Annotated in this window: 46 protein-coding genes and 2 rRNA genes (1 of these 48 cut by a window edge); 10 read left to right on the forward strand and 38 right to left on the reverse strand. The window is 38.7% G+C overall.

Annotated features, from left to right (window positions below):
• From IGJ00_RS13800 to IGJ00_RS13850, 11 genes are all read right to left on the reverse strand, one after another.
• A 23S ribosomal RNA gene (locus tag IGJ00_RS13800) occupies positions 1-568 on the reverse strand; it reaches 2,347 nt to the left of the window's first position.
• Positions 569-798: 230 nt separating this feature from the next.
• A 16S ribosomal RNA gene (locus IGJ00_RS13805) occupies positions 799-2,359 on the reverse strand.
• Together the 16S and 23S rRNA genes form the textbook arrangement of a ribosomal RNA operon.
• Before the next feature lie 545 nt (positions 2,360-2,904).
• On the reverse strand, positions 2,905-4,467 hold the full coding sequence (locus tag IGJ00_RS13810; protein WP_438844538.1) for a glycoside hydrolase family 43 protein: 1,563 nt from the start codon (positions 4,465-4,467) through the stop codon (positions 2,905-2,907).
• On the reverse strand, positions 4,454-4,879 hold the full coding sequence (locus IGJ00_RS13815; RefSeq protein WP_010734183.1) for a DUF4064 domain-containing protein: 426 nt from the start codon (positions 4,877-4,879) through the stop codon (positions 4,454-4,456). Before IGJ00_RS13815 ends, IGJ00_RS13810 begins: the two co-directional genes overlap by 14 nt.
• Positions 4,880-5,785 (reverse strand): pectinesterase family protein, encoded by a 906-nt coding sequence (locus tag IGJ00_RS13820; RefSeq protein WP_438844539.1) that lies wholly within the window; start codon positions 5,783-5,785, stop codon positions 4,880-4,882.
• The gene (locus tag IGJ00_RS13825; RefSeq protein WP_142433567.1) at positions 5,785-6,666 is read right to left on the reverse strand and encodes an alpha/beta hydrolase family protein; all 882 of its coding nucleotides are present in this window, start codon (positions 6,664-6,666) and stop codon (positions 5,785-5,787) included. Before IGJ00_RS13825 ends, IGJ00_RS13820 begins: the two co-directional genes overlap by 1 nt.
• Before the next feature lie 5 nt (positions 6,667-6,671).
• Positions 6,672-7,991: a glycoside hydrolase family 28 protein gene (locus IGJ00_RS13830; RefSeq protein WP_161642628.1), complete on the reverse strand. Its 1,320-nt coding sequence runs from the start codon at positions 7,989-7,991 to the stop codon at positions 6,672-6,674.
• Positions 7,988-9,091 carry a glycoside hydrolase family 88/105 protein gene (locus IGJ00_RS13835; protein WP_071867559.1) on the reverse strand — a complete coding sequence of 368 codons (1,104 nt, stop codon included), beginning with the start codon at positions 9,089-9,091 and terminating at the stop codon, positions 7,988-7,990. The genes IGJ00_RS13830 and IGJ00_RS13835 overlap by 4 nt, the downstream gene beginning before the upstream one ends.
• Before the next feature lie 82 nt (positions 9,092-9,173).
• Positions 9,174-10,679: an extracellular solute-binding protein gene (locus IGJ00_RS13840; protein WP_071867558.1), complete on the reverse strand. Its 1,506-nt coding sequence runs from the start codon at positions 10,677-10,679 to the stop codon at positions 9,174-9,176.
• Entirely contained in the window at positions 10,676-11,317 is a 642-nt protein-coding gene (locus IGJ00_RS13845; protein ID WP_071867557.1) for a YesL family protein, read from the reverse strand. The genes IGJ00_RS13840 and IGJ00_RS13845 overlap by 4 nt, the downstream gene beginning before the upstream one ends.
• A 15-nt stretch (positions 11,318-11,332) precedes the next feature.
• The gene (locus IGJ00_RS13850; RefSeq protein ID WP_071867556.1) at positions 11,333-12,304 is read right to left on the reverse strand and encodes an ABC transporter permease; all 972 of its coding nucleotides are present in this window, start codon (positions 12,302-12,304) and stop codon (positions 11,333-11,335) included.
• Positions 12,305-12,587: 283 nt separating this feature from the next.
• On the opposite strand from IGJ00_RS13850, the gene IGJ00_RS13855 reads away from it, so the two are divergent.
• On the forward strand, positions 12,588-13,460 hold the full coding sequence (locus tag IGJ00_RS13855) for a carbohydrate ABC transporter permease (protein ID WP_023520460.1): 873 nt from the start codon (positions 12,588-12,590) through the stop codon (positions 13,458-13,460).
• A gap of 164 nt (positions 13,461-13,624) precedes the next feature.
• Here IGJ00_RS13855 and IGJ00_RS13860 read toward each other — a convergent pair whose 3' ends face one another.
• Positions 13,625-15,814, reverse strand: coding sequence for a helix-turn-helix transcriptional regulator (locus tag IGJ00_RS13860; RefSeq protein ID WP_071867555.1), 2,190 nt, complete (start codon positions 15,812-15,814; stop codon positions 13,625-13,627).
• Between the two features lie 372 nt (positions 15,815-16,186).
• On the opposite strand from IGJ00_RS13860, the gene IGJ00_RS13865 reads away from it, so the two are divergent.
• Genes IGJ00_RS13865 through IGJ00_RS13880 form a run of 4 tightly spaced genes read left to right on the forward strand, consistent with a single transcriptional unit; the run spans position 16,187 to position 21,248 of the window.
• Positions 16,187-17,599, forward strand: coding sequence for a tagaturonate reductase (locus IGJ00_RS13865; protein WP_071867554.1), 1,413 nt, complete (start codon positions 16,187-16,189; stop codon positions 17,597-17,599).
• Positions 17,600-17,604: 5 nt separating this feature from the next.
• On the forward strand, positions 17,605-19,110 hold the full coding sequence (locus IGJ00_RS13870) for a UxaA family hydrolase (protein WP_071867553.1): 1,506 nt from the start codon (positions 17,605-17,607) through the stop codon (positions 19,108-19,110).
• Between the two features lie 45 nt (positions 19,111-19,155).
• The gene (gene uxaC / locus IGJ00_RS13875; RefSeq protein ID WP_142433565.1) at positions 19,156-20,559 is read left to right on the forward strand and encodes a glucuronate isomerase; all 1,404 of its coding nucleotides are present in this window, start codon (positions 19,156-19,158) and stop codon (positions 20,557-20,559) included.
• A 2-nt stretch (positions 20,560-20,561) separates the two neighbouring features.
• Positions 20,562-21,248 (forward strand): rhamnogalacturonan acetylesterase, encoded by a 687-nt coding sequence (locus IGJ00_RS13880; protein WP_176285351.1) that lies wholly within the window; start codon positions 20,562-20,564, stop codon positions 21,246-21,248.
• 234 nt (positions 21,249-21,482) lie between these two features.
• Here the strand turns inward: IGJ00_RS13880 and IGJ00_RS13885 are convergent, their stop codons facing one another.
• From IGJ00_RS13885 to IGJ00_RS13895, 3 genes are all read right to left on the reverse strand, one after another.
• Positions 21,483-22,013: a hypothetical protein gene (locus IGJ00_RS13885; RefSeq protein WP_086335587.1), complete on the reverse strand. Its 531-nt coding sequence runs from the start codon at positions 22,011-22,013 to the stop codon at positions 21,483-21,485.
• Between the two features lie 173 nt (positions 22,014-22,186).
• On the reverse strand, positions 22,187-22,528 hold the full coding sequence (locus IGJ00_RS13890; RefSeq protein ID WP_010734167.1) for a YlbF family regulator: 342 nt from the start codon (positions 22,526-22,528) through the stop codon (positions 22,187-22,189).
• Between the two features lie 67 nt (positions 22,529-22,595).
• The gene (locus IGJ00_RS13895; RefSeq protein WP_074801345.1) at positions 22,596-24,770 is read right to left on the reverse strand and encodes a PBP1A family penicillin-binding protein; all 2,175 of its coding nucleotides are present in this window, start codon (positions 24,768-24,770) and stop codon (positions 22,596-22,598) included.
• 209 nt (positions 24,771-24,979) lie between these two features.
• Here IGJ00_RS13895 and IGJ00_RS13900 point away from each other — a divergent pair, with 209 nt between their 5' ends.
• Together IGJ00_RS13900 and IGJ00_RS13905 are read left to right on the forward strand one after the other, a co-directional pair.
• Positions 24,980-25,834: an RluA family pseudouridine synthase gene (locus IGJ00_RS13900; RefSeq protein WP_074801348.1), complete on the forward strand. Its 855-nt coding sequence runs from the start codon at positions 24,980-24,982 to the stop codon at positions 25,832-25,834.
• Between the two features lie 160 nt (positions 25,835-25,994).
• Positions 25,995-26,456: a GyrI-like domain-containing protein gene (locus IGJ00_RS13905; protein WP_438844540.1), complete on the forward strand. Its 462-nt coding sequence runs from the start codon at positions 25,995-25,997 to the stop codon at positions 26,454-26,456.
• Between the two features lie 42 nt (positions 26,457-26,498).
• On the opposite strand, the gene IGJ00_RS13910 is transcribed toward IGJ00_RS13905, so the two are convergent.
• The 5 genes from IGJ00_RS13910 to IGJ00_RS13930 all read right to left on the reverse strand — a co-directional run bounded on the left by IGJ00_RS13910 (position 26,499) and on the right by IGJ00_RS13930 (position 32,037).
• Positions 26,499-26,768 carry a type II toxin-antitoxin system RelE family toxin gene (locus tag IGJ00_RS13910; RefSeq protein ID WP_019723048.1) on the reverse strand — a complete coding sequence of 90 codons (270 nt, stop codon included), beginning with the start codon at positions 26,766-26,768 and terminating at the stop codon, positions 26,499-26,501.
• Positions 26,758-26,991: a type II toxin-antitoxin system RelB family antitoxin gene (relB, locus tag IGJ00_RS13915; RefSeq protein WP_019723047.1), complete on the reverse strand. Its 234-nt coding sequence runs from the start codon at positions 26,989-26,991 to the stop codon at positions 26,758-26,760. The genes IGJ00_RS13910 and relB overlap by 11 nt, the downstream gene beginning before the upstream one ends.
• A gap of 184 nt (positions 26,992-27,175) precedes the next feature.
• The gene (locus IGJ00_RS13920; protein ID WP_074801357.1) at positions 27,176-28,048 is read right to left on the reverse strand and encodes an ROK family protein; all 873 of its coding nucleotides are present in this window, start codon (positions 28,046-28,048) and stop codon (positions 27,176-27,178) included.
• A 3-nt stretch (positions 28,049-28,051) separates the two neighbouring features.
• The gene (locus IGJ00_RS13925; RefSeq protein WP_438844541.1) at positions 28,052-30,733 is read right to left on the reverse strand and encodes an alpha-mannosidase; all 2,682 of its coding nucleotides are present in this window, start codon (positions 30,731-30,733) and stop codon (positions 28,052-28,054) included.
• A gap of 14 nt (positions 30,734-30,747) precedes the next feature.
• Positions 30,748-32,037: a glycoside hydrolase family 125 protein gene (locus IGJ00_RS13930; RefSeq protein ID WP_438844542.1), complete on the reverse strand. Its 1,290-nt coding sequence runs from the start codon at positions 32,035-32,037 to the stop codon at positions 30,748-30,750.
• A 150-nt stretch (positions 32,038-32,187) separates the two neighbouring features.
• On the opposite strand from IGJ00_RS13930, the gene IGJ00_RS13935 reads away from it, so the two are divergent.
• Together IGJ00_RS13935 and IGJ00_RS13940 are read left to right on the forward strand one after the other, a co-directional pair.
• Entirely contained in the window at positions 32,188-33,255 is a 1,068-nt protein-coding gene (locus IGJ00_RS13935) for a GntR family transcriptional regulator (protein WP_272018025.1), read from the forward strand.
• Positions 33,236-35,407: a GH92 family glycosyl hydrolase gene (locus IGJ00_RS13940; protein ID WP_438844543.1), complete on the forward strand. Its 2,172-nt coding sequence runs from the start codon at positions 33,236-33,238 to the stop codon at positions 35,405-35,407. The genes IGJ00_RS13935 and IGJ00_RS13940 overlap by 20 nt, the downstream gene beginning before the upstream one ends.
• A 281-nt stretch (positions 35,408-35,688) precedes the next feature.
• On the opposite strand, the gene IGJ00_RS13945 is transcribed toward IGJ00_RS13940, so the two are convergent.
• The 14 genes from IGJ00_RS13945 to IGJ00_RS14010 form a co-directional block, all read right to left on the reverse strand.
• Positions 35,689-35,763, reverse strand: a complete 75-nt coding sequence (locus tag IGJ00_RS13945) for a putative holin-like toxin (protein WP_229054132.1) — start codon at positions 35,761-35,763, stop codon at positions 35,689-35,691.
• A gap of 408 nt (positions 35,764-36,171) precedes the next feature.
• A complete protein-coding gene (locus IGJ00_RS13950) occupies positions 36,172-36,246 on the reverse strand; it encodes a putative holin-like toxin (RefSeq protein WP_229054132.1) in 75 nt (24 codons plus the stop codon).
• Between the two features lie 236 nt (positions 36,247-36,482).
• A complete protein-coding gene (locus IGJ00_RS13955; protein ID WP_071867540.1) occupies positions 36,483-37,937 on the reverse strand; it encodes a response regulator transcription factor in 1,455 nt (484 codons plus the stop codon).
• Positions 37,927-39,672 (reverse strand): sensor histidine kinase, encoded by a 1,746-nt coding sequence (locus IGJ00_RS13960; protein ID WP_074801381.1) that lies wholly within the window; start codon positions 39,670-39,672, stop codon positions 37,927-37,929. The genes IGJ00_RS13955 and IGJ00_RS13960 overlap by 11 nt, the downstream gene beginning before the upstream one ends.
• Positions 39,665-40,279 carry a YesL family protein gene (locus tag IGJ00_RS13965; protein WP_065095929.1) on the reverse strand — a complete coding sequence of 205 codons (615 nt, stop codon included), beginning with the start codon at positions 40,277-40,279 and terminating at the stop codon, positions 39,665-39,667. Before IGJ00_RS13965 ends, IGJ00_RS13960 begins: the two co-directional genes overlap by 8 nt.
• A gap of 236 nt (positions 40,280-40,515) precedes the next feature.
• Complete coding sequence (locus IGJ00_RS13970) at positions 40,516-41,976, reverse strand: ABC transporter substrate-binding protein (protein WP_071867538.1); 1,461 nt, start codon at positions 41,974-41,976, stop codon at positions 40,516-40,518.
• 25 nt (positions 41,977-42,001) lie between these two features.
• Complete coding sequence (locus tag IGJ00_RS13975) at positions 42,002-42,922, reverse strand: carbohydrate ABC transporter permease (RefSeq protein WP_019723328.1); 921 nt, start codon at positions 42,920-42,922, stop codon at positions 42,002-42,004.
• Positions 42,923-42,933: 11 nt separating this feature from the next.
• On the reverse strand, positions 42,934-43,881 hold the full coding sequence (locus tag IGJ00_RS13980) for an ABC transporter permease (protein ID WP_272018022.1): 948 nt from the start codon (positions 43,879-43,881) through the stop codon (positions 42,934-42,936).
• Positions 43,882-45,019: 1,138 nt separating this feature from the next.
• The gene (locus tag IGJ00_RS13985) at positions 45,020-45,712 is read right to left on the reverse strand and encodes a cell division ATP-binding protein FtsE (protein WP_081367455.1); all 693 of its coding nucleotides are present in this window, start codon (positions 45,710-45,712) and stop codon (positions 45,020-45,022) included.
• Positions 45,713-46,174: 462 nt separating this feature from the next.
• Positions 46,175-46,894 (reverse strand): pseudouridine synthase, encoded by a 720-nt coding sequence (locus tag IGJ00_RS13990; protein WP_071867535.1) that lies wholly within the window; start codon positions 46,892-46,894, stop codon positions 46,175-46,177.
• A 31-nt stretch (positions 46,895-46,925) separates the two neighbouring features.
• The gene (locus IGJ00_RS13995; RefSeq protein WP_438844544.1) at positions 46,926-48,575 is read right to left on the reverse strand and encodes a putative polysaccharide biosynthesis protein; all 1,650 of its coding nucleotides are present in this window, start codon (positions 48,573-48,575) and stop codon (positions 46,926-46,928) included.
• A 151-nt stretch (positions 48,576-48,726) separates the two neighbouring features.
• Complete coding sequence (locus IGJ00_RS14000) at positions 48,727-49,194, reverse strand: hypothetical protein (protein WP_071867533.1); 468 nt, start codon at positions 49,192-49,194, stop codon at positions 48,727-48,729.
• A 132-nt stretch (positions 49,195-49,326) separates the two neighbouring features.
• Positions 49,327-49,932, reverse strand: a complete 606-nt coding sequence (locus IGJ00_RS14005; protein WP_071867532.1) for a hypothetical protein — start codon at positions 49,930-49,932, stop codon at positions 49,327-49,329.
• Positions 49,933-50,054: 122 nt separating this feature from the next.
• Positions 50,055-50,759 carry a hypothetical protein gene (locus IGJ00_RS14010; protein WP_071867531.1) on the reverse strand — a complete coding sequence of 235 codons (705 nt, stop codon included), beginning with the start codon at positions 50,757-50,759 and terminating at the stop codon, positions 50,055-50,057.
• A 316-nt stretch (positions 50,760-51,075) separates the two neighbouring features.
• On the opposite strand from IGJ00_RS14010, the gene IGJ00_RS14015 reads away from it, so the two are divergent.
• Positions 51,076-52,578, forward strand: coding sequence for a UDP-N-acetylmuramoyl-L-alanyl-D-glutamate--L-lysine ligase (locus tag IGJ00_RS14015; protein ID WP_071867530.1), 1,503 nt, complete (start codon positions 51,076-51,078; stop codon positions 52,576-52,578).
• A 431-nt stretch (positions 52,579-53,009) separates the two neighbouring features.
• Here IGJ00_RS14015 and IGJ00_RS14020 read toward each other — a convergent pair whose 3' ends face one another.
• From IGJ00_RS14020 to IGJ00_RS14035, 4 genes are all read right to left on the reverse strand, one after another.
• A complete protein-coding gene (locus IGJ00_RS14020; RefSeq protein WP_071867529.1) occupies positions 53,010-53,387 on the reverse strand; it encodes a hypothetical protein in 378 nt (125 codons plus the stop codon).
• Positions 53,388-53,532: 145 nt separating this feature from the next.
• On the reverse strand, positions 53,533-55,257 hold the full coding sequence (locus IGJ00_RS14025; RefSeq protein ID WP_438844545.1) for a hypothetical protein: 1,725 nt from the start codon (positions 55,255-55,257) through the stop codon (positions 53,533-53,535).
• 112 nt (positions 55,258-55,369) lie between these two features.
• On the reverse strand, positions 55,370-56,263 hold the full coding sequence (locus IGJ00_RS14030) for a hypothetical protein (RefSeq protein WP_438844546.1): 894 nt from the start codon (positions 56,261-56,263) through the stop codon (positions 55,370-55,372).
• Positions 56,264-56,410: 147 nt separating this feature from the next.
• On the reverse strand, positions 56,411-57,190 hold the full coding sequence (locus IGJ00_RS14035; protein ID WP_438844547.1) for a cyclase family protein: 780 nt from the start codon (positions 57,188-57,190) through the stop codon (positions 56,411-56,413).
• Positions 57,191-57,671 lie beyond the last annotated feature (481 nt).

Consider the following 57,671-nt stretch of genomic DNA (forward strand, 5'->3'; position numbering starts at 1 on the left):
GTTGTAGGCACACGGTTTCAGGTTCTATTTCACTCCCCTTCCGGGGTGCTTTTCACCTTTCCCTCACGGTACTGGTTCACTATCGGTCACTAGGGAGTATTTAGCCTTGGGAGATGGTCCTCCCGGATTCCGACGGAATTCCTCGTGTTCCGCCGTACTCAGGATCCTCCTAGGTGCCTTCCAAATTTCATCTACGGGGCTTTCACCCTCTTTGACTGACTTTTCCAAGTCATTCGACTATCTGAAAGAACTACCATATCGGAGTCCTACAACCCCAATGAGCAAGCTCATTGGTTTGGGCTTTTCCCGTTTCGCTCGCCGCTACTCAGGGAATCGAATTTTCTTTCTCTTCCTGCAGGTACTTAGATGTTTCAGTTCTCTGCGTCTACCTCGTATACGCTATGTATTCACGTATACGTAACATCCTATAAAAGATGCTGGGTTCCCCCATTCGGAAATCTCTGGATCATAGCTTACGTACAGCTCCCCAAAGCATATCGGTGTTAGTCCCGTCCTTCATCGGCTCCTAGTGCCAAGGCATCCACCGTGCGCCCTTATTCACTTAACCTTATCAACCTTGCGGTTGGGTTTTGATCTTTCTTCTAGCGATAGAAGTCCAATCAAGAAAAATAAGCAATTGAACTTATTAAAAAACTCATTCAACGCGGTGTTCTCGGTTTGTATTACTTACATTTTTACTTCAATATCCAGTTTTCAATGAACAAAATTTTGAGAGTAGACCTCTCAAAACTGAACAAAGTATCGACAAACGTGTGTAGTCTCCGTAATATTCCTTAGAAAGGAGGTGATCCAGCCGCACCTTCCGATACGGCTACCTTGTTACGACTTCACCCCAATCATCTATCCCACCTTAGGCGGCTGGCTCCAAAAAGGTTACCTCACCGACTTCGGGTGTTACAAACTCTCGTGGTGTGACGGGCGGTGTGTACAAGGCCCGGGAACGTATTCACCGCGGCGTGCTGATCCGCGATTACTAGCGATTCCGGCTTCATGTAGGCGAGTTGCAGCCTACAATCCGAACTGAGAGAAGCTTTAAGAGATTAGCTTAGCCTCGCGACTTCGCGACTCGTTGTACTTCCCATTGTAGCACGTGTGTAGCCCAGGTCATAAGGGGCATGATGATTTGACGTCATCCCCACCTTCCTCCGGTTTGTCACCGGCAGTCTTGCTAGAGTGCCCAACTAAATGATGGCAACTAACAATAAGGGTTGCGCTCGTTGCGGGACTTAACCCAACATCTCACGACACGAGCTGACGACAACCATGCACCACCTGTCACTTTGCCCCCGAAGGGGAAGCTCTATCTCTAGAGTGGTCAAAGGATGTCAAGACCTGGTAAGGTTCTTCGCGTTGCTTCGAATTAAACCACATGCTCCACCGCTTGTGCGGGCCCCCGTCAATTCCTTTGAGTTTCAACCTTGCGGTCGTACTCCCCAGGCGGAGTGCTTAATGCGTTAGCTGCAGCACTGAAGGGCGGAAACCCTCCAACACTTAGCACTCATCGTTTACGGCGTGGACTACCAGGGTATCTAATCCTGTTTGCTCCCCACGCTTTCGAGCCTCAGCGTCAGTTACAGACCAGAGAGCCGCCTTCGCCACTGGTGTTCCTCCATATATCTACGCATTTCACCGCTACACATGGAATTCCACTCTCCTCTTCTGCACTCAAGTCTCCCAGTTTCCAATGACCCTCCCCGGTTGAGCCGGGGGCTTTCACATCAGACTTAAGAAACCGCCTGCGCTCGCTTTACGCCCAATAAATCCGGACAACGCTTGCCACCTACGTATTACCGCGGCTGCTGGCACGTAGTTAGCCGTGGCTTTCTGGTTAGATACCGTCAAGGGGTGAACAGTTACTCTCACCCTTGTTCTTCTCTAACAACAGAGTTTTACGATCCGAAAACCTTCTTCACTCACGCGGCGTTGCTCGGTCAGACTTTCGTCCATTGCCGAAGATTCCCTACTGCTGCCTCCCGTAGGAGTTTGGGCCGTGTCTCAGTCCCAATGTGGCCGATCACCCTCTCAGGTCGGCTATGCATCGTGGCCTTGGTGAGCCGTTACCTCACCAACTAGCTAATGCACCGCGGGTCCATCCATCAGCGGCACCGTAAAGCGCCTTTCAAAACGAAACCATGCGGTTTCGATTGTTATACGGTATTAGCACCTGTTTCCAAGTGTTATCCCCTTCTGATGGGCAGGTTACCCACGTGTTACTCACCCGTTCGCCACTCCTCTTTTCCCGGTGGAGCAAGCTCCGGTGGGAAAAGAAGCGTTCGACTTGCATGTATTAGGCACGCCGCCAGCGTTCGTCCTGAGCCAGGATCAAACTCTCATAAATAAAAGTTAGAACAATCTTGCGATTGTTAAGCTCAATTTGTTTGCTAGCATATTGCTTGCTTGTTAAAAATGTTTGTTGTCTTGAATTGAATCAAGACGCCCTACACATTTGGTTTGTCTTACTTTGTTCAGTTTTCAAAGGTCTACGTGATAATTGAAACACAACTGCCTCAACTTATCGTTTGTGATCGCCGTAGCAACTTTTATATCTTAGCAAACTCTCGAATGATTGTCAACTATTTTTTAAAAGTTTTTTGAACTCGTTTTTCACAAGGTCGTTTCAGCAACTCACTTATCATAACTCATCGTTTGTTATTTGTCAACATGTTTTTTTGTTTATTTCTTAATAAAATCAACATCTAAAAACTCATCTCTCATAACCAACTTCGTTATATTATCACATGGAATTATGATTGTCAACAAAACTTTTAAACAAATTTCATGATTGTTTTCATGTTTCAGCAACGTTGACTATACTATCATTAAAAAAAAGATTGGTCAAGGTAAAATTTAACTTTCACTGCACCTAATCTTTTTTTATTTATTTCATTCCATTTCTATTTCCTGATAGTTGAAATATTCAAAATCAGCATAGCTCCCTCCTCTTACGTTTAAATCCTGCACACCAATACCAACAAAGTTTCCTGTAAAACCACCTGATAGTGTCTGCACATCAATTTCAGCACCGATTTTTTTCCAGTCTTGCGAACATTTCACATAAAATTGTCCAAAAGTCTTTTCAACAACTACTTTAATCACTGTCTCTCTTCCTCTTAGCGGATAAATTTCAGGCCTAATCGTAACATGTCCGTCAACTGCACTAAGTAATCGGAGACACTTCCCTATCTTTTCATCCCAGGTCACACAACAATAATAATAATTTTCTTCATTTAGAAAAAGAAGCAGCCCAGCCATTTGGTTGAAGTGCTTTGGCTCATATTCCATCTTAGTTTGTGCAATAAATGAAAACGTTGTTTGCCGTATCGCTAATAAGTGTTGGTCAAACGTTGACTGCAGTGATTCTCCTGCGAGCATTCTTAGATAGCCATATCGGCTAGTCAAATCGCACCAAGTTGTGTCTGGTAAACAACGACGAGCGTTCCAACTTTTTTTCATTTCACCTGCAAAATCATCAAAAAAACAAGAATTGATCTTTTGGATCACTTTCTCTTGTGTTGGAATGGTGACGATCTCTCTTGGTTCATTTCCTCCTTCTTTTATCCGCAACCAATAGTCTTCTGTCCAATACACTTCTTGAATAGCTGTTTCTCTACCTAAGATAGCAACACCTTCGATAGGGCGAGTACAAAGATGGACTATATACCATCTGTCGAATTCTGTTTGAACTAAACTTGCATGTCCCGCACATTGTAAACTTGAGCTTGGATACCCATTTGCTGTCAACATTGGATTTTGGGGATCGACTTCGTATGGTCCTAACAAATCACGACTACGACAAACGGTAACAGCATGTCCACTACCAGTACCACCTTCAGCAGTCAGCAAATAATAGTAATCATTGACATAGTAAAGATGAGGTGCTTCGGTCTTTGCGAGTTCGGTTCCTGTAAAGATCGTGTGAATCGGCCCGACTAGTTGTTTTTGTTTTGCATCATATTCTTGAATGACGATCCCTGCTGATTTATTCGGTGTAGTTAGTCGAAAATCCCAGATTTCATTCAAAAGCCATTTCCTACCTGTACGTGGATCATGAAAAAGCGAGGGATCAAAACCACTACTATTTAGATAGATTGGACTTTCCCAAGGTCCATTGATATCCTCTGCGATCATCATGTAATTGTGGGTGTCTTTAAAAGGACGTGTTACGCTTTTAACCTCTGTATAAATAAGATAAAATCGCCCAGCTGAGTAACTGATTTGTGGCGCCCAGATACTTCCATTGATTGGATGACCCTTTAACGATACTTGATCAGTTAAAATATCTGTTTTATGTTCCCAATTGATCAGATCTGTCGATTCATATACACGAATACCTGGTAACCACTCAAAAGAAGAAACGATCACATAATAAGAACTACCCACTTTCAAAATATTCGGGTCTGGATTAAATCCTCGAATGATTGGATTGACTACTTTACTTTGAAACATCCGATCTCCACCTTTGCTCTATTTTTTGGCGATACATACTTGAACCCGCTGCTAATAGATAGAAAAAGACAAAAGGGTACGCAATGAATTGTGTACCGAACAACAACAGGACTCCTGAAATCAAATAAATGAGTGCCGCCATCGGACTTGCTTTTCCCTTCAACGATAGGTAAAGAGCCAGACACAGCCCAACCAATGAGAGGAATAGGCTAACGCTAAACAACCCCGTCATGCTCCGTAGTGACTCAAAGGTTTCTTTTACACTACCAAAGCCCTCTAATGAGAGAGCTTGGTATGTTTCTCGAAAATTTGAAAGGGACATTTGATTGAAGGTCACAGCAATCCCACCAAAAAACAACAAAGCGGTAGACCCACCGATCAAGCCAAAAGTTATTTCCCATTTTTTCGTCATCTAATCGACCTCCGTTTCCACAGTAACCCATGATGCGCGACAAATTCCCCTTTGATACCTATTATTTTTTTCATAAAAGCGTGCTGTTTGTCTGTTTTGTTTCTCATCCCAGTCATGCCAGCCACTTTGGTAGACATGCGCTCCTACATCACACTCTTCAAATGTCACCTGAGCATACGGACGCCAAGGTCGACCTAAATAGATAGAAGGTGCCTCGAAATCTGCGATGATTGCACACCTAAAAAAAAGAAAACCTCGTTCTTGTTCTTTTACCGTTGAAGCGGCTGTGATATAGCCATTAGAAGAACTAACCAAACTATGGATGAAACAGCGTTCAAACAACGCATCTGCCCCACCGAAAATAAAGTCCACCGTCCCTTCGATCCAACATCGTTCATAAGATTGTCGACAATACTTACGCTCCTTTAACACTGGGGTAAAAAATGGGCGACCATCTTTTTGAATCGGAGGCAACGGTCCTGTGCATAATGTATCTTGTTGCCCGCACAACCGACAATTGATCAACTGGACTTGATGGGCATAGTTGAATAGCGCGACTGCTTGACCTACTTGTTCTCCTGCACCAGCGTTATTGATGATTTGTATATTTTCGAGACGAATATTTTCTCCTTCAAGAAATAGTGTCGCGGTTCGAAATGTTTCTCTTGCTTCACCAGATGAAAGTGTTTGTTTCGCAAAACGGCATCCAACAATCTTTACTTCTCCTTGTCCAAACATTTGGAATTTTGACAGCCGACATTCGATATATTCATGATAGACCCCTTCTCGAATGATCATGGTCTTTTTTACGTAATTCGGCAATGAGCTAAGATAAGCAATTCCTGCTTGAATGGTCTGATAGTCCGCTTTTCTTGGAATCGGGTCGATCACGATTTCTGTTTCCATTACAGGTGCTCCTTTAAAAATGCTTGCCACTTACTTCGCATGTCACGTGTTTCAAAGTGTCCACCATTTAAAGAGTGTCCTTGAAAATTCATTGGTACTCCCAGTTGTTGATAATACAAATCTAGCTGTTTATTCAAGTGATAGACGCCTTCTGTTGGACACATTCGATCGTTTGTCCCTACTATAGTAAGCCGTTTACGAGGAGCAATTTTTTGCTGGATAGCTAGGGTCGTATATTCCTTCAATAAATTAGGAATATAATAATAGTAACCGTGGCAATCTAACATCTGATGTTTCAAGAGCGTTTCAACCTCTACTTGGCTAGCTAGGTCAATACATACTTTCACACGTTCATCCAATGCACTTGTCCACCAACTTAATAGTCCACCCATAGATAACCCCATCGTTGCGATACGTTGTGTGTCAATATCTTCTCGTGTTTCCAAGTAATCGATCAAGCTTAGCACATCAAAGATCCGCATTCCCCAAAGTGTTCGTCCTGTTAATAAGAATTGCTTAAAAAGTTCACTTTCAGCAATTCCACTGCGTTCTTCAAATCCCCAAGCATCGATTGCCCATACCCCATATCCCATACTCGTCAAAACCTTCGCAAACGAAGGTTCCACAAAATAGGATGCACCTTCTAACAATTCACTTTTTCCAAGTGAAAAAGCGCCACCATGCGAGTGCAGATAAATCACAACAGGCAGAGGCTCCCTCTTTTTTGCTGGATAAATATAAATGGCAGGAACAGGTTCAAGATCATTTAATGCCAATTGATAATACTCAATTACTTGATCATCGTTGGTTTTTTGTGATAAACAGCTACCACTCGGTCTCAAGCAACGTGCGTCTCTCCCTAAGTACTCAATCAACTCCATTTTATTTAAGTTCCTTCTATAATAGATACATTCTTTTTATCCAACTCTGTCGATCGCATACGTTTAATTTCGATATCTTCCGAATCTTCAATCATGATTGCTGGTCCTTCATGATGATTGATCGTGATCTGCTGGAAAGAAATATGTTTACCAAACCGCACATAAAATCCTTGTTGGCGCATGGGTTCTAAACCCGTCATCATAGCTGGCACTCCCACTTTTGCATCTTTTGCCATTGATATATCGACATGATCGAAAGAAATGTCTTGAACCGCTTGTTCTGCTAACCCATAAATAAAACCTGCGGAAGCATGGACATTTCTAGCAGTGATCGATGAAAAATGAATACGCCGAACTTGTGGCGTTCGCTCATCGATTGGATACACTTCTTTGTCCCAGACGTAAGGATCTTTGCCACGAGGCCCGCAAAAATAATAAAGATTGATGACAAACGGACACAGTACTTGGTCCATGATCAAATTAGTTACTCGGACATCTTCGATCATCCCCCCTCGACCTCGGCGTGTCTTTAATCGAATCCCACGATCGGTTTGTTGGAATACGCAGTTCGAAATCGTTACATTCCGAATCCCGCCACTCATTTCACTTCCTAACACTACGCCACCATGACCGTGTACCATCGTACAATTGGTGATCGTGATATTTTGACAAGGTACCTTATTAACGGCATCCTCTGTCCCTGCTTTGATTGCAATACAGTCATCCCCAACATCAATATGGCAGTTACTGATATGCACATTGTGACAAGACTCTGGATCAATACCATCTGTGTTCGGGGAATCAGCAGGATTACAAATGACTACATGATCGATCGTCACATCTTGGCAATGATTCGGATGGATCGTCCAACTTGGTGAGTCGACCAACTGGATATCACGAATTGTTACTCGTCGACAATGATCAAAACCAAGCAATTTTGGCCGAGGGTACTCAAGTGTTTCATGCTCCTCTCGAAAAATGCGCCACCAGCTAGGACCACTACCATCTAATTTCCCTAAACCAGTGACAGCAATATTTTCTGCATGTTGCGCATAGATACATGAAGCATAGACCTTTTTAGGTACACCCTCCCAGCTGGATAAAATAGCTGAATACTGAGCTGGGTCATCTGTAAATTTCAATACTGCTCCAGGAGAAAGATACAACTCCACATTACTTTTCAAGCACAATGGCCCCGTTAAAAACTGCCCACTTGGAATGATTACTCTTCCCCCACCTGCTTCGGCTACTTGATCAATGGCTTGTTGGATCACCGTCGTGTTGAGTCTATCGACTGAGGCACCTAAGCTTAAAATATTTATCACTTAGATACACCTTCCACTTCTACTAAGGCTTGCAAAAAGGCACCAACACCTTTTTGATCGTTACATACAATTGGTTCACTAATATAGTAAGCATAAGAACCATCTCTTTGGTCTGCACCGCCTAGACCTGCAACTTGGCAATTTTTATTCAGATTCAGCCAGCCTTCTTTTGTTTCCAAAACAAATTCATCAAACAAACCTTGATAAGATTTTTTCAACTGAGGAAACCACACTTCTTTCTCCAGTATTCCTAAGCGAATCCCCTTTGCCATCGCATAAACGAACATACTGCTTCCTGAAGCTTCTAAATAATTCCCTTTACGTTTCGTTTCGGTTGTTACTTGGTACCAGGTGCCAGTTTCTGATTGATAAGGCAATAATGCTTCCAATGTGGATGTCACAATTTGCCCCAATAATCGACAGTCCACTTCTTTATGCAACAACTCGTAAGTATCGACACACGCCATCAAATACCAACCAATTGAGCGGCTCCAAAAATGATGGGATAATCCCGTTTCTAGATCTGCCCAAGGTTGCTTCATCTTTTCATCCCATGCATGGAACAATAAATTCGTTTTTGAGTCGAACAATCGCTGATAACTGATCTCAAATTGACGTAAGACATCTTGATAATCTTTTTTCGGCGTAAAGGTTTGGATAAATTCTGCATAAAAAGGCGCTCCCATATACAAACCATCTAACCATATTTGCCAAGGATAGATCGCCTTATGCCAAAACACACCTTCAGAGGTCCTTGGATGATTCGACAATTGTTTGGCGCAATTTTCTGCTGCTTTGCGATATTTTTCATCTCCTGTTTCTTTATAGAGGATAAAGAACAGTTTTCCAGTATTGATATGATCGATATTGTATTCTTCTAATTTATAGCCTTTGATCGAGCCATCTTCTTGTACGAAGTAGTCAATATTTGTTTGAATAAAGTCTAAGTACTTCTTCTCCTTCGTTTTCAGCCATAACAACTGAAATCCTTTCAAAACGACACCATAATCATATGACCATTTTCGTTCATATCCTTTATCTTGATACAAATAAGGTGTACGTGCCATAATACTATCTGCTAATTTCTCTGACCAATTCAATCTTCTTCCTCCAATCAATCATTTTAAAAGAGAAAGGGCTGCGGTTGGAATAGTTACAGCCCTTTCTTTGATACATCTACTATTACTGTGCAGCTTTATAAGCCTCTTCATATTCTTCAGCAATTTGATCGCCACCTTGGGCACGCCAATTGCTGATTGCTTGTTTGAATCCATCTTCATCTATTTGTCCCATAATATACTGGACAGTTGCATCGATCATGATTTTTTCGATTTCTGAACCGACTTCATTGTTTTTCTCTGAATCTAATGGAACCGTTGGATCTAACACAACAAACTGTTCATTTTCTTTGACTAATTGATTGGATAATTCTTTCTCTGGATCAGCATCTTTAAATGAAAATGTAACTTCACTTGGTCTTGAACTGGATAATGGTTGCACTTCCTGTTGCCAAAGATCCATGTCGATGTATTCAATCGCGCCATCTTCTTGCAATTGGTAGTGTGTTCCTTCAATACCACCTGTCATCAATTTATACATATCTTCTTCTAATAAATCATCGACAAACTGAAGTAATTTCTTCAATTGCGCTTCATCTTTGACCGAGGATTTAGGAAATGCCAATAGTCCCCCTACGCCATTTCCTTCTGACCATACATGGTAATCCCCATCTTCACCATCTGATATTTTATTTACTGGCACAAGCTCCATCTCTGGTTGAATATCTTTCCCCATATTTTTTAGGTTTTTGATATCGATCATCCCGGTATAGATCCCTGTTTTACCTTGTGCAAATTGTTCCTGTTGATCTGTCTTTTGAGTCACTGCAAAGTCTTGCGCTAAGTAACCGTTTTCAAATAAGTCTCTAGAAAAATTCATCGCTTTCATATACTCATCTGTATCAAATTCAGGTGTAAATTGACCGTTACTCTCTACTTTCCAACCATTCGGTGCACCGTAATACGACGTAAATAATTTGAAGCTCGTGTAACGGATATCACTCGGGGCGCGATCGCCAAAACCAACTGTATCATCGACACCATTGCCGTCTGGATCATTTTCTGTGAATTGCTTCGCTACTTCATAAAGTTCATCCAATGTATCTGGTACTTCCAATCCTAGATTGTCCAACCAATCTTTTCGGATAACTAAACCTGCACGAGCGTAATCTTTTTGCATAGGTACGCCATATAGTGCACCATCGATACTTGCCGCTTCGATTCGATCCTCTGATATCTTACTTAAATTTTTGTAGTCAGCTAAATAATCAGACACATCCCAGAAAACACCGGACTTTAACGCATTTCGCACAGAGGAATTTTTTAACATAGCAATTTGTAGTGTTACGATATCTCCCAGCTCATTTGAAGCTAATGCAGTGGTCAACCGTTCCTCTTTTGACGCATCAGGAATCCAGTTGAACGTCAATTCTGAATTGGTTTTCTCCTCGATTTTATCAACGATCGTATCATTAGGCGGCGAAGCTGTATGTAAAATGTTCAACCACGTGATTCGTGTTTTTCCATCCTCTGTATCTGCGGATGTATCACTTGAATCATTGCCACAAGCTGATAAAGCAAGTATGCTGAGCAAACCGATTCCTGCTGTTACTAACATTTTTTTCTTCATAATTGTTCTCCTTCACTGAATGTATTTTTATCTATTGCTACTTCTTTCTTTTTAAGACGATCAAATAGTTGCACCGCTGTCCAAGTGATGGCAAAAAAGAAGAAGCTACTCCCCATGAATGTCAACATACCAGGCACTAAGCGAATAATTACCGCATAACTGCCAATAATGATTAATAGTAAAACAAGTGAATAATGTAACTGAGAAAAACCAAACAAAAAAGCCATTTTGATTTTATAAAACATCCCTTGCCATTGGTAATGGGCCATAATCGGGAAAATATACAGCGCAGATAACACGTAAAAAAAGCTGATGACCAAAATCACTACGCGTAAGTACCAATTTTGGATATAGGCAAGATCTACGTACAGGACGAAAGCAACTGCAAAATATAACCAACTGATCAACAACGTTTCTTTGTAATTTTCTTTAAAATAGCGAAAGTACGTATGTGTCAGTGGAAAATCTTCAGATGAGCGTAGCCACTTTCGGATCACTGAGACCATTGCGTAAGACGCTGGACCAAAAGTGAATAGTCCGAGACCCAAAACGACTAATATTCCCCACAAAAAATTTAAGTAAACGAGTTGCAGGAGTCTGATCAAATTTTTATTTGTACTCTCTAACTTTTGCAACATCTGTTTGCTCCTTTTCTAGTACACACCGTCTTCACCCAATTTTTTTGCTAACTTGTTCGCAAGTACGACCATAAACAAGCCCACTACACCTTTGAATAAGCCCATTGAAGTACTAAAACTTAATTGTCCATTTTTCAATCCAGCAGTATAGATATATGTATCAAAAATCTCTGCCACACTGCGATTCAATGAATTGAGTAGTAAGTACATATGCTCAAATCCTAAGTCAAGTGTTTGACCAATTTTTAAAATCAACAAGGTAATGATCACTGGACGGATCGCAGGTAATGTCACATGCCACGTCTTACGTAAACGTCCTGCCCCATCCATTTCGGCTGCTTCATATAATTGCGTATCTACTGCGGTGATTGCAGAGAGATAAATGATCGTTGACCACCCTAGTTCTTTCCAAATCACCTGTCCAATGTAGACTGTTCGTGTCCAGTCAGGCGACGTCAAAAAACTTATTTTATCTAGCCCAATACTGGCCAAAAATTCATTGATGACCCCACCGTCCACATTCAAAAAGACATAGGTGATTGAGACGATGATGACCCAAGACATGAAATGCGGAATGTAAATGATTGTTTGGATACTATTCTTGAATCGCTTGTTCGTTACTTCATTCAATAGAAGTGACAGAATGATCGGCATTGGGAAAAAGACAAAAATATTCAGTCCAAACAAAATCAGCGTATTCCTCAACAGCATAAAAAATGTTGGCTCAGTAAATAATCGAATGAAGTGCTTGAAACCAACCCAAGGACTACCAAGAATCCCCAGATAAGGTTGATAGTCTTGGAACGCAATCACTAAGCCACCCATAGGTAAATATCTGAAAACAATGAAATAAAGGATTCCTGGAAGAATCATCAAGTACAAAAATTTATTCGTTTTGATTCCAGCAATCGTCTTCCTTCTTCTTTTTATTCGTTCTTCCTTTTTTGATAAAGTAATTGAACCCAGCTCTCTTTTTACACTCTCCATAAGCCCTCCTTGTTAAACATTGTGTGACTTTAACCGCTATCCACAGCATAAAGGAAGAAAAGTAATTCCGTATATAATCATTTTCACTGACGTAGGTAACTGGCGATCATCACTTGATTCCTCACTTTCCGCTTCATCTGATCGATTTTTTAGGGAATGCCCGTTGCAGCTATATGAAACCTCATGATTTTCCTTCCCTAAAAAATGATTATGTACGTAATTTCAAGCAGATGATAGATTGGAGGTACAAAAATACTTATGGTTTAAGGAGGGTTCTCTCTAAATGAAAAAAAAGGTTTCGCTTGGAGAAAAAAGCTTTACGATTTTTAATTCCATTTTTCTACTATTATTAGCTTTGATCTGTATCGTACCGTTTTTAAATATCATCGCCACTTCATTTGCTTCTACACAAGAAGTCGTAGCAAAAAAATTCATCCTTTTCCCTACTACGTTTTCTTTAGATGCCTATCGTTACATCTTATCTACACCAACGATTTTCCGAGCTTTAGCTGTTTCTATTGGGGTTACTGGGCTTGGGACGGTCGTCAGCATGTGCGTGACTTCATTGATGGCCTATGGATTATCACGTAAATATCTTTTTGGGCGAGGATTTTTTAACTTTATGGTTGTCTTTTCCATGCTCTTTAGTGGTGGAATGATCCCGACATTCTTAGTGGTGCGCTCCTTGGGATTGATCAATTCGTACTGGTCGATGATTTTACCTGTAACTGTCAACGCCATGAACATGATCATCATGCGTAACTTTTTTCAAGCTTTACCTAATAGTTTAGAAGAATCTGCCAAAATGGATGGCTGTACTGATTTTGGGGTCTTTTTCAAAATTATGTTGCCCCTTGCTTTACCTTCCATTGCGACGATTTCACTTTTTTATGCTGTGACCTATTGGAATACTTATATGACGGCGATTTTATACATTAACGATTCCTCAAAATGGCCGATTCAAATCTTGTTACGTCAAATCGTGATCGTGTCAAGCGGGATGCAGGCAGAAAGTAGTGCTGTCGATATCATTCCACCGGCACAAACGATCAAAATGGCCGTCATCGTGATTGCTACAGTGCCAATGTTGGTTGCTTATCCATTTGTTCAAAAGTACTTTGTAAAAGGGGCATTGGTCGGCTCTGTCAAAGGTTGACCCTTTCATACTTAAAGATACGCTTAAAATTAATTATTCATTTAAATAGCACGATCTAAGAAAAACTAATTTTTCAAAGATCGTGCTATTCCTCACAATAAAAACAAATATTTTTCCTGAGTAACTCATGTAGGACTTTAATGATCGGTGTCACTAAGTTGTCCTCAGCGGTTTTTCTTACGGTACTCACCAGGAGTGACGGATTCTTTCTTTTTGAAAAAGCGAATAAAATTTTGTGAGTTACGATATTTGAGTCTTTCTGCTATTTCTTTCACGGATAACGTCGTCTCCGTCAACCACTTCTTAGCGATCTCTAAGCGATAGTTCTGAATGAAATCTCCAAAGTTTTCACCGGTTTCTTTTTTAAACACGTTACTCAAATAGTTAGGATTATAATGAAGGCGATCTGCCACCATGTCTAGCGACAGATCACGATCATATTCGCTATAGATGATATGGATCATTTTTTCTGATAACGATTTAAACTCTTGCTCCGTGATTTCTTGAGAGTTTTTTGTGATCGGTTGAACAAATTGTTCTAACAGCAATTGTTCAAGTTCTTGAGGATGATAAGTATATAACACCTTAACATATATTTGCTTCAATTCTTCAAACTGCGTAATATTCACACCCAATAGTTGCCCCAACTGAACAAATTCATTGACTAAACGAATAGCTACAACTTCTCGATTCAATCGATTTTTATTTTGAGTGAACATCTCAACGATCAATTCGTGAAGAAGGCAACTGACGTGTTCGTTTCCTGAACGGATTGCTTCAAATAAACGATTTTGTTTTTCCATCGGATATTTGATCAGTGTCTTCTCCTGTTGCTCTGAGATGATTTCATGGTAGAACACAATTGAATTTGGTCCAGTGTTTACCCGATGATATAAGGCTTCTTTCGCTTGGTCGACAGATTGCTTACTGTCATTCAGCGTAGTAAAACAATCACTGATCCCAATGCTAACAGTCAATTTGAGATATTCTTGAATCATTTTTTGTATCTGGCGACAGTGATCCATTACTTTTTTATTCGCGAATACTTCTTCCTTTGGACTTCGATAAATCGTTGCTTGCATTTCTTCGTTTAGCACGATAGGAATCATTCGTTCTTCTTTAGGAACAATCTCAGCAATCATTTGGTTGATAGCCAATAGTAATAAATCTCGTTCTCCTCCATGGCTCTCTTCTAAAAGATCGATCTGCACGATTGCTGTATAGTAACATTCATTTTGCGAGTCATAGTTGAACTGCTGTAATCGTTGATCCAATTCCCGTTTTTCCACACGATTTCTAAAGAGGCTCAAGACAAATAAAGTTTCTAGTTGTGGTTTCTGTGTAATCAAATTCGCACTTAATAATTCATTTTCACCAATTACTTGGCTCACTGACTGGACAACGTTCTCTAATTTCTTCCCAGACAAGCCTTCCGAATGGAGATTCAGTCGGTCTTGAATCTGACTGATAGGACGAACATATCGTTCAGAAAAGATATAGGACAAGCCCCCCAGTAAAATGATCAAAGTAAAGGATACAGTGGCTAATCCGATTTGCAAGTTTCGGACAGTCGTACCTATAGTTGCAGGATCGATCTCTAATTGATACTGCCATTGATTGTAATCAGATTGGAGCAAGATGAAATTCCGACCATTCCTTTGAACCACTGTTGGTACATTCGCTTCTATATTTTTGACTGTTATCATCCCTTCTCTTGATGATTCAGCATCGGTAAAAAGGATCTCTGCTCCATAATAGATCGTTAAGCGATCTTCATTGCTTCGTTCAATGATTCGTTTCAGCGCCTGGTGGTCGATCGAAGCAAAACCTAGCGCATATTTTTCACTGACTGCTTTAGGTAATGCAACAACCATTTCAATTCCATCAGATTGTTTCGTCCAAAAAACTTGTTGATCTTGATGGACGTACTGGGCTTTTAAATCAGTCGCTTCTTGTGGTGATAGTTGATTCAGTGAACCATTCACGACACCCCAACCGCCTTTTAGGCTGACTAACTTAAACGCATTTTCCTCCATTGCGATCGTTTCAATAAAATTAAGTTCTTTTCGTACTTCGGAATAAATAGCGTAGTCGGTATGATTCAAGGGAGATTGAAATATTTCGGAGAAGTTTTTAGTGGAGCCGTATGTAGCGAAAGAATACTCGATCGTTCGAAACTTCCATTCTACATTTGTTTTGATTTGTTTCAATAGATTTTGTTTATCTAGTAAATAGTTCTCTTCAATCGAGTCATAGGTGTTGGTATAGATAAATAAGCTAAAGCCAATGACCAGTACCATACCGATAATAAAAATCGGTAAAAACATTTGATAAAACAACATTTTATTTTTCATCAAACTTCCTCTCCTCCCGAAATTAAAAGGCTTACATTTTATGTAAAATTGATTATCTTCTAAAGCAATGAGTATCTTCACTCTTTCAGATTAACATACTACTATTTAAAAACATAAGTTTTTTTGAAAGAGTCAAACCTAACGATATCAAGCTATGTTGACTAAAACTTCTATTCATATTACGATAAATGCGCCACCAATTGATTGATTTAAGCATGAACACAAGCAATAGATTTTGCTATCAACAAAAAACACCAAATTCGTGAAAAATAAGCATGTAGCCGTCATAAAAATAACAACTATTGATAATTCTCGTTACGTTTCAGAGATTTTTATCATAAAATTTTTGTCTCACAGAAAGGAAATCATTCAATGGAAAGATTAACTAAAAAGCAATACCCTAAAAATCAAGCTGCAATTACTTGTCTACAGTTTGGTGAAGGGAATTTTATGAGAGGATTCGTTGATTGGCAACTTCAGCAGTTAAACAATCAAGGCCTCTATCAAGGAAATGTTGCAATCGTCCAACCACTAGCTCACGGACTAAGTGACAAGCTGGCTGAACAAGATCAACTCTATACAGTTCTACTCCAAGGGTTAATTGATGGTAAAGTCATCGATACGACAGAGCCGATCACTGTGATCGACCGTACGCTCAACCCTTACGAGCAATGGCAAGGGTTCCTCGCATTGGCAGAAATCGATGAATTAGCCTTTGTCTTTTCTAATACGACAGAAGCTGGTATTAGTTATCATGAAGCCGATACGCAAAATGATCTCCCCCCAACAAGCTTCCCCGCAAAATTGACTGCCTTTTTGTATCATCGATTCAAAATGAATAAAAATGGACTCACGATCATCCCATGCGAACTGATTGATCGCAATGCAGAGCTTTTAAAAAAATTCGTTTTACAGTATGCAAAAAATTGGCAGCTTGAAACAGAATTTATCGATTGGTTACACCAAGAAAATCATTTTTATTGTAGTTTGGTGGATCGGATCGTTCCTGGGTTCCCGAGAGATGAAATCGATGAACTGCACCAACGATTGGGATATGACGATCAACTGTTGGTAAAAGCTGAACCATTTATGTTGTGGGTGATCGAAGCACCGGAGGAATTGAATGAACACTTACCATTAAAAAAAGCAGGTCTGAATGTTGTCTTGACTGATGATTTGACGCCCTATCGTGAACGAAAAGTCCATCTACTCAACGGTCCTCATACTGCAATGGTGGCGATTGGTCTACTGTCAAACGTCTCAACAGTCGAAGAAGTCATGAAAGATCCTCTACTATCCGATTACATCAACACATTAGTGACTAGGGAATTGATCCCAATGCTACGCTTACCTGAAGAAGAGTTGCTGGCATACGCTAGACAAATCAACGAACGGTTCTTAAATCCTTTTGCACATCATCAATTACATGCGATTGCTTTGAACAGTGTTGCCAAATTTCAAACACGATTACTACCTATTCTAAAAAAATACATTGAAAAAAGGGAAGCACTTCCTTCCTATCTGACTGTCTCATTTGCTGCCTTGATCTTGCTTTATCGTGCCGATCATTCGAAAATCCATGTAAACGATGACCCAATGGTACTCGCTAGTTTCGCTGAAGCTTGGGCTGAGCCAGAGACTGCTGTCCTTCAACTATTGAAAAATCCAACGCTTTGGGGCGAAGATCTATCCGTACTTCCTGATTTAACAGAAACAGTTTCACATTACGTGACAGAGATCGATCAAAAAGGCATTCGTAACGTATTATATGAATTGAAAGGATGAAAAACATGACTGATCCAGATTTCTCCACTCGAATCATCCAATTACACCCACAGGACAGCGTTGTCGTAGCTACTACCACGATTCCAACGAATACAACACTTCGCTTCGATGATGTTACATTAACTACCTTTGAAGAAATCCCCTTAGGTCATAAAATTGCTTTGTCTGATTTGAGCGCAGGGGCTGATGTGATCAAGTATGGCTATCCGATTGGTCATCTCTTGACGGATGTCAAAGCAGGACAATGGATACATACGCATAATATCAAAACAAATCTTTCTGGTGAGGAAAGCTACCAATACCAACCAAAATCATGCCCCATCGTCTATCCACAAGAAAATCGCACCTTTCAAGGCTATCTTCGTGAAGACGGACAAGCTGGGATTCGCAATGATCTCTTTATCGTTCCAACCGTTGGCTGTGTCAATGGAATCGCTGAATTGATCATCCAAGAATATAAAAAACGACATGCAGATGACAATCCTTTTGATCATCTCACGATTTTAAAACATCCTTATGGTTGTTCTCAATTAGGCAAGGATCATGAGAATACGAAAAAGATTCTAGCTGATGCGATCCATCATCCGAATGCTGGCGGTGTGCTTGTATTTGGATTAGGTTGTGAGAATAATACGATACAAGAATTAAAGGCTAGTTTAAATAAATATAACAAACAACGAGTAAAATTTTTAACTGCCCAAGATGTCACTGATGAAATAGGACATGGCGTCTCTTTGCTTGAAGAATTAGCAGAAATCGCACGAAGAGATTTCCGTGTTCCTGTTCCTCTGGATAAACTAACGATTGGGCTAAAATGCGGTGGTTCAGATGGGTTGTCAGGGATTACTGCAAATCCATTGCTAGGTGCCTTTTCTGACTATTTGATTTCACAAGGTGGTAGCACGATCTTGACGGAAGTGCCCGAAATGTTTGGTGCCGAACAAGTTCTGATGGCACGAGCAGAAAATCAAGCAGTCTTTGAATCGATCGTTCGATTGATCAATGATTTCAAACAATATTTTCTCTCTTATAATGAACCAGTCTATGAAAATCCTTCTCCCGGAAACAAAGCAGGTGGTATCTCTACCTTAGAAGACAAGTCACTTGGTTGCACCCAAAAAGCAGGAAATTCAACGGTAGTCGATGTGTTAGCTTATGGTGAAAAAGTACGTAAAACTGGGCTGAGTTTACTGGAGGCACCTGGTAATGACCTTGTTGCCGCATCTGCGTTAGCTTCTGCTGATTGTCAACTCGTCTTGTTCACCACAGGCAGAGGAACACCTTTTGGTTCTTACGTTCCCACGCTAAAAGTATCAACCAATACACCTTTATTCGAACGAAAACAACATTGGATGGACTTTGATGCTGGTGAATTGTTGACTCAATCCATGGCAGAGGTCTTACCTTTATTTATCGATAAAATCATCCGTGTTGCGAGCGGAGAAGAGACAAAAAACGAAGCCAACGATGTAAGAGAACTAGCTATTTTTAAAAATGGTGTCACACTTTGATTTTTCTTATCACTACCCAATCTGAAATTGAAAGAAGTGAAGTAAATGTTTTTATCTGATGATTTTTTATTAACCAATCAATGGTCAAAAAAACTGTACTATTCATCTGCTGAAAAAATGCCGATCATCGACTATCACTGTCATCTATCACCAAAAGAAATTTATGAGAACAAACCTTTCACTAATTTGACAGAAGCCTGGTTGAGTGGCGATCATTACAAATGGCGTTTGATGCGAGCCTGTGGTGTTCCAGAAGAAAAAATCACTGGTCACGCCTCAGATTACGAAAAATTTTACGCTTGGTGTCAAACGGTGCCGAAAATCATAGGCAATCCTTTGTATACTTGGACACATCTTGAATTGAAACGTTTCTTCCAAATCGATTTACTGATCAATGAAGAAAATGCTCTTAATATCTGGGAACAAGCAAATAAACGGTTAGCTGAACCAGCGTTTCGTCGACGAGAGATTGCGAAAAATGCGAAGGTGACTGTCATTTGCACAACAGATGATCCCATTGACGAGTTAGTCTATCACGAATTATTGGCAAAAGAAGAACCTGATCTCACAGTATTACCAGCGTTTCGACCAGATGCTGCATTAAATCTCACCCACGAGGGATTTTCTGAATGGTTGTCAAAATTGTCTCACGTAATTGGCAAACCAATCGCTGATTACACTTCTTTGATCACCGCATTGAGTCAAAGGATCGACTATTTCCACCTGCATGGCTGTCGCCTATCGGATCATGGATTAGATCGCTTGTCCTATCACAAAGCTTCTGAAAAAGAACTTGAACAGATTTTCCAGAAAGCATTGGCAAAAGAAACACTGACACAGACAGAAATTGATGCTTATCGAACAGAAACACTCAACAGGCTGATCCCTCTGTATCATGCGCATGGTTGGACGATGCAGTTGCATCTCCATGCTTATCGTAACTGCAATACCCAAGCATTCACACGCTTAGGGCCAGATACTGGTTACGACGGGATCAACGATCAACCACTAACCAGCCACCTGCAACAATTGCTGGATCATGCCGAGAAAAACAATCAATTACCGAAGACCATCCTTTATTCGCTCAATCCAAATGATTATCCCTTACTGCTTGCTCTGATGGGTAGCTTTCAAAAGGAAACGGCTGGAAAACTCCAACTCGGTTCTGGTTGGTGGTATAACGATACCCGAGCAGGCATGCGTGAACAGATGACACAACTTGCTGATAGCGGTGTTTTAGGAAATTTCGTCGGTATGTTGACGGATTCTCGCAGTTTTCTCTCTTATACACGACACGAGTATTTTCGACGTGTTCTCTGTGAGCTGATCGGTGAAATCGTGGAACGAGGCGAAGCGCCCGAAGACATCCATCTTTTAGGAACCTTAGTGGAAGATATCTGTTATACAAATGCGCGAAACTATTTCGGTTTCTTTGAGGAAGAAAAGTGACTATGCAAACGATCCATATCGCAGGCGATTCCACTGCTTCAATCAAAAACCTGACTGCTCGACCAGAGACCGGCTGGGGAGAAGTCCTCGGTAAATACTTCCAACCTAAGATTCGGATAAACAACCGAGCAAAAAATGGCCGTAGTTCAAAATCATTCATTGAAGAAGGACGATTCACTTGCTTGAAAGAAGAATTTCAAGCGGGAGACTTTTTACTGATCCAGTTTGGCCACAACGACCAAAAAATCACTGAAGCAAAAGGAACAGAACCATTTGGTGGGTATCTGGAGGCACTTGATATCTATGCGCAAACAGCCTTATCCTTAAATGTACAGCCAATTTTCTTGACCCCTGTCACACGACGCCTTTACTTAAAAAATGGGGAATTAGATCCGAACTGCTTAGGAGAATATCCAAACGCAATGAGGCAATTCGCAGAAAAAAATAACTACCCTATTTTGGATGTTTTTACTCGATCACAAACTACTCTTCAACAGTATACGCAAGAAGAAACAAAAAAATTCTACTTGCATTTACCAGTTGATACTTATGAAAATTATCCCTCAGGCCTTTGTGACAACACCCATTTTAGTCCAGAAGGCGCTGCTTTAGTCGCTCAACTCGTCGTTGAACTACTAAAAGAAACAGATTTTTCATTAGTAAATTACCTTGAAACCTCTTCTATCTAAAACTCGATTCAAAGAATTTACAATTTTCCCCAGACAAAGCGTGTCTGAGACATTAGGACTCTCGCCCCCCTAAAACCGAATAAACGGCGGGAACAGAAGTAACCTCTTCGAAAAATAAGGAGCCACCCACAAAAATTTTAAAAACAATTTTCGTGGATGGCGCCTTATTTCTTGAGGCTAAACACTTCTGTCCCGACCTCATTCAGTCTATTAAATTATGACTCACCGACACAATCAAAGACTTTGTGTTTGATTGTTATTCTTTGGTTTTTCCGCTAGCGAAGGCCTTCTAGACGTAATTGCCAAGCTGACACCCTCTTTTAATTTTTCAAACATAAAAAGATCTTTATTTTCTATTTGTGGACTTTGGCGGATTTCTTGAAAGATCATTCGTTGGTCTTTCACCGTATAACGTGCATATTCGTGGATATAACGATGAGTTATCATGAGCGAAAGAAGAGAAAAAGGCGTGTGGTTCTTTTGTTTTTCTGTTAACCGCTGGTAAATGACTCGATCCAGTTTTTCTGCCCAAATCAAACTGTTTTGATAATGCTCGAAATGCGTTTTTGTGGATACCCAACGAAAATGTTTATCATAGGCCCATGAATCTTCGACAAGTTGATGTTTCATTTTTTTTAGTGTCTGTAGTAACTCTTTTGTTCGTTTATGTAGAATAAATTGATTGAAAAGTGCTAAGTCAAAAGGTTTTGTAACATTCAATTCTTTAATAGGTGCGTTAATTTCAATTGCCATTTTTTTTCGCATAGGTTCACATCCTCTCATTTGTTTATTGGTGTCTTTCTGCAACTTAATGATAACAAAGGATGATCCTTGCCTGTCCATCACTTTTTCTCCTGAAAGAAAAAATTGTTTTTTATAAAAAAAACTGGCATGAAATCCTTTAGAGATTTCATGCCAGAGAGTTATTTTGCTGATGACTATTCGCTGTACAAGTCGCGTACTGGTGTCATGATGATACGGTTCAAATCATTGATGATCGTGCTGAATCCTTGTTCTTTTTGCATCAAGTCATTGATAACTTCTTCTGTTTGGATTTTCATTGCCATTTCTTGGGCTCTGGCAGCATCTTCATCGCTGAATTCTTGTCCGCTCATTTGTTTTTCTTGTAATTCGATTTGCATTGCTTGGAAATCTTTGAATAGTTGATGTGCTTCTTCATTCGCTTTTACTTTTGCATAAGCTTCTTCTAGCTCTTTGAATTCTTTTAGTTCACGAATCTCACGTTCGATTTGATTTGCACTATCATAAATATTTGACATACGGAGGCCTCTTTTCTTCTATTTAATAAACTCTATTGTAACATGAGGTGATTCGTTTTCAAAGTGCCTACTCTCCCTGGAATCGACGCCATAGATCTCGTGTTGCATCACCGATACCTTGTACGCCTTCTCTCAGCATATCACCAAAATTCCTTAGACCGTCTTTCGCTTGTTCGCCATAACGATCTAAATTGTCTTGCCAGTTCCCCTGATTCTCTTCATTGGTTTGTGAATTATCTGGTACTTGATCTGCTGGGACGACTTGACCACCGGTAGCATAGGCATCCGCAACATTGAATCTTGTTTGCTCAGTGTAAGGCAAGATGCCTTCTGCTGCCGATTTGAAGACTTTCCCCACCACATTGCCACTTGTACCTTCTAAGTAGTGAAGTTCACTCGTTTCTTCAAATCCCAACCAAGTAGAGATGACTACATCTGGGGTATATCCAACAATCCATTGGTCATTCGCTTTTGTTGCATCAAAATTGGTTTCTGTCGTTCCTGTTTTTCCTGCCACCGTATAACCATATGGATTCGCTGCAACACCCGTTCCATTTGAGAACGTACCTAGTAACATGCTGGTCATTTGGTTCGCCGTTTCTTCGGAAATGACCTGCTTTGGTTTACTGTTGGTATTATCAACGATGACTGCTCCAGTAGAGTCAACGATCTTGGTGATCAAATGCGGTGTATACATCTTCCCATTATTGGCAAATGAACCATAAGCCCCCGCCATAGTCATAGGAGATACCCCATTTTTCAAACCACCTAACGCTAACCCATAATACTTGTCTGAATCAGCTAAAGGTAAGCCAAATTCTTTTGTCTTATCAAAGCCTTTTTGAAGACCGATCTCATGAAGTAACCACACAGCTGGTAAATTCAAGCTTTGAGCAACCGCTTGATACATCGGTACTTCCCCTTGATAGGTCCCATCAAAGTTGTGTGCATCATAATAAGATTGTGGTTTATCTTCAAGAATACTTGACGGTGTATAGCCAGCTTCTAATGCGGGAGCAAACACACTAAGCGGTTTGATCGATGAACCAGGTGAACGTTTCATCTGCGTCGCAAAGTTGAATCCTCTAAAGACATGTTCCCCACGTCGACCAACGAGCGCTGCAACCCCGCCTGTTTTCGGATCTAGTGCAACTGAACCTGATTGGACCATGGCACCATCTGTCGCATTTGGAGGGAATAACGCATCATTTTGATAAGTCGCTTCTAGTTGTTGCTGATAATTCTGATTCAATGACGTATAGATTTTATAGCCTTTATTCATGACATCTGCTTCATCTAAGCCATATTCACTAACAGCTTCATCAATCACTGCATCAAAATAATAAGGATAACGATAACCAGACTCCGAACCAGTATACGTATCATTCAAATAGTGCGTGATGTCCGTTTGAGACTCAGCAGTTGCTTGTTCTTCACTGATTTTACCATTTTCTGCCATCACACTTAGCACTGTGTTTTTCCGATTATTGGCATTTCCCGGATGATCGATTGGGTTGTAGATACCAGGCCCCTTTAGCATCCCCGCTAACGTAGCAGCTTCAGACAGAGTGACATTGTTAGCATCCACTCCGAAATAGCGTCTAGAGGCATCTTGCACGCCCCAAACCCCATTACCAAAATAGGCATTGTTCAGATACATCGTTAAAATTTCTTCTTTGCTGTACTTCTTCTCGATCTCAATCGCTAGAAAAAGTTCTTTTGCTTTTCGGTCAAACGTTTGATCTAGTGTAAGATACGCATTTTTGGCTAACTGTTGGGTAATTGTACTTCCGCCACCCCCGCCTGTACCACCAGATGTAATCATCCTTACTGCTGCTCTGGCAATCCCTTTGATATCAAAACCAGGATGTTGATAAAAATTCCGGTCTTCGGTCGAAATAACGGCATCTTGGATCAATGGAGAAATCGCATCTAACTCCACATAAGACCCTTTTTGCGCATACAACGTCCCAGCCTCTTCATTATTTTTATCATAGATCACGGTCGATTGACTCAAACCAGATTTCAGTGTTTCAACATTCGCTTGTTTTGCTAATACAAATAGATAAATACTCGTGATCAATACGAAGATCAGTCCGATCAGTAAAATCAACTTGTTGATATGATATTTTTTCCAAATGCGCTTGCGCCAGCGATGGAATTGTCCAAGGTAAGGCTTAATCCATCGCCAAAAACTGATGAGCGCAGTTTTTATTCTTCCTAACATGCTCTGAAAATCCATTCACTTCTTCTCCTGTCTATTGATCTCATTCTTCTCATTTTAACATAACTAATTATGCGTGACGTCCTGCTTGAGATGTAGGTGTACGCTTTGTTTATTCACAATGTGGATAGTTTAGCATATGAAATGACAGAAATTTTCCATTTTTTTCTTAAATATCTGTTAAAAATGTTACAATGAATCTGAATTTCAATGAAAGGTGTGAGCATGTGGACATCACGATCACGTTACCTGAATCTCATCCAACGATGACGATTCGAGAATTACTAGAAAACGAGTGGCTTGTACCAAGAAAAGTCCGTCACTTTTTGCGTATACGTAAAAACGTCTTAGTGAATCGCGAACCTGTTTTATTCCATCACGAAGCAAAAGCTGGGGACCAGATCACTTTGCACTTTGAGGAAACTGACTATAGTTACCAAGATGTTCAATTGGGGGAAGCAACAAAAGTCAGCGTGTTGTACGAGGACGAGCACTTGATCATTGTTAATAAACCAGTCGGTATCAAAACGCATCCGAATGAACCGACGGAAACGAATACGTTATTGAATCATCTGGCTGCTTACTTAGCTCAAAAAAACCAACGTCCATATGTCGTTCACCGATTAGACAAAGAAACAAGCGGGGCTGTTCTATTCGCTAAAAATCCTTTTATTTTGCCTATTTTAGGTAGAATGTTGGAACAGAAAAAAATCTACCGCCGTTATCAAGCCGTTGTCTGGGGTAAAATTTCTCAAGATGTAACAATCACAGACAAAATCGGCAGAGATCGTCATGATCGTCGCAAACGAGTGGTCGATCCAAGAAATGGGCAACCAGCCAGCACACATGTCCAAGTCGCCGAAGTTTCGGCAGATAAAACAAAGGTCTATTGTGTCCTAGATACAGGGAGGACGCATCAAATCCGCGTACACTTAGCGCATCAAGGCCACCCCATTGTTGGTGACCCGCTCTATCAAACGAAGTTAGCGAAACGTTTGATGCTCCATGCGTTGGAACTCCATATGACCCATCCATTTACACAAGAAAAAATCATTGCACGAGCATTGCCGGGATTATGGTAAACACTTGAAAATAGTCATAAAAAAAGCTGAGATTTGGGAACTTAATACGGTCCCGATTCTCAGTTTTTTCCTATTTCTATCAAAAAATATAAATCGACAGTAAGCATCTATATGTTTCACTTACATTATATGTATATAAAACATCAAGGAAATCATTCATATGAATATTGAAAGAACTAACCTTTCGTCACAAATTGCTGTAGCAACCAAAGCGACTGCTGTTACTATGGAGAACATGACCGCTGCAATAGATACTGGCTATGAAAAATTGATGCAAGCTGTTGCCCAACAAGGTGCCCAACTGATTAGCGCCCCCTACTGTGCTTATCTGAATAGCAACGAAGACTTTACCGTCTTTGACATTGAGTTAGGGATTCCTATCAATACAGCTATTTCTGCAAGTGATGAGGTGTATATGAGTCAAACGTATGGTGGAAAAGCCGTTATTGCCACACATCAAGATTCTTACGCCACACTTGAGGCAACATATGAGGCAATGCTGGTTTATCTCCAAGAAAATCATTTGGAAAGTACAGGCGTTTATTATGATTACTATCTAAGTAATCCGCTTGATACACCGGAAGACCAATTATTGACACAAGTTGTTTTTCCAATCAATTAAGTTCGGATTCATGTTGCTCCAAACCAGTCTCATTTGCAACGATTATTTCTTGTAAATAATACTTCTATGACCAATAGCAAATATTTCAATTATAATTTCAGAGTCAATTATATTTGCTAGTATGCGATAATTCCCAATGCGGTACCGCCACTCACCACCTCGATTTCCCGTCAATCCTTTACCGTGTTGTCGAGGGGTGCTGGTTCCTTCCAAATTTTTTCTAATCCAAGCAACGATTATTCTTGCTTGATTTCGATCCATCTTTCTTAACTGTTTCTGCGCTTGAGGCATATAGATAACTTTATACTTCATCTAACAACTTCTCCATGTCAGACTGAGAAATCCCCTTCTCTTTTTTCTTTTTAGAAAGTGCCATTGCATCTTTTAATAATTTTAAATCAATCTCATCTTCGATTTTATCAAGTACTGAAGTCCTGTAAAGTTCCGTCAATGATGAGTTATGTGCTTTAGCATATTCTGCTACTAGTTCTTTTTCATCATCTGGAATTCTAAATGTAATTGTGGATTGTCCCATAATCTACCCCTCCCTCTAATTTGTAACAACATCGTACTAAAAATACATTCTTTTGTCAACACAACGTTAGTACGTAACATATAGAATAAAAAAGAACGGCTACCAATAATGACAGTCGTTCTCTATACCTATTTTTATTCAAGTTTCCATCTAAAAATTAAAAGTCGCTATTTTCTTCTTAGATTTATGCAAATGCGTTTGCTTCTCGATGTGCCTTTTCCGCTAACAGCAGACTTCCAATGATCCCACTTTCATTCGGCATGCCCCATTGAACAATATACTCATCTACTGGCGGTGTTTCCATGTAACCAGCCATCAATGTCATAAATTGTTCTCTCACTTTTTGTAGTAAGTGTGCTTGATTCATGACACCACCACCTAAAATGATTTTTTCTGGCGCTAACGTCAATGTATAATTGACTAATGCTTGTGCAAGATAATATGCTTGGATATCCCAGACAGGATGATCCTCAGGTAAATTTTGTCCTTTGATTCCTGTACGTGCTTCGATCGATGGTCCAGCAGCTAATCCTTCTAAACAGTCTTTATGGAAAGGGCAAGTTCCTTCGTAGTTGTCTTCTGGATGACGTTTGACCATGATGTGTCCCATTTCCGGATGCGCACTACCAGAAAGGATATCGCTATTCAACACGACTCCGCCACCAATACCTGTGCCGACAGTCAAATAGATGCAGCTATTTTTACCTTGCGCCGCCCCTTTCAACAATTCGCCATATGCCGCAGCATTGACGTCGGTTGTCCATGCCAAAGGAACGTCGTATCGTTGTTTGATGCTTCCTAAGAAATCAAAATCTCGCCATCCTTGTTTAGGCGTAGCTAAGACATAGCCATAACGCTCATTGGTTGGATCAATACCGATGGGGCCAAAGGAACCGATTCCAATTGCTTCTAATTCAAAACGATCAAAGAAATCAAATACTAACGCCAACGTTTCCTCTGGTAAAGTTGTCGGTACACTGATTTTTTCAATGATTTCTCCCTGATTTGATACTGCACAAATAAATTTTGTTCCACCTGCTTCTATTCCACCATACATCAATTATTCCTCCTCAAAGCCGACTGTCCGAATCTCATAAGGCTGGAGCATTTCGTCAATCGTCTCTTGACATTCTTCTTCAAGGAGATTCAACCGTTTGCCTTTTTTGCCATTTTTCATCAAATGTAACGATTCTAAATGACTAGACATATTGAATCCTCTCGCTACTAGTTTATCATTAAGTTTGCTTCGTTTCAAAGCAGTAATTGCAAACGTTTCCCCTTCGATTGATAAATATTGTTTTTTCGGTGATAGTTTGCCTACTTGATTGGACAATTGCTTTGTCGAAAATGGAATTTGAGCTGCATAAGCATGTTTGTATGTGTCAAATTTATCTTTTCCGGAGTGAACCTCTAAACTGTAATCGAATTGGTGAACACCTAAACACTGTGCCTCCGGTGTCGGGAAATAACCCCAGTCGCCCATCTCACCGACGCAACGCAGTAATGTCACCGCAATAGTTTTTCCATCCAAGATTTCATATTCATTCAAACCAAAATTACCAATCGTTATCCCTTGGCTTTCATCCCCTAATTGGACAAAGGCATGTTGATGCTGGGGATTGGTCGGGTTCTCCCAACTTGCAGAGACTTGATTTGGACGAGCTACGACTTCAAAAATACTATCTGCTTCGTGTTGTTCCACATGTAACTTCGTCGGGAATAAGACACGTAAGCGATGATCTTTCATCTGATTGTCGATAGTTGTTTTAAAATCGATCTTTTTGCTCTCTGCACGCAACGTAATCAGTGTTGTGATTGTCAGTGGCTTTGTTTCTTTTGCGCGTTGGGCTTGTCTAAAGCGGAACTCTCGTACCATTTGTTGCTCTTTTTCTAACCGAGCATCTGCAGAAATAGGGATGTCAATGGTTTGAGTTAGCTTGATTTGAGCGATTTCAGATGTATCCTTGATGATCTCAACAGTACTTGTCGGTTGGTCTTTTGAAAGAATCGCTTTTTCATTCTCTGGTTGCTTGAAGATATATTCGTTACCGATGTCACCGACGTCTTCAAATGTCAATAACTCTTCAAATTCTTGCCCGGTCGTTTTATCCAATAAGGTCAATGTCCCATTTTGCTCAATGGATACATGCACGAATTGATTTTCAATACAACGTCCTGCTTGAGTAATCATCGACTCTTGTTTTTCATCCGCAACTCCTTCAACTAAAGCGAATGTTTCCCAAGAAAATGCGGGCATTTCATCAATTGGCAGTTCAATCGTGACATTTCTTGCCATATACGGAACCCTAAAGCGATCTTTCGGTAAATCATAGCCAAATGATACAACTTCTTCAGAAACCAAAGCTGGGATCTGTTTTTTGTCAGACGTTTCCACATGGTAGTATTTCTTAGGTTGCTCCGCCAATTCTTGATATAGCTCCTCTGGAATCCCTTCTGCAAATCGTTTTCGTTCCAACTCTAAAGTGATTACGGCTGACCCTGTTTTGGGCATTCCAGCGGTATTAAAAACGACAAAAGGATAACTTTCCTTCGAAAATCCACTGGTATCAATAGCTGTTGCCAGTTGATCCAATGCTTCTTGTGCTAAAAATCTCCCCACTTCATTGGCTTTTTCAAAACGCGGGATCATTTCTCGATGTACGGAGTCAACTGAGCATCCGCAAATGCTATCATGAGGATGGTTTTGCATCAGTGTTTTCCAAGCATAATCTAATTGATCGTGGGGATACTTTCCTGTCACTTCATACGCCATCGTTGCTAAAGGTTCTGTGACATTTTCAAGTTGACGCTGTACTTTTGTGTTCCACTGTTTGAGATAAACTCTCGCAGAAGCTGTATTGGCTAACGTATACCAGCCATCGGTTTCTTGACTCGTCAATTCTCCTTCAACTGCGCCAAGATCCTGAGGAAGATCCTGTTGTACAGTTGCTAGATAATCCGTAAAGTTGGAATGAATAAATTCATATTCAGGATACAATTCATTGGCTAATCGAATTGCTTTTGTTATATCTTTTTGTACAGGCTGGTGATCCACCCCATTCATCATCAGTAAATGGTCCGTTGACGCATATTGCTCGGCATCTGCTAACTTCTGATCCCAAAAACGAATCGCAGCCTCTTTCTCAGCTGGAATCTCATTCCCATTACTGTACCAGTTGGCAAACAATAACCCAAAAATCTCCGTTTGATCAGGACCTTTCCACCACATCTCAGAATATTGTGACGAATAGTTCTCAGCTTCTAGTACTTGATTATCAAAGCCAATCGGTTTCACCCCACGACCAAACGCAGCAGCTTCTAGTCCTACTTGCTTCATCATTTGTGGCGTTTGTCCCATATTGCCAAAGGTATCAGGGAAATAACCTAGCATGACCGGCGTTCCCCATTTGCGACTTTCTTCCATACCGATCAACATATTCCGAACATTTGACTCTGAGCTAATTAAAAAATCATCCTGTAAAATATAAAATGGTCCAATCCGTAATTTCCCTGCATCGATGGCTTGTTGGATTGCTTCTCTTTTTTCAGGACGTACTTGTAGATAGTCATCTAAAATAATGGTTTGTCCATCTAAATGAAAGCTGTTGAAGTCTGGATCGGTTTCAAACAGCTCCAACAAATCATCCATTAACTCCACTAATCGCATGTGATGTTGCTCATATGCCATGTACCACTCACGATCCCAATGGCTATGAGAAATGATATACACTTTTTTCTTCATATCTATTCTCCTCCTTATTTTTCCACTCGGATATCAAAGTAATCCATGACTAACTCACAAAACATCATGTTTGCCCAAGAAAACCACTCTCTTGTATAGTTTTGCGGGTTGTCCACATCAAAACCTTCGTGCATCAAGTGTGTCCCTGCATCGGTCGCTACTAGTAAGTCAAGGATTCGTTCTTTTTCTTGTTTGTCTTCTGTCGTCATTCCTTCCATCGCTAGGGCGATTGGCCAAATATAATTCTCGGGCGTATGCGAAGAACCAATTCCTTTTGCATACTTCCCTTCATAATAGTAAGGATTCTCTTCACTTAACAAAGTGTTTCGCGTATTTATATAGTGTTCATCTGTACTGGAGCAATAACCCAAATAAGGTGCTGAAATCAAATTAGGCACATTGCTATCGTCCATTAATGAGGCATTCCCTAAGCCGTCTACTTCATATGCATAAATCGTTTCACCTTGTTGATTTTCGATTTTTCCATAGGTGGCAATCCCCTCTTGGATGGCTGTTTTTAAGTCGTTTGCTTTTGCAACGATTTCTTGGTCTTCAAGAATTGAGGTAAAAATCTCTTCCACATATCCTAGAATAACTACAGCAAACATATTGGATGGGACAAGGTAGCCATATTGACAGGCATCATCGCTCGGACGAAATCCTGACCAAGTCATGCCCGTGGGCGCAATTGCCGATCCACGTCCCTCGTTGACTAACGTATCTTCTTTTCTTGTGGTGTCTCTTGTAAAGGTGTAAGGCGATTGTCGATGGTCTTGTTCTACTTGGAAAACTTCTAAGATTTTTTTAATTCCCTCAATAAATGAGTAGTCAAATTGATCTGTACGTCCGGTATTCTTGTAAAGTAAATAAGCTAGTTGAACAGGGTAGCATAAAGAATCGATTTCATATTTTCTTTCCCAGATCCACTCGTTCATTTGAGTGTGATCGGTTTGATACCCTGCGCCATTTGCTTGTTCATTGAACGCATTTGCATATGGATCGATCGTGATATAGTAAAATTGCTTTTTGACTAACCCACTGATCATGTCAGCTAAATCTTCATCCTCTTTCGCAATCACTAAATAAGGACGAACCTGCGCGGTGGAATCACGTAACCACATTGCAGGGATATCTCCTGTGAGTAGAAAAATTGTCCCATCCTCTTGCCTTTTGACTGTGGTCAATAACGTATTCGCAAAGGCAGAAGAAAAATTCTTAGCCCAATCTGCATGCTCTTCTCCACATTTTTGTATCATGTCATCCATAAATCGCTTCACTGAATTAGGTATATCTTTATAAGCCATATTATATAAACTCCCTTTTATTTGATATGTCATTATGGATTATACCTACTTATACTATAAATGTCTACGCTTTCAATAAACTTTTTTCTATTTACTTTTTCAATTATTATGCTATGATTTAGTTATGATATATCATTAAGAGGTGTAATTATGGAGCAACCATTATATAAAACAATATTTTTAGCGCTAGAAAAAGCAATACATGATGGAACTTTACCTGTCGACAGTCAAGTTCCCACTGAAAAAGAACTATCCCAACAATACAATGTTAGTCGGATCACATCCAAACGGGCATTGACAGAATTAGAACAACTAGGATTGATTTATCGTGTACGCGGAAAAGGAAGTTTTGTTAAAGCTCCCAAAAAAGGTGTTCCTTCACGTAGTCTCTCTACTCAAAAAAGAATCTTATTTCTTTTGCCTTACTTGTCTGATTTATCCGTGGGTGACTTTACTCAGGGCTTGAATCCAATCATGCAAGAACATCAATTCGAGGTCATGATGACGACTTTAGATTTTTTAGAAACAAAGACAGCCAATGATCTGATGCAAGAATTTGATGGCTTGATTTATTATGCTTTTGAAACAGATCAACATCTTGACTTGCTTTTTGAGCTTTCCTTAAAAGACTTTCCAGTGCTCATGCTAGATAAAAAAATATATGAGTTACCTTTTCCAACTGTCTTATCGGATAACTTTCAAGGTGGTTCTTTAGCAACCAATCAGCTGATTGAACAAGGTCACAAAAAAATTGCTTATCTTTTTGGCGATTTATCCCATCCACAATCCGTGAGACAACGCTATCTCGGTTATCTTGAAGCACTGAATAAAGCAGAGTTATCGTTCCATACTGCATTAAATGATCCAATGGCGACCACTAATGAATTAGCTAACTATATTCATACACATGGCGTTACAGCGTTTGTTTGTGAGAATGACTTAGTGGCAATTCAAGCAATGACTACGTTAAAACAATTGGGTTACACCATTCCCAATGATTTTTCCGTCATTGGGTTCGATGATATCCAAGCTGCTGCTTTGGTTGATCCGCCTTTAACAACGATTGCCCAAGATTTTCTCCAATTAGGCGAACTTGCGGGCAAAGCGATGATCCAGTGGTTACAAACAAAAGAAAAACCGACTGACATCAAACATCCTGTTACTTTGATCCAACGACAATCGACAAAGGAGTATACACATGGACATTCAACAAATTGATACACGTCATGGCACTGCGAATCAAGCCAACTTTTCTAATGGGAATTGCCTGCCTTATACAGGCGTTCCTTTTGGTATGAACTATTTTGCCCCACAGACAAATGAACAAAGAGGTAGTTGGTGGTTTCACCCCGATGACCGGATTTTCCAAGGCTATCGTTTGACTCATCAACCTAGTCCTTGGATGGGGGATTTCAGCCACTTTTTGATGACTCCGTTCAGTGGAGTATTACAAGAACCCACGGTGTTCCATGCCCAAAGTTCGTATCGCCCAGAAGAATGTACTTTTTGTCCCACCCACCTTTCCATTGACCAATTGCGTTACGGTATTCAATCGACATTAATCCCTAGTATGTATGGCGGCATCCTTTCCATCGCTTACCAACAAAATGATAGCGGTTTATTACTAACTTTTCCTGGCCGTTTCCGTCTTACTGCAAAAGATGCCTACACACTAGAAGGCCAAGTCACTCATTTTGCGGGCGCAGAAGATCCGAATTTCACTTTTTATTTTGTTTTGAGTCTCGATCAGCCTCTGACAAGTAGTGAACTCGAGCATTCTAGTGAAAAAGCAGACACTGTAGCTCTTAATTTTGGTCATATCAAGCAACAGAAGATTCGGCTAGGGACGTCATTCATCAGTAATGAGCAAGCTCACCACAATTTGGAACAAGAGCAAGAAAAACAAGAAAAAGACTATCTTTTAGACAGTCGGGAGCAATGGCAAAACTACTTTGATCGAATCAAAATCAACCATCATGATCAAAAACAAACGCAAACGTTCTATCACAATTTATATCGGACATTCCTATTCCCACAAACCTTTTACGAAATTGATCCAGAAGGAAAAAAAATCCATTATGATACCACTAGTTGTACAGTAAAAAATGGGATTCTTTATACAAATAATGGTTTTTGGGATACGTACAAAACGGTTTACCCACTCTTTTCATTGATTGCGGTCGAAAAATATGAAGAGATGTTGGAAGGTTTTTTAAACAGTTATCGAGAAACTGGCTTCTTACCTAAATGGCTTTCTCCAGATGAACGAGGTCTCATGCCTGGAACATTGATCGATGCAGTGATCGCTGATGCTGCCATCAAAGGTATCGGCAGTCAGAATATGCCGGAATTTTTAGAAGCCATGAAAAAAGGGGCGACAGTTCAAAGCGATCAACAAAATTATGGTCGCCAAGGGACAATCGATTATTTGAAGTATGGCTACGTGCCAAACCATTACCATGAATCGATCAATCACACACTTGATTATGCCTACAGTGATTTTTGTATCAGTCAAGTTGCTCAAACACTAGCTGATGTTGAAACAACTCATCACTATCAGCAACAATCCATGAACTATCGCAATGTTTTTGATACAACAACTGGTTTTATGCGTTCAAAAGACTGCTCAGGACAATTCCGTCCTGATTTCTCCTCTATCTCTTGGGGCACAGATTACGCAGAAGGAAGTGCATGGCAAAGTAGTTTTGCTGTTTTCCATGACTTTGCAGGACTGATCGAAGCGCATGGTGGAAAACAAGCTTTTGAGAACAAATTAGTTGAATTATGTAATCAACCGCCTAAGTTTGAAGTCGGTGGTTATGGGTTTGAAATCCATGAAATGAGTGAGATGGCAGCAACTGAATTTGGACAATTAGCCATCTCTAATCAACCAAGTTTTCACTACCCTTATCTTTTCCATTACCTTGGGAAACCCGAAATGGCACAACCTTTGATCAAACAGTTGCTTACGCAACTTTTCGATGCATCACCTACTGGCTATCCTGGCGACGAGGATAATGGCAGTATGGCCGCTTGGTATATCTTTAACAGTTTAGGTTTTTACCCAGTTACACCTGGAACCGGTGAGTATGTCATTGGTATCCCACTGTTTGATCAAGTGATCTTAACACTTTCAAACGGCAATCAATTGACTATCCATGCTACGCCTAATCAGCCCCAACAACAGTTTATTCACCATGTAAGTCGAGATGGCTACACTTATGAAAAGCTATATTTTACTCATAAAGATTTACTAAACGGTGGCACGATCAACTACCATTTAGGCATTGTTCCTCATACTAAAACTTATTCAGAGGATAGCTTGCCTTATTCTTTAAGTCGCCAAGAATCATATCAGTGGTTCAGCTAGAAAAGAAGCGTGGTTAAGGAAGCTTCTACCCCAGTGCTTACTCTGTAGTTAATTCCATTTGCCACCCTCTTCAGCACTAATTTTAGAGAATGTGCGACTTCATTAGGACTTTATTGAATGATTGATTTCACTCATGACTCGTTGTTTACAGATGACTCGTTGAGATGCTATACTAATGAAAAGAAGCGATGCGTGAACATCGCTTCAATGTAGCCGTTTTGTGGTAGCATGTTTTGAGCTAAAATAAACCCGTCAACTTCTGCTAAAAGTTTATGACGGGTTTATTTTTTATCGCTTTTGCTTATTGTCAGCATAATGCCAACAAGCGCAAGCATCAACGATCCGAACTGGATCATCAATGCCAGTGCTTCCGCAACAGACAAAAGGCTACTCCCTTCGTTGAAGTAGGAAAATGCTCATAGGCATCACCCCCTGAGTAGCTACCATCATAAACAATCTACATGGTTTATTTTACCATATTTCCTTTCACATATTTTCATTTTTTGTTTTTTTATATGATTGTTTTTACTTATTCAATCATATAAAAAAAGAATATAAGAGAACAGCATCCGCACGCACTATGTTTTTTTATTTCCTTACTCAAATGATTTTTTATCCATGACTCTTTATTTACAAATGACTCGCTAAGATGCTATACTAAAGAAAAGAAGCGATGCGTGAACATCGCTTCAATGTAGCCGTTTTGTGGTAGCAAAATTTTACGTAGTAAACCCGTCAACTTCTGCTAAAAGTTTATGACGGGTTTATTTTTTATCGCTTTTGCTTATTGTCAGCATAATGCCAACAAGCGCAAGCATCAACGATCCGAACTGGATCATCAATGCCAGTGCTTCCGCAACAGACAAAAGGCTACTCCCTTCGTTGAAGTAGGAAAATGCTCATAGGCATCACCCCCTGAGTAGCTACCATCATAAACAATCTACATCGTCCATTTTAACATAGAACCCATCACATATTTTATATTTTTTGTTTTTTTATATGATTGTTTTTACTAATTCAATCATATAAAAACAGAGATAACGAGATATTAAATCTCACGATCTCTGTTTTTTATTTAGATGAAACTTCCTTCTGTTTGACCTTGATTTTCTCGGTATTCTGAAGGCGACTGTCCGACGATTTTTTTGAATAATTTTGAAAAATAGGTCGTATTATTATAGCCGATTTCATTAGAGATCTCATTGATATTTTGATTACTATGGATCAGCAACCATTTTGCTTGTTCCATTCTTAAGTGATTCAAGTACGCAGAGAAGCTTTTTTTAGTTTCTTTTTTAAACAGTTGTCCTAGATACATGACATTCAGATGCAAATGTTCTGCGACTTCTTTCAAGGTTAACGGTTCTTTATATTTCTCATGTAAGATTTGAAGAACTTTTTCGACATTTTGACTATATTTTTGATTATGCTGATTTTCCAATAAAGATAATAGGAGTTGATGCAACTCTTGGACAGATTTTGCTTGATTGATTTTTTGGATGCCTGTTAAATATTCATCATCTTCTAAACGGATCAGCTCACGATGGATATCCATAAATAATAAAAAACTGAAATGACGGATGTCTTCAGGCGACATGACCGCCTGTTGGAATTGCTCAAAAAAGTCAGAGATCATTTGTTGCGCGACCGCTAACTGACCACTTTTCAACACACGACTAAATGATACAAAATCAATTGATTGTTTGATTCCTGCTTGTTCGGCATAAAAAATACGTTGATTTCGATCCCCATAGAATTGATGTAGTTGTAAATTATCTTTAGCATGCTGGAAGCTTTGCGGTATCGTTTCCGGATCACAAGATTCATCCCCAATACTGATCAGCCAATTCTCACACATCAGCGACTGTTCGACAAAATAGCTAAACCGCTCTACTGCCTCTTCCTGAAGCAACAAAACAAATAAAACAAGTTCTCCATAATTCCGTTGGTAATAAAAAGGTTCTTTTCTTTTTGTTAGCCACTGACTGATTGTCGTTTCAGCCTGTCTAGGTACTTGTGCAAGTAAGACACGTCGCTGACGCTTGCCTAGTTTTTCTAATAGTTCTTCTTCACTAGGTTCATCCAATTCATCATTTAACCATTGGCTAAACAGAATTTCTTGGTACACTTCTTGTTGGTTTTTTTGTTGTCTTCGATGATCCAAGCGTTTCTTGACGGTTTCAAGACTAGTAATCAGTTCTGCTTTATTGACAGGTTTCATCAAATAATTAACAGCGCCTAACCGCATCCCGCTTTTTAGATAATCAAATTCTTGATAGCCCGATAAGATCATAAATTCAAAAAGATGTTCTTTTTGAGCAGCTTCAATAAATTCTAATCCATTCATCTCAGGCATCGTTACATCTGTGACGACTAGATCAATTGGCTGCGTCTCTAAAATCGATAGTCCCTGCATAGCATTTTCTGCAGTAGCAACAACGTTAAATCCTAAATTTTGCCAATTGATGATTTTTTGTAAGCCAGCCAAGATCATATATTCATCATCAACTAGTAGTACATTATAAGACATCAGCAGCTCCCCTTTTTATTTTAAAAGTAATATGGATCGTTAATCCACCAGTTGCATTTCTAGCTAGGGTCATCTGATAACTCGGTCCAAAACTAGCACGTAACCGTTCATTGACATTTTGTAAGCCGATCGATCCACTGAGTTTTACTTTGCTTTGCGCCAACTGTGCGCTGATTTCAGCTAGTCGCTCTTCTGTGATTCCTTTGCCATTATCACGGATCAAAAGATGAACAAGTCCATTTTCTTCAAATACTTTTACACTCAATGCGTTATCAAAACGAGTAAAATCAACGCCATGTTTAAAATAATTTTCTACTAATGGCTGGATGATAAATTTCGGTACTTCAATCTCTTCCAATGATGATTCGATCGTGAAATGATAAGCGATGCGACTAGGATAACGCATTTGATAGAGGTACACATACTTCTCACAAAAATCCAATTCTTCTTTTAAATGAATCGTCTTTTCTTGATTGGTGTTATTACGTAATAATGCAGAGAAAGCATAGACAACATCTGCTAGTTCTTCACTGCCTTCACTGATGGCATACATTCGAATATATTCCAATGTGTTGTATAGAAAATGCGGATTGATTTGCGCTTGTAATGCGCGCATGTGCGCATCTTGTTGTTTGATTTCTAATTTGTAGATATCTTCCACATACTGATTGATACTGCCTAGCATTTCATTGATTCCAACTGATAGGTCTTTTAGCTCGTATTCAGTGATACTAGTATCCACACGAGTATCTAAATTCCCTCTAGCCACTTCATCCATAGCTTCCATGACACGATCGATTTGTTGAGAGTAACGTTTGAACGTCTTGTATAAAAATAAAAGCAATAACCCATCCAATAAAATGACGCCAATAATCAACGGTGCTAAACTTTTTTCTGTTACTTGGCGAACCGTACGCTTATCCAATGTGGCTAAAATACGATAATCGTCGGACACCTCTTGCGATTGGATAAAATTCGATTTTTCTAATTTCTCTACTGGTAATGTAGAATCTGCTTGTAGGGTCTGACTGATCAACTTTTCTTGCTCAAAGATTCGTTCTTTGCCCAGTGCTCGATCATGAAATGTATACAGCCGATTACTCGTTCCGGAAATCATGTAAAGAGATAACCCATTAAACGTATTTAAATTCGTTAGCGCTGCATCAAGTTCATCTTTATCAAAACCTACAAACATACTGCCAATTTCTGCGCCACCTTGTGTAATCGTCATTTTGATATAAAAAGCCTGTTTTAATTGTGGCGTTCCCTTCTTGACTGTCCCGCCTTTGTTCTCTCTAGTGGACTCAAAATATTCTGGTAATTGGTTGAACACAAGGTACACACTACTTACCTCTTCATAATTGACATACATATCACGAACTACGTTAGGGAATGAAAGAAAATCAGCAGATTGTCGTTGTCGGTCATACGCATACATCAAATATTGATCGATCGGTTTAGTTAAATAAGTGGTGGTATTCTCGATTTTATCTGAATCCCCTACAAATTGATCTTTGATCACTTTACTTAACGTTGTTTTATCACTAAGCGTTCGCAACGTACTTTGAACTGCCTCATTTACTACTTGTTGTGCTTGGATTTGTCTTTGGATGAATGTATGCACACTGATGATGATCGTTGCAATCATCGTCAGAGCAATCATCATGATGGCATATTTACGCAATAAACGGTTTAACAACGTTCCTTTTGAAAAGATAAAATCTAACCTATTCATATGTTTCCAACTGCAAGTCCAGATTTTCCCGCCATTGTTTGGTGATCGTTCCGTTCCAAACTGTAAGTAACCCAATCAAACCAAATAAAATCAACCCTTTATAATTCCACGTCACCCAAAGAATCAGACCACTGCCAAGGATGATTTTTAAGAAAGTTGAAAAACTTGCGAAACTGGAAATCAAACTCAACTTCAGTAGATTTCTTAAAGTCATTTGATAGCCACTATCTAAGATCATACTATATTGATACGTCGCATAAGCGTACAACATGCTAAAAAGTATAATAAAATCAATCACTAAGAAAAGAATCCCTTGAATCTGAACAGATAAATACAAGTTATAACTAAGCAAAAAAAGACAAGCCGAAAAAAGACCAAACAATTGATTTCCTCGCACGAAGGACTGTTTGAACATCTGCCAACTTTCGCTGATCGTGATGTCTTTATATTCGAAGCCATGGAGATAAAACTGTTCATTGACAACTTTCCAAGCTGGCCCGATTCCTAAAACGACGCCGCCACACACAGCTAAGCCCCAAAAATACAATGTCAATTTCATGATGACCCATACGCGTATGAATACTGTTTCCAATGCTCTACCTAACACAGGACTTTCCCCCTTTATTCTTCATCATATCCTATTATACAAAAACATACTGTAACCTTGAGCATATTGGAATATCTAAAACCAAATAAATGGTGTTCAAGAAGCACATCTTCGGTCATCAGCTAGAAGTAACTCCTTCGGAAATAAGACGAAATCCACAAAAATTCAAGAGCAATTTCCGTGGATTCCGCCTTATTTATCGGAGCTAGACACTTCCGTCACAACCTCAGTATGGATTAATCGTTTTCTTGTCGGAATGTATCATATTGTTTTTGCATTTCTGTCAGTACTTTGTCGTATCCAGCTTTATCTAAGGCATCCATTAGTTTTGGTAAGGTTTCATCTGGATCGACAGTTCCAGTGTTCAACCCATCAAGGTATTGATTCATGACATTTGAGATATTACTCAATTCAGTTTTTACACTGTCTGTATTAAAGCTGAAGCCTAAGATTGGAGAAGTTTCAGCTTCTGCAATCGATTGATCTCTTTTAGCAATCATTTCATCGGTAATCGTATCTTGTGTGTAAAGAATTTTATTATTACCGGTATTCCAAGCAGACATGTGAGTTTTTGGCTGATATCCGTCTAATAATTTCACTTTGTCATCGCCAACTTTTTCCCATGCTTCTCCTTCAATCCCCCAAACCAAGCCGTTAAGTAATTCAGGATCGCTATTCAATAACGCTAAGAACTCTACTGATTTCTCTTTGTTTTTTGACGTATTAGAGACAACAAAATTTGCCATTTGTGCTTGTCCTGTTGATTTCAACGGAACCGTGATCGGTTTAGACACTAATTCTTGATTTGCAGCATTTGTTAAAATCGTATCGCCGTAATCGTATGGTCCTTGTGTTTCTCCACGCATCAACCATGTATTACCTTCTAACGGATAATCTTTGTTACTAGTCGCTGCATCACTAGGGATCAATCCTTGATCATACCAACTATGCATCGTCCGTAACAGTTCAATGTAATTTTCGTTGTCATATTGGTTGATAATTTTTGTTTTGTCACCATTCAAATCAACCGCAAATGGCAAAGTATTTCCTAGTGGATAATCAAAATCACCTTGTACTTTAAATCCTTGACCAATGGCAAAAGCCGCTGTATTCGGTTCTTTTTTATGGAACTCTTGTAAAACTTTTTCTGCATCTGCATACGTTTCAATACCATCAATCGATAAATTGTATTTATCTAATAGTGGCTTATTGAAGGTCAACACTTGTTGTGCAAAGACATTGCCGTTTACTGGGAACGCATATAATTTCCCATTGACCAGATTACCTTTGATATATGCTTCATCCAAAGAATCATACGCTTCTTTTCCATACTCAGGAGCTAATTCAGTCAAATCTGCAAATGCGCCTTTTTGTGCATTTGATACGTAGTTGTTGGCAAAAGCAATATCGTAATTTTCACCAGATGAGATGATAACGTTCATCTTCTTCTCATAGTCACCCCAACCAATGTAATTGATATTGACTTTTACACCAATTTTTTCTTCAATACGTTTATTCGCGACTTCCAGCAGCTGGTCAAGGTTATCTGGTTTGTCACCGATCTGGTACATTTGTAATGTCGTCGTATCACTGGCCGCTGCATCGTCTTTGTCACCTGAACCGCCCCCACAAGCTGCTAAACTGATTGCTGTTAGTGCTGAGAATCCTGTAAAAGCTAATTTTTTCCATAACTTCATATCTTTTTCCTCCTATTTTAGTGCTTTATTCTTTGACGCCGCCAATCGTTAACCCTTTAACAAAATGTTTTTGGAAAAATGGATAGCTGATCGCAATCGGTAATGTTGAGATAACAACGATTGCCATACGAGCAGACTCTCCAGGAACAGAAGCAAGACCGCCGGCTAACTGACTACCTGCTCCAGCATTTTGAGTAAGATATTGGATATTGCTTTGAATCTTCATCAATAAATATTGCAATGGAACGAGATTATCGTTTTGAATATACAGTAACGCATTGAACCAGTCATTCCAATAACCTAAAGCTGCAAATAAACTAATTGTCGCAATTCCTGGAATCGCTAAAGGTAAGACGATTTGTACAAAAATCCGAAGTTCACTCGCCCCATCTATCCTAGCAGATTCAATGATCGAATCAGACACCGAACGTTTAAAGAATGTTCGCATCACGATAATATTGAACGGACTGACCGCCATCGGTAAAATCAATGCCCAAATCGTATCTTTCAGTTGTAATAAATTCGTCATCACTAAGTAGTTCGCAACCATCCCTGGTGAGAACAACATCGTAATCAAACAAAAGACTGTAAAGAAACGACGAAATGGAAAGTTGGATCGAGAAATAGCATAAGCATATAAAGAAGTTGCTGTACTATTGATCAACGTTCCTACTACTGTCACAAGAACAGTGACGAAAAGAGCCTGAAAAATTTTGTTTTGCATCTGGTCAAACAAAAAAGTATATCCAAATGTACTAAGTGTTTTAGGCCAGAAACTATACCCTTGCGTGGACAAAATGGATTCATCTGTAAAAGAGATCGCAATTACAAAAATAAATGGTAATACACAAGAAAAAGCAAAAAGTGCAATCAAAATATTGGAGAAAAAGTTGGTGGTTTGACTAAACGAGCGAATCTCTACTCGTTGAACTTTCTTTTTATTCATTTTTCTCCTCCTTAGAACAATGCCGATTCGCTGTCAAAACGACGAGCAATCGTATTGGTGATTATTAATAAAACAAAGCCGACGACCGATTGATACAGCCCAGCTGCGGCCGTCATACCAAAGTCGCCAGTGGATGTCAGCCCATTATAGATATAAGTATCTAAAACTTGTGTCACTTCATAAAGCGCTCCGGAATTTCTTGGGATATTGTAGAACAAACCAAAGTCCGCTCGGAAAATATTTCCAACTGCTAATATCGTCAAGATCGTCATCAGAGGGATCAATTGTGGAATCGTCACATGTTTGATTTGTTGCCACTTGCTTGCGCCATCCACCATCGCTGCCTCGTAATACGTCGGATCGATTCCCATAACTGAAGCAAAATAGATGATACTGTTATAGCCGATCCCTTTCCATGTTCCAATAAAGACTAAAATAAACGGCCAATATTTAGGATCATTATACCAATTGATTGTTTCTCTCCCACTTGCTGCCAGCCATTGATTAAAGATCCCTTTATCTGGACTTAAAAACGCATAGACAAAGTAACTAATGATGACCCAAGAAAGGAAATAGGGCAGCAATGACATGGTCTGGTATACTTTTACCAATCGTTTATTTCGCAATTCACTCATAATGATTGCAAACACGACAGATATCAAAAGATTCAGTAAAATAAATGTCACATTATATAAAATCGTATTTTTGGTAATCAGAAAGGCTTGATCAGAAGAAAATAAAAATTTGAAATTCTCCAATCCAACCCATGGGCTCTCTCTTAAACTGGCAAGAAAGCCATCCGCAGAAATATGGAAATTTTTAAACGCAACGACATTTGCTAATACCGGGATGTAAAAGAAAAAAATCATCCAGATCATCCCAGGGATCGCCATCAAAACAAGCGCCTTATAACGCCATAAATTCCCAAAAAAACCTTTTAACCCCTTCCTTTTTCTCATATAAAAACTCCTTTCACCTCATTCGCACTGTCATTATAGCGCTTTCAAAAGATATAATAAATGAACAAATCATAGGGAAAATGAAACAAATTATAGAGAAGATTGTAAAAGAATCATTTTGATCTGAGGCGTGAGACAGAAAAACGAAAAATAGCTGTTTTAGGTTGCCATCTATCATGATTTCAATAAATAAACAAAAAAACTTACAGGATTTAGGAATGCGTTCCTGAATCCTATAAGTAGGTTTTGTTTCTATTGCTCTATCTATTTTTAGTTTAAATGCAGTTAGAAAAACTTTTATGTACTTTGCTGTTGGATGCTTACATAATAATGTATGACTGTGGTTGGATAATAATTAAGTCAGTTTATTTGCTCTACATACGCATATTTTTATAAATCTATACTTTTATTTGGTGAGAATGTGAAAAAAAGAACTCCGTAATAAAACTGATTACACATGTACAAAAAAAACAATAATATTTATGAAACCTTTTCACTGTATTAGTACTAATACAGTGAAAAGGTTCTCTTAAATCTCTGAATACTAATAAATTCTATTATAATAGTGTAGAATACTAACACTATAGAAAGTATTAACATAAAAAAAACCATTGAAAAGAAAATCGAGTTTCTATGATGTCCTTGTAAATCATAAGGCAAAATAGAATTGAATAAAGAAAATAGTTTCATATTTAGAAAGATACAAATGATATAGCTAAGACTTAATCCAATTATGTAGATAAAAAAAATTTTTAGTAATAATTCTCTCAATACATATTTAGGTTGGATTCCCAAATATATTTTTGTTTCAACATCTGTTCTATCAATTACCTTGATTAGTAAAATTTTATTTCTAAAGTCAAATAATATATATATGCTAATTATCACTATTAAAAAGGATAAAATATCCCTTCCAAAAGAAATTTGCATAATTAAAAACTGATTTCCATCTAAACTTAGTTGTGCCGACTTTAAATTGCTACTCATTATTTCTTGTTCCATGATTTGAATAAACCTTTGTAAATACAATTGCAAAAAGACACACTCAAAAAATAGGATGCCAATAATAGTAATCGAAACAACATATCTAATCCCTACTTTGTATGCGCTTTTAATACTTCTCCTAACAAGATATAGGTTAGATAAAATAGTTGGACCCACATTGATCATATACCTTCTCTCCTTTAGTTAACTTAATGATTCTAAATTCAGATTCTTTTATAAAGTTAGGATCGTGAGTAGACATAATAATCGTAGAGCCTATTTTATTCTTTTTTTTCAATAACTCAAATACTATTTTTGCATTTGCCTTATCTAAATTAGCTGTCGGTTCATCAGCAATAATAATTTGGGGATTCGCAACGATTGCTCTGGCAATATTCACACGTTGTCTTTCACCACCAGATAAATTTCTAGGTAAATTTTTTATACATTGATCTATTTTTAGATCTGCTGTAACTTCCTCAACTTTCGACTGTATCAATGAGAATGGATAACCTAAATATTCCAATTTATAAGCTATATTTTCAAATACTGTCCACTCTTCAATCAATCTTGTGTCTTGAAAAACTACCCCCATCATTTCCCTTAAATTTTGTAATTCGATATAGTTATATTGACATAATTCTTTATCCTTGATTTTCAAGCTACCCGTATTATACATTCGTCTCCCTTGAATCAACTCAATTAAAGTGGTTTTTCCCGAGCCACTTTCTCCTATCAAAAATACAAATTCTCCATGTTCAATTTGCATATTTATATTTTTTAATACTTTATTGTTTTTATGTTCCACTCCAAGATTATCCATCAAGATGAAATTATTCTTTTTCATACTTCCCCTCTGCCTTGTTTTGAAATATTGACATAGAACCTACCTATAGATATTTTCTCTGAACTACCATCTCACATAAATAAATTATTATTCCTGGTTATAAACTAAATAAACTTTTAAAACAGCTTTTTTTCATTCGTTATGTACCTCCCATTTTGGGAAAATAGAAATATAATAGAGCATAATATTTCCTAAAATATTATTTGAGCAAATTACATAATTAATATTTTTAGTTAATAAAAAATTCAAATGATTTATACACTGAGTATAATACATTATATATTTATTATTTTGTTTTATCCGTCATAATTGGTTGATTTAACATCATAATCGTATATGGAAATTACTTTTTAGTTCCTTCTTGTGTTTAGACTTTCCACTATACACTTCTTTGTCAGCCCTAAACAAAAAGCTTATAGGATTGAGTAGTATACCCCAATCCTATAAGCTGTGTTTCAGGCTCTATTTACTTCTTACTTGTGCCAATTCATCTGGTGTCATTTGGCGATACTCTCCTAGAATTAAATCTTCTGGCAGAAGAAAATTCCCCATACGTATCCGTTTCAAGTAAGTGACTTCTTTTCCAACGGCTTTTACCATCCGTTTCACTTGATGGAATTTGCCTTCATGTAAGATCAAGCGGATACGAGAAGTGTTTGTTTTTTCATCGACTGAGTCAATGAACAGTTTTGCAGGCAGGGTCTGTTCCTCTCCATCAATGAGTAACCCTTCTGCAAAGGCTGACACATCTGCTTTCGTCATCACACCTTTGACCTCTGCCAAGTATTCTTTTTCTACGTGTTTTTTAGGAGAGAGTAATTGATGTGAAAACTGTCCATCATTGGTCAGGATCAACAATCCTTCTGTATCTTTATCTAACCGACCGACTGGAAATAAATCTTCCCGAAAATCTTCATCAGAAAGTAAGTCGATGACGGTTTGATCATGATTATCTTGAGTTGCTGAAACTACGCCGGCAGGTTTATTCAAGATATAATAAAAATCTTTTTGATAATGTAAGGATTCATCTAGATACATCACCGTGTCTTCGGTTTCTTTCACTTGATATTTATCACTTTTAATACAGTTTCCATTGACTGTGATCAAGCCATTTTTGATTAGCCCTTTGACTTCTTTGCGGCTGCCAAGACCGATGTCAGCTAAAAATTTATCTAAACGCATGTGATTGTCCCCTTTTCAAGCAATGCCTGTCTTATTTGATGCGCAAACGTCGGCGTAAGCGAATCATCCCTTGACGACCTAATAACTTATCTGCGAGACGAAGCTTAAGTGCCAGATACGTATAAACCAAACCACCCACTCCAGCGACTAAAACAATTAATATTAGTGATTGGAACTTACTGTGTTGGTTCAAGAACATCCCAAAAATCATTTTCGTCAGCCCAGCTGCAAGGAGCATCAACAGAGTAAGAATAAAAATCAATAAGGTGCGGCGCCATACAAATTTCCGATTGAAGCGAGCCACTTGATGGATTTTCTTTAGTATCAACGAACAAGAAATGATAAATCCAATCATCGTTGCGAGCAATGGTCCATACACTTCAAAAATACGGATTGCTGGATACTGCAAGACTAATTTTACGAGAAACCCAACCAGTAAGTATTGGATCGCCGCTTTATTTTCAAACATCCCTTGGAGCATATTCGATACAAGCATATAAAGTCCTAGAAAAAGACCGACAAAACTTGCTTGGATCAATACTTGGCTTCCTAGTTGATCTGGTGTATAAAATAAAGTATTCAAAGGGTATGCCAAGAGCATCACTCCACACGTTGCAGGAAACATAATAAAGGAAAACAACTGTAAATTACTGCTTGTTAATTTTGCTAGTCCACGACGATCCTTGATCGTTACCGCTTCCGTGATCAAAGGTAAGCCTGTCGCAGCAATCGACGTCGCTAAAGCAATGACGACCATTGTCAACTTGTCAGGATTCGCACTGAAAATCGAAAAAAGATCCAATAATTGGGCATTGGAATACTCAGTGGTATCCGCCATGATTTTAATAAATGTAAATTGATCGACTAATTTAAAAATCGTGATCCCCGATCCTACGATGATAAAAGGAATCGCTTCTTTGATCGTATCCAACAATAATTCTTTCGTGGCAATGGTCACTTGGTTTTCACTGTACTGCACACGAGCTGCTGTATACGCTTGATGTTTCTTCAAAAAATATAATAAGACAGCCAAGCTGACGATCATCCCAATAAATGCTGCAAAAGTCGATTGAGTCACAGCAGTTACGTAGTCACCTGACAGGACTTTCATGATGATGAATGTAGAAAGCAACAGATAAAAAACGCGTGCAATCTGCTCAACGATTTGCGAAAGTGCATAAGGCATCATTTCCTGATTCCCTTGGAAGTATCCTCGAATAACACTCATACAAGGAAACACTAGTAGTGCTGCACTTAATGAGCGCATGATTGGAATCAATTCTTCCCCACCACCAGAGGCACGAGCTAACCAAGGCGAGGCAAAATACATAAATCCTGCAAAAAACACTCCTAAAACAGCCATCATTTGCATTGCTCTTAGAAACAACCGGTGAGACGTCCCGTATTCATTCAATGAATTGTAACGTGCGGTTTGTTTCGCAATGGCAGCTGGAATCCCTGCAGTTGAAATCATTAAGAATAACGCATAAATATTGTACCCCATATTGAATAATCCATTGGCAGCCTTTGCATTTTCGCCCATCCAAGCATACCAAGGAATAATATAGACCGCACCAAGTAATCGAGAGATCATATTACTTGCAGTCATCCAAGCAGAACCTCTAGCCATTTTCTCTTGAACTGTCAAATTTTCTACTGCTGGTTTTCTTTGATTAGTCATTGATCAGATTCCAACTTTCTTCAAAACATTACTCATATTTTAAGTGTAAATCCACAAAGTAGCAATCTTTTTATCGGCTTTTTTTATTTTGTAGCGGTTGTAGTTTTTACGTAATCACTGTTTTATTTCACTCACAGGATGAACTGGTTCTCTATCTTCGTTCTTTCGAAATCATCGCTTTTTCATTTTTTTCTAAGTTGCTATTTACAACAGTTGCATTTTTTTTTGCATAATCACATTTTCTATTAAAACCTTCTATTTCGAATTTAGTATATAATTTTCTACTATTTTGATCAGAGGTAACTAGAGCGTCTCTTGTCTTTCCATCATTCGTTGATTTTATAGGAAACATTTTGCTTGTAGGTACAGTCTTTTTAGATGAACGTTTGCTAGGAATTAGTTCTTCTGCAAATTTACGATCTATCTTATTTAACACATAGTCTAACGCTGCTTCCCCTTTAGTCGGACCTCCTTCTTTAGCTAACAATTCTTGCAGTTTAGGGTTAGTTTCTACTTCTTGTATTAATTTAATTAATTCATATACATCATATTTTGCACGTTGTCGCCTATACTTGTTGATACATGGGATGATCGAATTCATAGTGATTTCTGGATTCATTGTCCTATTCCTTCTTCCATTTTTTATTTAAATAACAATTTTTAGATTGAAACAAGATAGATTATTCTCTTTACCATCTACCATCCTTTTAAGGTTTTGTTTTACTTAGACTTTCACGCTCCGACCAAACGTTTATCTTCGTTCTTTGGAAATCGGATGATTTACCTTTTTAGTTAATGCGGTGTTTACTGCCTGTGCAAATTCATTCGCCGAACGAATTTTACGTGTGAAGTATATCGGACTCTCTTTCACAGCCTCAATGGTTTTTTTGGACATTTGTGGACTCTGCGGCGAATCTTCTGTAGCCTTTACATCATCAAATTTGTTTGCGTGTTTTGTTCTACTTGTAGTCAAGTCGCTTCGACTGATTCCTGCTTTCGATTGTTGTTCGTTGTTGTTTTTAGTGACAACTTGCGCCTTCTTCGCCTGTTCTAAAGCAATTCTATCGGACTTTCGATCGCCTCTTATCATTCCCCATGCTCTTCTCCACAGTAACTGAATTGCTCGACCGATTTGCTTTAGGGGTCTGAATCTTTGTTCACGATGAGGTTGATCTATCGCCTCATTAAATGAGTCTTCTTTGCGTACAAAGTTGTTTTCTAGTCTGGCTATTACATCATCTTCTGGTATATTATAATGTGAAACTATATATTTAAAGGCTATAAGCTTCTCCTCTTTCGATAGATCCTTTTTGTTCAATAACTTTTCCCCAAATTCACGTATTTCTTCATCAATCATTTTCTATTCCTTCTTTCTTTTTTATTTAAGACTTGCCTTGCAGATACTATCAGACAGACCTAGTTTGTTTCTGTCCTTTTAACGTTTTTTCTACTAAAACGTTAAAGCTGAGACCAAACGATTTACCCTCGTTCTTTAGAAACCACAGCCTTTTCTTTTTTTGAAAATAAGTTATTTGCCGTTTTGGCAGCTTCATTCGCCGAACGAAGTTTATGCGGCAAGTAGCTTGGACTATCCCTTATTATCTTAGTGGACTGCTTCTCATTTTTTTGGATCGTTTTTGGCTTTGGTAACGAACAATTCCCAACTGTTCTAGGTTCTTTTCTCTTTGTTCTCCTGCCTATTTTTTGGATTTTTTCAACTATGTATGACAAAATTCTTCGTCGTTTTGATTTAAGCTGTAGAGAGGTTCTCCCTAAAGATGGAACACTGTTGACTGTTTTTTTTGTTCGTTCTTCTGAATGTTGCGTGATTCTGCCTCCACCGAACTCTTCCTTCGCCTTATTTAAGGCTACGCTATTTAAAAATTTAGAATCTAGTAGATTTCTCCACCCCCTGGTCATCATTCCCAGTTGTTTCCCACTGTCTTGACTCGCTTGTTTGGCTTGTTCCCTAGGTATCAAATGATCTTGTGAACTATAGCTATCGTCTAGACTATAGTAGATTGAGTCAGATTCTATACTATACATTGAACTATCCTCTAGATGATTTTTTGAATGTAAAGATTCAACCTCTCTGCTCCGTTCAGATTGCTCTCGTTTCTCTTTAGATACAGTATTTCTCTTTGATAACTGCTCATTAAATCCGCTTATTTTTTCAGAATTCATTTTTAGACCTTCTCTCTTTTTATTTCAATCAGTGATTCCTTAGTAAGATTTCCGTATCTCGCTTGATCTGCTGTTGGATATCAGCAATGGAACACTTCTTTACTACATTCATTGTTTTTTTGTGCACTATTTCCTGTTGGAATACCACTTTTTTATTATGGAAATCTGCCCGTTTCTCTCGTATCCAATCATTTGTTCCTGTCCACTTTCCATATTCTATCTTCTTTCATTTTTACTTAAATCACCTGTTCCTGAAAATACGTAACAAAAAATATGCTATAATAAACCAAATAAATACAAAGTGAGGGATGATTCAATGAGCTTCTCCTTAGAAGATATCCGCAACTTATTGTTAAAAGAAAATCTGTTAAAAGAATTTGTATCACCACAGGGGTGGCATCTTTATGCTCCAGAAAATAGAGTATTCAAGAAATTAAGTTATGACTCACGTCAGGTCGACGCTGAGACATTATTTTTTTGTAAAGGATTAAATTTTAAAGAAGAATATTTAACTGTCGCAATTGCTCAAGGGCTTAATTACTACGTCGCCGAAGAACCTTATGAGAATGAAGCATGTGGCATAATCGTGACCGATATTCGCAAAGCAATGGCGATTCTTTCCATGGCTTTTTATGATTATCCACAAAACAAGATGCTAGTCATCGGATTTACTGGGACTAAAGGTAAAACCACCGCTGCATACTTTACAAAAGCCATTCTAGACCATACGACTAACTATAAAACTGCCCTTTTTTCAACAATGAATACCACATTAGACGGCAAGTCTTTTTTTAAATCGAATTTAACGACCCCAGAGTCACTTGACTTGTATCGCATGATGGCTGAAGCAGTAGAAAACGGTATGACACATCTTGTCATGGAGGTTTCTTCTCAAGCCTACAAGACGCAACGTGTTTATGGACTAACTTTAGATGTTGGGATTTTCTTAAATATCTCTCCAGATCATATCAGTCCGATCGAACATCCTACGTTTGATGATTACTTTTATTGCAAACGACAGTTGATCTTAAATTCAAAAAAAGTGATTTTAAACCGTGAGAGTGATTACTTTGATTTATTAGTGGAAACAGGTCAAGTCCACGGTATTCCTGCAATCACTTACGGACGAGCAGATACAACAGACGTTCAAGTGAAAAGTTTAGAAAATCAAACACAGGCGTTTCAATTGATCACACATGGTTCTGATTTACCTGTTGAAGCGGAGTATGAGATCAAATTAGCTGGTGGCTTCAATCAAGAAAATGCAGCTAGCGCAATCATTGCGGCGACTTTAGTCGGTGCCTCGATCACCGATGCCCAACAAGGCCTAAGAGAAGCTAGAGTACCGGGACGCATGGATCAGTTGACCCATAAGAACGGCGCCCATGTTTACGTTGATTATGCCCATAACTATTTAAGTTTAAAAACACTTTTAGCATTTGCTAAAAGTGAACATCCCAATGGTCGTGTGATCGTCGTTCTAGGAAGTCCAGGAAACAAAGCGATTTCCCGCAGAAAAGACTTTGGAGAAGTCTTGTCAGAAACAGCCGATATCGTTTTCTTGACTGCAGATGATCCTGCTTTTGAAGATCCACAAAAAATTGCAGAAGAAATCCACGCAGCAATCACCAATACAGCGCTTGCTGTTCATTATGAAATGGACCGTCCCACTGCGATCCAACTAGCATTAGCAGAAAGCCATCCAGAAGACTCTGTTGTGATTGCTGGTAAAGGCGTGGATGCGTATCAAAAAGTTGGTGGCGTAGATGAACCTTATGAAGGTGACTATGACATAGCAAAACGCTTGATCGAACAATGATTGCTTTATAGAAGATCCAGATTTTCTAATTTAGACAGCTAACACCAACTAAAAAGCCAACTCATCATGAGCTTTCCTTTTTTATGATGAGTTGGCTTTTTTATATGGTTATCTCTGTATTTTTTGAAGTGAGAGTAAGTGAATGATTTTTTCTTTAGATTTCTCACCTTTCAATCATTTTTTTATGAATCTTTGCTTTCAAGTTATTGAGAGATGGTCATTTCGAAGCACTGTATTAGGTCGTACTTTAACGATTTTTTATTCTAAAAAAACGACTATTTCTTTTAATGCAACCTACTAGCGAAAAATATAGCGCAATTCTTTACACGTATAATCACTTTCGTAATGTCCATAACAATTTTTCTCAGAGATATTGTGCATATTCAGTTTGTCTAGTACAACATATATTCTAAGATTAGAATAGTGGATGGCTATTTCAATACTGTTTTTACACTCTCTTTCGATAGGCTTATTAAATATTTTTTCTTTTTATACTTGTTGCGATAGTAAAGTGCGCCCTTTTCCACGAATAATCGTCTTTCAATCACCACTTTTTTGAATCTATTCAACAAGCGATTTTTAGGGTCCCATTGCATACACTGCCAGTATCTTTTCCAATGCGGTCGATACTTATGTTCTTCTGCTAATAAGCTAGGCCACACTTTCTCAAATCCTTGCAACTCTTCTACAGTTTTAATTTTTTCCAACACTTTACTAACGATCCATTCATATAGCTCTTTATTGTAGTGATCAATGGCATATGCCGATGAGTTTAGTTCTGTCAGACTAGGAGATCCTTTCAGTGTCACTTTTCTCAAATTACACCTTGGTAAAATAGTTTTCGCTGCTCATCCATCCCAAATCATAAAAGGTACACTTTGTCTGTATCCCTTCCACTATCCCACTTTCTTAAACTTAATCATTTACACGTAAATACGAAAATTGATATTCCTCTTACTTTTCTACCTGAACGGAATGTCTCCTTACTTTTGTTTGAGCTTGTTGTCTGATCCTCTGTTCATTTAGCGCACTTGCCTGTTTGCCAAACATTTCTACTTTTTCCCGAAAGGCTGGATTCATATCTTTTCTCATTTTTTTGACCGTTTGTATGATATTCTCGTCATGAATTGTCTGTATTAATTTATTCATTCGGTTTACTTTTGTCAGAGAAGAGGGGATGTTTTTCTGTTCCAGTTTATTTTTTTTACGCTCAAAATATCTTTGCCACTCTAGAACAAATGCGCCCTTGATCCAAGGTGGAGCTACTCTTTTTCCGTTTTCAAAGAAAGTAACTTTCTCCCCTAGTTCTGAATAATTCCGGTAAATTTGTCGGAGTGCACGTAGCAAAAGCTCATTTTTAAGGACCTTCTTAGGGAGTAAATCCACATTGTGTTTTTGAAGTTTAAAACATATTCCACGCAGGTCAATACCATCTAAGGAAATATAAATCGGGATATTCTCTTTTATAGCCATATCCACTGCAATCTCATAAGCTTGTATTTCAAGCCCTTTTACAGGTGCTTTCATTTTATGATCTTTATAACAGTAAAATTCATAATATAGTTTTTTTCCATCTGTTTTTAAACTACCGGGTGATGTTTTGGTAAAAAACACTCCCATTATTTTATTTAATCGATTGAATTGATCTCCCCTCTCTAACCCCATCGTTCGAAGATACTCAGGTACATGTACTAGCTTTTCGCTTTGTGATTCCAACAAAGAAGGTAATTTATTAGAAAAAGTCTCCCAATGTTCCTTGGTTATCAGTTTCCCTTCCTCAACATGTCCCATGATCAACTTTTCGATTGCTTTATTACAAGCGTCAAACATATGCGCCTTATAGTCCTTGTTGACGAGTTTCTCCTCTATTTCAGGGGTTTTAGCTAACGATTCACAGGCGCTTTCATGACCAAAAAATAATATTTTTCTATTATTTATTGGTTCTTGATTCGTTTCTGATTCTGATTTTTTCGTGTCAATTTCTTGCTTAATGTAAGCTTGCCAATCTTTGATATAATTTCCATCAATCCAAGGTGGTGGCACACTTTCTATGTTGTTTATAAAAAGAAACTTTTCTTTAAAATTTTTTAATTGCGAAAATTCTCGATAGATATAGTGAATCGATTCGCGAAAAATAGCTGTTTCAGAGCGGTTTAAAAAATCGTAATCGCTGATATCTCTTTGATTGAAATGACTTAAAGAAAATAAAATAGTTATCTGATGACTCATTGCCATATCTAGAGCCGTCTTGTACCCATGTTCCTTAAGTAGATTGATTGAAATTTCATTTCCAATAGCATTGGTATAGAATAATCTTTGGCCATCTGTCTGAAGATTTCCTGCTTGGATGGCTACTTCAAAAACGTTTGTTAAGTGATTCTCAGGATAGCGATTCATTGACTCATAGTATTCAGAAAAATAAATTAATTTTTTTTCATTTTGTGGAAATAGTAACAAAGGTAAGTTATCAGAAAAATCCTCCCAGTCTTTTAATGTAAGTAGTTTATTTTCCTTAACAAACTGAATGATCAACTTCTCTATTTCATTATTACATGCGTCAAACATTTGTACCTGATAGTCTTTACCCGGTTGGAATCGTTCCGATTCATTTGACTCAAATAACCATTGATACTCACTTTTCTTCCCAAAAAACAAAATTTTTATTTCATTTGCTATCATTCTTTTCTCTCCTGTTCCCCAGTGACGCCTGTTTATTCTACGAATACACTTCAATAACCAAATATTTGTTGCCGTAACAGCCAATAATATATGCACGAATCATCTAAATACTTCACAACGTGAACGCTCGCTGTCTACCGATAGATTTTTCTATTTTTTTTTGGATGTGTCCTTTCTCACTTACTTCTAAAAGCAGTGATTTGAAAGACTTTAATTCATTTTTCTTCTTCTCTTCTGGGAAAACATCATATGTTAGATCGTCCACAGATTTAGAGATCTCTTTCCCTAACTTTTTCTTACGATGCTCATGATACTTTTGCCATTCATGAATGTGATCTCCTTCAATCCAAGGAGCATTTACAATTTTTCGATTTAGGAAAAATAAGACTTTCTCCTTTAATTGATACCAATGTCGGTAAATATAGCGTAATTCTTTACAGGTATACTCACTTTTGTACTTTTTTTGGCGATTTTTTTTCATGACTTCTTTCATCTTTATGCCATCCAACACGAAATAAATGAGAATATTAGGATAATGGATGGCCATATCGATGCCATTTTTACAGCCTCTAGTAATATGGTCATTACAACTTATTATCTCGCCTTCTGCATTTTGAAAATACAATACGACACCTTCTAGTCGAAGATTTTCATGAAAGATTGGATAATTGAACGTTGCCCATAAACAGTTCTTAGGACTCCAGTCCATACACTGCAAGTATTGTTTCCAAAGCGGATGTTCATACCAAAATCGGAATAACACAAAAGGTAGTTGTTCTATAAATAGACGCCACTGCCCAAAAGTGCGTAACCTTCCTGATCTTTTTCGTTCAACTATCGCCATATGTAGCTTGTTATTATAATAATCAATGATATATGCATGTTCTGATTCACCAGATAAGGTTGGATAGCCTTGTAGATTAACTTTATTATTCTTTACATCAGCAAAAAAAGCTTCACGTTTCTTATATAAGCCATAAAGCAAGATATCTTTTTCTGAATCCATTGATCTATCCCTCCATGAACTAACTGGCTTTGTCTCAGCTTGCCCTACTTGTTCTTGTCCGCAGTTCTTCCATTTACAGATCTGAACATTCAGCGCCCCCACTATAGGCAGACGCTAGATGTCTAAATCCGTTCATTCTTTTTCAAATCAACATTGATTTTCTTCTATGATCGCGACCACTCGTGTCCAACCAGCACTCGCTTTTTTGATTTTAGTTGGGAAACAGCTTAGCTTGAAACCAGTGGATGGCAGTTGATCTAAGTTCGTCAATTTTTCAATATGACAGTATTTCTTTTCGATTCCAGCAAAATGACCTTCCCAAATAATCGAGGGATTGCGAGTCTGTTTAAATTCTTCCGCAATAAACGGTAATGGTCGATCCCACGACCAAGCATCCGTACCAACTAAACAGATTCCTTGTTCTAATAACCAAAGGGTTGCTTCTCGTCCGACACCACATCCACTGATCAAATAGTTTGGCGTCCCCCAAAACGGCGCAGCACCTGTCTGGATAAGCACGATATCTTTTTCTTTGAGTGTATAGTTGATATTTTTCAAGGCGTGTTGAAAGTCAGTGACCGTCAACTGATAGCCATTTGGTTTATCTGAAAAATCAAGCATGACACCTTCCCCATAACACCAATCAAGGGGCACCTCTTCAATGGTCCAAGCTGGCTGTCCATTATCCATTGTTGGATGATAATGGTAAGGTGCATCCATATGAGTACCTGTATGCGTAGTGAGCTGGACACTTTCCATCGCCCAAGCTAAGCCATTAGGCAAGTCTTCCTTTTTTGCCGTTTCAAAAAAGCGTAACATATCCGGCACGCTTTTCTCGTGGTCTAAATAGTTGATCATCGGAATCATTTCTTGCGGATCACTTGGCACTTCATTTTCAATCGTGATACTTAAATCAATCAATTTCATTTACTTGTCCTCCTTTTTCTAAACATCTTTATTTCATACTTGTATCTAGTATACGTAGGATTTCCCACATATTTGTCCTTTTTTTTCTGTTATTTGATATAAATATCAAGCATCCTTGAGTTGCTATCGACCATGTTTACATCCTTTTATGACTGTCCATATATGAACCAGACTATTCTCCTTATTTTTATCATGTTGCGCTTTTGACTCTCCTGGCAATTGAAATGTTGCGGCTTCCTTTAAGAGGGGGAGCAACTGTTTTCTACTATTTCATGCCTTACTTTGATAGTGTTCTCCCTCTAGAAGTAACTTTGTAGGTTCTATTGACCAATAGATATCTATTTTTTTGTATACAAGGTTATTTTTACAAGCTTCTCCAATTTTCTCATTATTCAACATATATAGGCTTTCCTTTTTTCATAACAACTCACTAAAAAACTCAGTTACCATCTCTAACGAATGGCAACTGAGTTTTCTTTTG

Origin of the sequence: Enterococcus sp. AZ062, from assembly GCF_051715065.1 — a bacterium.
GTDB classification, from domain to species: Bacteria; Bacillota; Bacilli; order Lactobacillales; family Enterococcaceae; genus Enterococcus_B; species Enterococcus_B mundtii.

Bases quoted from the DNA above. Each gene is read 5' to 3' on its own strand.
- IGJ00_RS13820 (WP_438844539.1), bottom strand. From the start codon at position 5,785: ATGGAAACAGAAATCGTGATCGACCCGATTCCAAGAAAAGCGGACTAT.
- IGJ00_RS13815 (WP_010734183.1), bottom strand. From the start codon at position 4,879: ATGACGAAAAAATGGGAAATAACTTTTGGCTTGATCGGTGGGTCTACC.
- IGJ00_RS14015 (WP_071867530.1), top strand. From the start codon at position 51,076: ATGAGCTTCTCCTTAGAAGATATCCGCAACTTATTGTTAAAAGAAAAT.
- IGJ00_RS14035 (WP_438844547.1), bottom strand. From the start codon at position 57,190: ATGAAATTGATTGATTTAAGTATCACGATTGAAAATGAAGTGCCAAGT.
- IGJ00_RS13855 (WP_023520460.1), top strand. From the start codon at position 12,588: ATGAAAAAAAAGGTTTCGCTTGGAGAAAAAAGCTTTACGATTTTTAAT.
- IGJ00_RS13845 (WP_071867557.1), bottom strand. From the start codon at position 11,317: ATGTTGCAAAAGTTAGAGAGTACAAATAAAAATTTGATCAGACTCCTG.
- IGJ00_RS13860 (WP_071867555.1), bottom strand. From the start codon at position 15,814: ATGAAAAATAAAATGTTGTTTTATCAAATGTTTTTACCGATTTTTATT.
- IGJ00_RS13940 (WP_438844543.1), top strand. From the start codon at position 33,236: ATGGACATTCAACAAATTGATACACGTCATGGCACTGCGAATCAAGCC.
- IGJ00_RS14000 (WP_071867533.1), bottom strand. From the start codon at position 49,194: ATGAATCCAGAAATCACTATGAATTCGATCATCCCATGTATCAACAAG.
- IGJ00_RS13995 (WP_438844544.1), bottom strand. From the start codon at position 48,575: ATGACTAATCAAAGAAAACCAGCAGTAGAAAATTTGACAGTTCAAGAG.
- IGJ00_RS13840 (WP_071867558.1), bottom strand. From the start codon at position 10,679: ATGAAGAAAAAAATGTTAGTAACAGCAGGAATCGGTTTGCTCAGCATA.
- IGJ00_RS13980 (WP_272018022.1), bottom strand. From the start codon at position 43,881: ATGAGAAAAAGGAAGGGGTTAAAAGGTTTTTTTGGGAATTTATGGCGT.
- IGJ00_RS13850 (WP_071867556.1), bottom strand. From the start codon at position 12,304: ATGGAGAGTGTAAAAAGAGAGCTGGGTTCAATTACTTTATCAAAAAAG.
- IGJ00_RS13960 (WP_074801381.1), bottom strand. From the start codon at position 39,672: ATGAATAGGTTAGATTTTATCTTTTCAAAAGGAACGTTGTTAAACCGT.
- IGJ00_RS14025 (WP_438844545.1), bottom strand. From the start codon at position 55,257: ATGATAGCAAATGAAATAAAAATTTTGTTTTTTGGGAAGAAAAGTGAG.
- IGJ00_RS13985 (WP_081367455.1), bottom strand. From the start codon at position 45,712: ATGAAAAAGAATAATTTCATCTTGATGGATAATCTTGGAGTGGAACAT.
- IGJ00_RS13930 (WP_438844542.1), bottom strand. From the start codon at position 32,037: ATGGCTTATAAAGATATACCTAATTCAGTGAAGCGATTTATGGATGAC.
- IGJ00_RS13925 (WP_438844541.1), bottom strand. From the start codon at position 30,733: ATGAAGAAAAAAGTGTATATCATTTCTCATAGCCATTGGGATCGTGAG.
- IGJ00_RS13865 (WP_071867554.1), top strand. From the start codon at position 16,187: ATGGAAAGATTAACTAAAAAGCAATACCCTAAAAATCAAGCTGCAATT.
- IGJ00_RS13825 (WP_142433567.1), bottom strand. From the start codon at position 6,666: ATGGAGTTGATTGAGTACTTAGGGAGAGACGCACGTTGCTTGAGACCG.
- IGJ00_RS13910 (WP_019723048.1), bottom strand. From the start codon at position 26,768: ATGAAGTATAAAGTTATCTATATGCCTCAAGCGCAGAAACAGTTAAGA.
- IGJ00_RS14030 (WP_438844546.1), bottom strand. From the start codon at position 56,263: ATGGATTCAGAAAAAGATATCTTGCTTTATGGCTTATATAAGAAACGT.
- IGJ00_RS13870 (WP_071867553.1), top strand. From the start codon at position 17,605: ATGACTGATCCAGATTTCTCCACTCGAATCATCCAATTACACCCACAG.
- relB (WP_019723047.1), bottom strand. From the start codon at position 26,991: ATGGGACAATCCACAATTACATTTAGAATTCCAGATGATGAAAAAGAA.
- IGJ00_RS13895 (WP_074801345.1), bottom strand. From the start codon at position 24,770: ATGGATTTTCAGAGCATGTTAGGAAGAATAAAAACTGCGCTCATCAGT.
- IGJ00_RS13970 (WP_071867538.1), bottom strand. From the start codon at position 41,976: ATGAAGTTATGGAAAAAATTAGCTTTTACAGGATTCTCAGCACTAACA.
- IGJ00_RS13810 (WP_438844538.1), bottom strand. From the start codon at position 4,467: ATGTTTCAAAGTAAAGTAGTCAATCCAATCATTCGAGGATTTAATCCA.
- IGJ00_RS13935 (WP_272018025.1), top strand. From the start codon at position 32,188: ATGGAGCAACCATTATATAAAACAATATTTTTAGCGCTAGAAAAAGCA.
- IGJ00_RS13990 (WP_071867535.1), bottom strand. From the start codon at position 46,894: ATGCGTTTAGATAAATTTTTAGCTGACATCGGTCTTGGCAGCCGCAAA.
- IGJ00_RS13920 (WP_074801357.1), bottom strand. From the start codon at position 28,048: ATGTATGGTGGAATAGAAGCAGGTGGAACAAAATTTATTTGTGCAGTA.
- IGJ00_RS13890 (WP_010734167.1), bottom strand. From the start codon at position 22,528: ATGTCAAATATTTATGATAGTGCAAATCAAATCGAACGTGAGATTCGT.
- IGJ00_RS13955 (WP_071867540.1), bottom strand. From the start codon at position 37,937: ATGTCTTATAATGTACTACTAGTTGATGATGAATATATGATCTTGGCT.
- IGJ00_RS14010 (WP_071867531.1), bottom strand. From the start codon at position 50,759: ATGAATTCTGAAAAAATAAGCGGATTTAATGAGCAGTTATCAAAGAGA.
- IGJ00_RS13880 (WP_176285351.1), top strand. From the start codon at position 20,562: ATGCAAACGATCCATATCGCAGGCGATTCCACTGCTTCAATCAAAAAC.
- IGJ00_RS13975 (WP_019723328.1), bottom strand. From the start codon at position 42,922: ATGAATAAAAAGAAAGTTCAACGAGTAGAGATTCGCTCGTTTAGTCAA.
- IGJ00_RS14005 (WP_071867532.1), bottom strand. From the start codon at position 49,932: ATGATTGATGAAGAAATACGTGAATTTGGGGAAAAGTTATTGAACAAA.
- IGJ00_RS13885 (WP_086335587.1), bottom strand. From the start codon at position 22,013: ATGCGAAAAAAAATGGCAATTGAAATTAACGCACCTATTAAAGAATTG.
- IGJ00_RS13905 (WP_438844540.1), top strand. From the start codon at position 25,995: ATGAATATTGAAAGAACTAACCTTTCGTCACAAATTGCTGTAGCAACC.
- uxaC (WP_142433565.1), top strand. From the start codon at position 19,156: ATGTTTTTATCTGATGATTTTTTATTAACCAATCAATGGTCAAAAAAA.